Origin of the sequence: Shewanella sp. NIFS-20-20 (genome assembly GCF_019209865.1) — a bacterium.
Lineage (GTDB): Bacteria > Pseudomonadota > Gammaproteobacteria > Enterobacterales > Shewanellaceae > Shewanella.
The window spans coordinates 1-47436 of sequence record NZ_JAHUTT010000029.1 but is presented as its reverse complement, the minus strand read 5'-3'; the positions used below and the strand labels follow the sequence as shown (position 1 = coordinate 47436).

The 47436-nt window shown below is 46.8% G+C and carries 36 protein-coding genes and 2 pseudogenes; 23 read left to right on the top strand and 15 right to left on the bottom strand.

Annotated features, from left to right (window positions below; genetic code table 11):
* Positions 1-161: 161 nt before the first annotated feature.
* A complete protein-coding gene (locus KU855_RS10750; protein WP_218530287.1) occupies positions 162-1613 on the bottom strand; it encodes a capsule assembly Wzi family protein in 1452 nt (483 codons plus the stop codon).
* 37 nt (positions 1614-1650) lie between these two features.
* Positions 1651-2130 (bottom strand): pantetheine-phosphate adenylyltransferase, encoded by a 480-nt coding sequence (gene coaD, locus KU855_RS10745; protein ID WP_218530283.1) that lies wholly within the window; start codon positions 2128-2130, stop codon positions 1651-1653.
* Between the two features lie 253 nt (positions 2131-2383).
* Between coaD and KU855_RS19080 the strand changes: the two genes are divergently transcribed.
* The 7 genes and pseudogenes from KU855_RS19080 to KU855_RS10710 all read left to right on the top strand — a co-directional run bounded on the left by KU855_RS19080 (position 2384) and on the right by KU855_RS10710 (position 7701).
* Positions 2384-2593, top strand: a complete 210-nt coding sequence (locus tag KU855_RS19080; protein ID WP_371316352.1) for a hypothetical protein — start codon at positions 2384-2386, stop codon at positions 2591-2593.
* A 32-nt stretch (positions 2594-2625) separates the two neighbouring features.
* Positions 2626-2916 (top strand): hypothetical protein, encoded by a 291-nt coding sequence (locus KU855_RS19075; RefSeq protein WP_371316351.1) that lies wholly within the window; start codon positions 2626-2628, stop codon positions 2914-2916.
* Between the two features lie 36 nt (positions 2917-2952).
* Positions 2953-3845: pseudogene (locus KU855_RS19070) on the top strand (WavE lipopolysaccharide synthesis family protein).
* A gap of 216 nt (positions 3846-4061) precedes the next feature.
* On the top strand, positions 4062-5189 hold the full coding sequence (gene wecB, locus KU855_RS10725) for a non-hydrolyzing UDP-N-acetylglucosamine 2-epimerase (protein ID WP_371316350.1): 1128 nt from the start codon (positions 4062-4064) through the stop codon (positions 5187-5189).
* A complete protein-coding gene (locus KU855_RS10720; RefSeq protein ID WP_218530281.1) occupies positions 5186-6298 on the top strand; it encodes a glycosyltransferase family 4 protein in 1113 nt (370 codons plus the stop codon). The genes wecB and KU855_RS10720 overlap by 4 nt, the downstream gene beginning before the upstream one ends.
* A gap of 174 nt (positions 6299-6472) precedes the next feature.
* Entirely contained in the window at positions 6473-7309 is an 837-nt protein-coding gene (locus KU855_RS10715) for a phosphorylcholine transferase LicD (RefSeq protein ID WP_218530280.1), read from the top strand.
* Positions 7306-7701 (top strand): adenylyltransferase/cytidyltransferase family protein, encoded by a 396-nt coding sequence (locus tag KU855_RS10710; protein WP_218530279.1) that lies wholly within the window; start codon positions 7306-7308, stop codon positions 7699-7701. The genes KU855_RS10715 and KU855_RS10710 overlap by 4 nt, the downstream gene beginning before the upstream one ends.
* 50 nt (positions 7702-7751) lie before the next feature.
* Here the strand turns inward: KU855_RS10710 and KU855_RS10705 are convergent, their stop codons facing one another.
* A complete protein-coding gene (locus KU855_RS10705) occupies positions 7752-8819 on the bottom strand; it encodes a hypothetical protein (protein WP_218530278.1) in 1068 nt (355 codons plus the stop codon).
* Between the two features lie 37 nt (positions 8820-8856).
* Positions 8857-9888, bottom strand: coding sequence for a glycosyltransferase family 9 protein (locus KU855_RS10700; protein ID WP_218530277.1), 1032 nt, complete (start codon positions 9886-9888; stop codon positions 8857-8859).
* 80 nt (positions 9889-9968) lie between these two features.
* Between KU855_RS10700 and KU855_RS10695 the strand changes: the two genes are divergently transcribed.
* Positions 9969-10700, top strand: coding sequence for a 3-deoxy-D-manno-octulosonic acid kinase (locus KU855_RS10695; RefSeq protein WP_218530276.1), 732 nt, complete (start codon positions 9969-9971; stop codon positions 10698-10700).
* 13 nt (positions 10701-10713) lie between these two features.
* Here the strand turns inward: KU855_RS10695 and waaA are convergent, their stop codons facing one another.
* A complete protein-coding gene (gene waaA / locus KU855_RS10690; protein ID WP_218530275.1) occupies positions 10714-11997 on the bottom strand; it encodes a lipid IV(A) 3-deoxy-D-manno-octulosonic acid transferase in 1284 nt (427 codons plus the stop codon).
* Positions 11998-12121: 124 nt separating this feature from the next.
* Here waaA and KU855_RS10685 point away from each other — a divergent pair, with 124 nt between their 5' ends.
* The 6 genes from KU855_RS10685 to polA all read left to right on the top strand — a co-directional run bounded on the left by KU855_RS10685 (position 12122) and on the right by polA (position 19619).
* Positions 12122-12769, top strand: a complete 648-nt coding sequence (locus KU855_RS10685) for a TetR/AcrR family transcriptional regulator (RefSeq protein ID WP_218530274.1) — start codon at positions 12122-12124, stop codon at positions 12767-12769.
* 157 nt (positions 12770-12926) lie between these two features.
* The gene (locus KU855_RS10680; protein ID WP_218530273.1) at positions 12927-14120 is read left to right on the top strand and encodes a glycine C-acetyltransferase; all 1194 of its coding nucleotides are present in this window, start codon (positions 12927-12929) and stop codon (positions 14118-14120) included.
* 8 nt (positions 14121-14128) lie between these two features.
* Positions 14129-15154 (top strand): L-threonine 3-dehydrogenase, encoded by a 1026-nt coding sequence (tdh, locus tag KU855_RS10675; RefSeq protein WP_218530272.1) that lies wholly within the window; start codon positions 14129-14131, stop codon positions 15152-15154.
* 41 nt (positions 15155-15195) lie between these two features.
* Positions 15196-15501 carry a thiosulfate sulfurtransferase GlpE gene (gene glpE, locus KU855_RS10670; protein WP_218530271.1) on the top strand — a complete coding sequence of 102 codons (306 nt, stop codon included), beginning with the start codon at positions 15196-15198 and terminating at the stop codon, positions 15499-15501.
* Complete coding sequence (gene glpG, locus KU855_RS10665) at positions 15498-16346, top strand: rhomboid family intramembrane serine protease GlpG (RefSeq protein WP_218530284.1); 849 nt, start codon at positions 15498-15500, stop codon at positions 16344-16346. The genes glpE and glpG overlap by 4 nt, the downstream gene beginning before the upstream one ends.
* A 510-nt stretch (positions 16347-16856) precedes the next feature.
* On the top strand, positions 16857-19619 hold the full coding sequence (polA, locus tag KU855_RS10660; protein ID WP_218530270.1) for a DNA polymerase I: 2763 nt from the start codon (positions 16857-16859) through the stop codon (positions 19617-19619).
* A 584-nt stretch (positions 19620-20203) separates the two neighbouring features.
* Here polA and yihA read toward each other — a convergent pair.
* Positions 20204-20857 (bottom strand): ribosome biogenesis GTP-binding protein YihA/YsxC, encoded by a 654-nt coding sequence (gene yihA / locus KU855_RS10655; protein WP_218530269.1) that lies wholly within the window; start codon positions 20855-20857, stop codon positions 20204-20206.
* A gap of 159 nt (positions 20858-21016) precedes the next feature.
* On the opposite strand from yihA, the gene KU855_RS10650 reads away from it, so the two are divergent.
* The 5 genes from KU855_RS10650 to hemN all read left to right on the top strand — a co-directional run bounded on the left by KU855_RS10650 (position 21017) and on the right by hemN (position 25918).
* On the top strand, positions 21017-21637 hold the full coding sequence (locus tag KU855_RS10650; RefSeq protein WP_218530268.1) for a cytochrome c: 621 nt from the start codon (positions 21017-21019) through the stop codon (positions 21635-21637).
* An 800-nt stretch (positions 21638-22437) separates the two neighbouring features.
* Positions 22438-23100: a methyltransferase domain-containing protein gene (locus KU855_RS10645; RefSeq protein WP_218530267.1), complete on the top strand. Its 663-nt coding sequence runs from the start codon at positions 22438-22440 to the stop codon at positions 23098-23100.
* 52 nt (positions 23101-23152) lie between these two features.
* A complete protein-coding gene (gene yihI / locus KU855_RS10640) occupies positions 23153-23701 on the top strand; it encodes a Der GTPase-activating protein YihI (RefSeq protein ID WP_218530266.1) in 549 nt (182 codons plus the stop codon).
* A 30-nt stretch (positions 23702-23731) separates the two neighbouring features.
* Positions 23732-24199, top strand: a complete 468-nt coding sequence (locus tag KU855_RS10635) for a DUF2489 domain-containing protein (RefSeq protein ID WP_218530265.1) — start codon at positions 23732-23734, stop codon at positions 24197-24199.
* Positions 24200-24541: 342 nt separating this feature from the next.
* Complete coding sequence (hemN, locus tag KU855_RS10630) at positions 24542-25918, top strand: oxygen-independent coproporphyrinogen III oxidase (protein ID WP_256260978.1); 1377 nt, start codon at positions 24542-24544, stop codon at positions 25916-25918.
* 60 nt (positions 25919-25978) lie between these two features.
* Here hemN and add read toward each other — a convergent pair whose 3' ends face one another.
* On the bottom strand, positions 25979-26986 hold the full coding sequence (add, locus tag KU855_RS10625) for an adenosine deaminase (protein WP_218530263.1): 1008 nt from the start codon (positions 26984-26986) through the stop codon (positions 25979-25981).
* A 194-nt stretch (positions 26987-27180) separates the two neighbouring features.
* On the opposite strand from add, the gene KU855_RS10620 reads away from it, so the two are divergent.
* Positions 27181-28974 (top strand): DUF885 family protein, encoded by a 1794-nt coding sequence (locus KU855_RS10620; RefSeq protein ID WP_218530262.1) that lies wholly within the window; start codon positions 27181-27183, stop codon positions 28972-28974.
* Positions 28975-29057: 83 nt separating this feature from the next.
* Positions 29058-30035, top strand: a complete 978-nt coding sequence (locus KU855_RS10615; protein ID WP_218530261.1) for an alpha/beta fold hydrolase — start codon at positions 29058-29060, stop codon at positions 30033-30035.
* Positions 30036-30118: 83 nt separating this feature from the next.
* On the opposite strand, the gene KU855_RS10610 is transcribed toward KU855_RS10615, so the two are convergent.
* Positions 30119-32608: a GGDEF and EAL domain-containing protein gene (locus KU855_RS10610; RefSeq protein ID WP_218530260.1), complete on the bottom strand. Its 2490-nt coding sequence runs from the start codon at positions 32606-32608 to the stop codon at positions 30119-30121.
* A gap of 257 nt (positions 32609-32865) precedes the next feature.
* Between KU855_RS10610 and KU855_RS10605 the strand changes: the two genes are divergently transcribed.
* Positions 32866-34140, top strand: a complete 1275-nt coding sequence (locus KU855_RS10605) for a mechanosensitive ion channel family protein (protein WP_218530259.1) — start codon at positions 32866-32868, stop codon at positions 34138-34140.
* A 120-nt stretch (positions 34141-34260) separates the two neighbouring features.
* Here the strand turns inward: KU855_RS10605 and hutH are convergent, their stop codons facing one another.
* From hutH to hutC, 3 genes are read right to left on the bottom strand one after another with little or no spacing between them, the layout of a single operon-like run.
* Positions 34261-35793: a histidine ammonia-lyase gene (gene hutH, locus KU855_RS10600; protein ID WP_218530258.1), complete on the bottom strand. Its 1533-nt coding sequence runs from the start codon at positions 35791-35793 to the stop codon at positions 34261-34263.
* Complete coding sequence (gene hutU, locus KU855_RS10595) at positions 35790-37466, bottom strand: urocanate hydratase (RefSeq protein WP_218530257.1); 1677 nt, start codon at positions 37464-37466, stop codon at positions 35790-35792. The genes hutH and hutU overlap by 4 nt, the downstream gene beginning before the upstream one ends.
* A gap of 42 nt (positions 37467-37508) precedes the next feature.
* Entirely contained in the window at positions 37509-38213 is a 705-nt protein-coding gene (hutC, locus tag KU855_RS10590) for a histidine utilization repressor (protein WP_218530256.1), read from the bottom strand.
* A 183-nt stretch (positions 38214-38396) separates the two neighbouring features.
* Between hutC and hutI the strand changes: the two genes are divergently transcribed.
* The gene (gene hutI, locus KU855_RS10585) at positions 38397-39623 is read left to right on the top strand and encodes an imidazolonepropionase (protein ID WP_218530255.1); all 1227 of its coding nucleotides are present in this window, start codon (positions 38397-38399) and stop codon (positions 39621-39623) included.
* Positions 39624-39783: 160 nt separating this feature from the next.
* Here hutI and KU855_RS10580 read toward each other — a convergent pair whose 3' ends face one another.
* From KU855_RS10580 to KU855_RS10565, 4 genes and pseudogenes are all read right to left on the bottom strand, one after another.
* On the bottom strand, positions 39784-41685 hold the full coding sequence (locus tag KU855_RS10580) for a methyl-accepting chemotaxis protein (protein WP_218530254.1): 1902 nt from the start codon (positions 41683-41685) through the stop codon (positions 39784-39786).
* A 734-nt stretch (positions 41686-42419) separates the two neighbouring features.
* Positions 42420-45764, bottom strand: coding sequence for an Ig-like domain-containing protein (locus KU855_RS10575; protein ID WP_218530253.1), 3345 nt, complete (start codon positions 45762-45764; stop codon positions 42420-42422).
* Positions 45765-46351: 587 nt separating this feature from the next.
* Complete coding sequence (locus tag KU855_RS10570; RefSeq protein WP_218530252.1) at positions 46352-46702, bottom strand: hypothetical protein; 351 nt, start codon at positions 46700-46702, stop codon at positions 46352-46354.
* A gap of 324 nt (positions 46703-47026) precedes the next feature.
* Positions 47027-47436: pseudogene (locus KU855_RS10565) on the bottom strand (transposase); the annotation flags it as partial.

The following is a 47436-nucleotide window of genomic DNA, read 5'->3' as shown; positions in this document are numbered from 1 at the left end:
TGCGAGACAGTTCAAGCTTGATGGGAAACGGGATAGGGCCTATCCACGTGCGTTAAAAATGAGTAAAAACAAGTATCCCATTAAGTCTAAGAAAAATGCCGTTCACACTAAGTGAACGGCATTACCCGATGGGCGCCTTTATTGTGCTCAGTATTTACGCCTTAGAACTTATATTCATACGAACTAAACACTGTGCCATTGGTGTCTGAGCTATCAGTCTGCTCAAACTCTGAATTAGACACTGTACCGCCAAAGGTTAGCATGCCCTGCCAGATAGGCATGCGATAACTCATCTCCAGCATCAGTAAATCTTCTTTTGGCGTCACCGGCGCCCAACCGTTAGATGGACTCAAGCCGTCTTTATTCAGCTGAGCATAACGCAGGAAGGCATGAAGCCCTTGGCTATTAGCAAATTGCACCACCATCCCTAACACATACACTTGAGCATCGCTGTCATAGGTTGAGCCTAGAGCTCGGTCATAGTAACGTGACCCGCTGAGATAGGTGCTATGCTCGTAGAAACAATTAAACGCACTTTCGTCTTCGCCGCAAGCACGCAAGGTATCTGTGTATTCAACAAATAGTTTATATTGTTGTTCACCATCACCAAAGCGCGAATCCATGCCCCATAAGTAGCCGCAATCGGCTAAATCTAATGGGCTCGGACCACTTGAGTCTTCGCAAGTTTTTTCAAGATACAAGCCCAAGGGAATATCCCAAAAGGTATCGCTATAACGAATATCAAAGCCCGCCATTTGGTTACCGAAATTGGTACAGCCAAAGCCAACATCATTGCGACAATCCTTCTGACCAGTTAACGCTTTGAAGAAAGTGCTGGCATCACACTCTTGGCCTTCTCCGCAAAACTGCATGGTCCAAGAAAAACCAATTTCTAATTGTTGCAGCGGTCGTAAAGTACCTCTGGCATTCCATAGCAAAGTATTGGGCGCGTAGCGCTCTTGCTCAAACAAACTCAAGCCCGTGGTTAACGTCCAAGGACCAATCCACGATAACCACGGCGTTTCAAAACCGTGAGCATTATTGCGGCTCAGCATTATCGATGGCATCGGACGCGCATTGGTCGATTTCATTAAACCAGTATCAAACCCAGGTCCCCACCATTGATCTAAGGTGCCAGCGGTAAAGACCCAATTACCCAGCACCATGGCCAAATACGAGTCATCGAGGCGGTACTCTTTTTCATCGATAGGATCATAATTGGCCGAGGCCGAAAGCTTGTATGCGAAACGCGAGCCGGTATATTCGTGAGAAACAGTTAACTGTCCTTGCTCGCGATAATCGCTACCAAAATGCTGAAAACGCGCAGGATCTGAGGCGGCAACCAATTTGAGTCGGCTATTGCCCCGATTTTGAATGGCATTACGATAGTAAAAATTGACCCGAGCAAACGCCGTAGCCAATGCCGGTGTCAACAATGAAGGTTCTGCTTTGGCTAAATCGACGCCAATGCCTGCCCACATCAACGGATAGGTATTCACTGGCACCGTGATCACCCCGGCATCGGCCAAGGCCTGAATGTCTGCGCGTAAATACACATCCGAGGTATCGACCCAAGGCGCTGCCGTTAACGTGCCGCTCCACGCCAATACCATAAAAAATAGGACACGAAAGTAGGCGGTTATTGATGGTTTATTTAAGTTTTGCATGCAGAGCGGTGTCGACCTCAGGATGAACAAACTGACTAACATCACCGCCATGTAAGGCGACTTCTTTAACCAAGGTGGATGAAATAAAAGAATTTTTCTCAGCAGGCGTTAAAAAAACACTTTCAAGCCCAGGACTTAAACGTCGATTCATATTGGCTAACTGAAATTCGTATTCGAAATCTGAAACAGCGCGCAGTCCACGCACTAACACGCCGGCTTGTTGCGTCTTGGCAAAATCCACCAATAAACCTGAAAAGCCCACTACTTCGACATTAGATAAATGAGCCGTGACATTTTCAACCAAAGCGACGCGCTCAGCCAAAGTGAATAAGGGTTGTTTACTCGGACTGGCCGCAATGGCAATCACCACAGTATTAAACAAACGCGAGGCTCGCTCGATTAAGTCTGTATGCCCGTTAGTAATAGGATCAAAAGTCCCAGGATAAATAGCGCGAGTGTGCATGAGAACGTCCATAAGCCTTGACGATATACCGAACTAAGATCCTACCTTGGACGCCATCATTTGTGAATGTTTTATCGCATTAAAGTGAATCAAATGCCCCCCCGCTCTGACATCGGCGATTAATCGGTCATCTAAGCCGAACGGCGCTATAATCTGACGTCAGATTAACCAAGTTTAGCCCGTATGTGGCTTGGTTCACCCTTGCTTACGACTTACACTATTTTCTTTTTCAGTAGGTAACGAATCAAGAAGCTTGATCATCGATCTCGATGGGACCTTAACTCAAGCGAATAGCACCGATTACGCCAATGTATTGCCGCGCCTTGATGTCATTGCCAAGCTGCAACAATACCATGCTGAGGGCTTTACCATCGTGATTGCTACCGCGGGCAACATGCGCCGCTGTGATGGGAACGTTCGCAAAATCAACATTATGCTTTACCGACCATTGTCGCTTGGCTAACAAAATATCAGGTGCCTTATGATGAGATCATCGTGGGCAAACCTTGGTGTGGTCATCAGGGGTTTTATATTGATGACCGAGTCATCGCGACCGTCGAAAAACATCCGGTCTCAAATCTAAGTAGCACCGGCCTATATCATTTTAGTCATGCAAAAGATTTCACATTGACCTTTGAATGCGAAGTCAAAAGACCGGCCACAGCCTGGCAACAAGCCGAGCTTTATATTGCGCCACTTTACAATCACCTGATTAAAGCAGGGAAAGATATTCGCTATCACCGAATAGGAGCGAAAAGAGGTCATCTTTTGCGGTGTACCCAGTGAATATGAAGCCTACCTCACACTCTGGCAGCCATCCGCATGATTCGCTTTAACGATATCAGCGTGGTTCTTCAAGGCCCCGTACAAGCAAGCGCAGAACGCCTTCAAGTGCCAGGCATTACCCATCATTGCATTGCCAGTATTCGTGAGTTTTTACCGGGTGCCACAGTGATTCTGTCGACCTGGGAAGGACAGGGCTACAGCGGCCTTATACCCGATATATTACTACTCAATCAGGATCCTAGACCCAACGTCATTGCTAAAAATGTCCATGGTAATGTGCTATATCAAAACTTTAATCGTCAGATTGTGTCGACACAACAAGGATTAAGCAGTGTCACCACAAAATACGCAGTGAAACTAAGGGCGGATAATTATCTGCTCGGCAACCAATTTGTATTCTATCAACAAGATTTCCCAAAAAGAGCGGTCGCCGATCGTAGGTTTCAGCAAAGAGTGGTATTCAGCAGTTGTTATTTTCGCAAATTTTCCGAGGGTTTTGAGGTGATCATGCACCCAAGTGATTATTTCAATACGGCCTAACACAAGACCTCCTCAGTATCTGGTCAATACTTCTAGCAACAGATATTGATGATTCAGTATGCGAATCGACGACCAAATACTCACCGTTACATGCCGAACAATCATTGTGTCAGCTTTGGCTCAACCAGCTAGATAATCATTCATCAACGCTTATGCATCGGCACGCAGGGACGAAAGAACACAAACAATACTGGCAAAAATTTGTTGCATCGAATTTGGTTGTACTAGAACAACTCGGGTTAGGCTTGATTGGCAAATATTGTACAAGACATACTGGGAACCAAGCTTACAAGTTACAAAATTTTAGTTATTTCGTCATATCGGTTGGAAGCGCGCAATCAATAATCCGTTATCAAGGCTTAAATATTGGACTTTTACCGCTAACCTAAAGTAATTAATCATGTTTTAATAATAATCGCAGCATACTTTAAATTGTCACTATCATGTAAAACATACTAATTGCATAGAAAGCAGTCCCCAAGTTCAGTAGAATATTCGCCATAACGTCAATCAAGTCGCCTTAAGATATGATGCTAATCGCCCCAAACTGGCTTCAATCATAAGGTGTTATAAACAAACAAATAAGCATATTAAGTTGGACTATTGTGAAAATTCTTCTAGTGTTTGGCACTCGGCCCGAAGCAATTAAAATGTGTCCATTAGCGAAAGTATTAGCTGATGATCCCCTCTTAGACGTCAAGATTTGCGTTACTGCCCAGCACCGGCAGATGCTTGACCAAGTGCTAGATATCTTCGAGCTCACCCCAGATTTTGATTTGGATTTAATGAAGCCTAATCAGACTCTTGAATGGTTAACCGGCGCAATCGTAGAAGGCGTTGGTCAAGTAATTCAACAATTTCAACCTCAACTCGTGCTAGTTCATGGGGATACGACCACCTCATTTGCAGCCGCATTGGCCGCATTTTACCAAAAGGTTGATGTTGGTCATGTGGAGGCGGGATTACGAACTGGGGATATCCATTCGCCCTGGCCAGAAGAGGCAAATCGAAAGTTAACGGCGGTGTTAACAAAACTGCATTTTGCACCGACAAAATCAGCTGCTGATAATTTAACACGAGAAGGGATTCGCACTCAGGATATTTACGTTACTGGGAATACAGTAATTGATGCTTTGCTAGAAACAAGGAAGCATATCCAGCGACAAGGCATTCAAGCATTACCTGAAATTACATCCATATTACCTAAAATACAGAATAAACTGGTCATCCTTATCACCGGCCATAGACGAGAGAATTTTGGCGTTGGATTTGAAAATATCTGTGCCGCATTAAAGATGATTGCGCTTGCCCATCCTGAGGTACAGCTTGTATATCCTGTTCATCTAAACCCACAAGTTCAAAAGCCTGTACATGATTTTTTAGGTAATTTACCTAACTTCCACTTAATCTCCCCCTTAGACTATCAATCGTTTGTCGCGTTGATGGATATGGCCAACATTATTTTAACAGATTCAGGTGGCATTCAAGAAGAAGCACCTTCACTAAAAAAACCAGTGCTAGTTCTACGTGATAAAACTGAACGTCCTGAAGCTGTAGAAGCCGGTACGGTTAAATTGGTAGGCACTGACATTGAGAAGATTGTAAAAGAAGTCAATCAGCTAATAAATGATCCCCATGCATTTGGCCATACCGAAAACCCATATGGAGATGGTAATGCATGTGTCAAAATTGCTGATATTATAAAGTCCCGTTATCAGGTATATACACAATGAACATTTACATTATTTATCGAGCCATGTTCAATGATGACGGAACAATGAACACCATCGGTGGCATTGAAAATTATATATTGAATTTGATTGACTTATTCAAACGGCAAGGGTGGTCATGCCATATAGTGCAACCTGCAAGTTCTGAATTTACTCATAAAGAAAAAGATCTGACTATTCATGGAGTAAATACAGGTATTTTAAGAGGGAATTTAAAAAAATTCGCCCTTACTAAATGGGTGAAAAATAACGCAGACAGACGCAATGACATTGTTATTTTTGCCACTGACACTTACTCAGTTAACATGAGGGGCTTTAAAACAATTGCAATTCAACATGGTATTTCTTGGGATAAACCTAAAAAGAACAAGAATAAATTCCTGCAATTTCCCGGCTCATTAGTCAATCAGATTAAGTATTTGTCATATATCAATAGCAATACAACATTAGTTTGTGTTGACCATAACTTTGTGAACTGGTACCGCACTTGGTTTAATACCGACAACAACAAAGTGAAAGTCATTTATAATTTTTATCAAGAAAAAATAACCGAAATAGATTTTGAAAAAAAATGGAGTGAATTGAATGATATAAAAATAATTATTGCTAGAAGATTTGTAGATTATCGTGGAATAGGTTTTATTGCACCTATTATAAAAAAACTAATAGAAAGCCATAATGTCAGCATTACTTTTGCTGGAAGTGGTCCATTAGAAAGTTATCTTCATAAATTATTTAATGACAACCCAAAGGTTTCAATAATTAAATATGGCCCAAATGAAAGCTACTCAATCCATAAAGACCATCATATCGCCATCATTCCTACTCTCGGTTCAGAAGGCACGTCGCTCTCTATGATTGAAGCGATGGCTGCAGGTTGTCTCGTGATTAGTTCAAATGTAGGCGGGCTATCCAACTTATTGATTAACAAATATAATGGTTGGTTAATTATGCCAAGCGAAAAACAATTTGAATATGCATTAATGCAGTCAGTAACACACTTAGCAGCGTCAAAGTCACTGGCCCAAAATGGATTACAGACCATTTCTACTGCAAGCTCACAGGAAGCTTGGGGCGAGGCATGGTTAAGTACCATTAAAGAGTTAATATAATTCAGCGTGTGGCAGTACACCATGACGAAGCCAGCTATTAGCTAAAAAATTGCAACGATACAAAAACACCCAAAAAACAAACAAACCCAAGAAGCCAACCACAAACAACAATCGCGCAACAACTAGCAATTAAATTTGAAATCATCGAATATTTACATTGCAGCAATCTTAATCTTGAATAGAATTGCCTCTGCATTTGAAAATGGGGCAATTGCTTTGAGTTTAACAAGAAAAGTTCAACTACATCAAATCAACATGATGAAACAATTAATTGACGTTTTCAACAGAAATGAAATTAATTATTTTGCTATTGGTGGAACTGCCCTTGGTGCTGTCAGACATCAAGGATTTATTCCTTGGGATGATGATATTGATATTGCAATGTCAAGAGCTGACTACAACAAGTTTTTAACGCTTCAAAGCGAGTTGCCAGAAAACTTATTTATTCAGCATTTTTATACAGATAAAGAATATCCACTCTATTTTACAAAAGTACGTGATTCCAACACATTATTTTTAGAACGCAATCGAAAAAACTATGACATTAATCATGGGATTTTCATTGACATTTTCCCATGGGATAACGTCAAAGAGTTATCAAAAGAAAAATCTGAAATTAAATCTTGCATTGATAGGTTTCGTAGAACGCTGTGGACATCTTATAAACGTAAAAATTTATTTGCTTGTCTTAAAACACACTACTATCGATCTGTTTATAAGATAAATTGTTCAAAAGAAGCATTTAAAATTATCGATGACCTTCATCAAAAAAATAACAACCACGAAGTCGATGCAATTGGCAATGTCATGTTCAACGACTTGATTAAACATGAAGACCTCTATCCATTGATAACAATGAAGTTTGAAGATATAGAAATTAATGTACCTAAAAACGTTAATAAATATCTTCAAGAAAAATATGGTGATTATATGAAGATTCCGGATGAGTCTCAACAAATCACCCATAGCCCGATTGAGATCAAGTTTAGTCTCAAGGAGTCCCTCAGTTGAGTAAGCGAATCATCACTTTTGGCACATTTGATGTTTTTCATATTGGCCACATCAATATTTTAGAACGTTGTGCAACGCTTGGAAATGAATTGATTGTCGGTGTTTCCAGCGACCAATTAAATTTCAATAAAAAAGGTAGAATGCCAATTTATGATGAAGCCAGTCGCATAAAAATTATAAAATCTCTTAAGTTTGTGTCTGACGTGTTTGTAGAACATTCATTGGAACTTAAGCGTAAATATATTCAACATTATAATGCTGACATTTTGGCCATGGGAGATGATTGGTTTGGAAAATTCGATCATTTAAACGATTTGTGTGACGTGATTTATTTCCCAAGAACCCCATCGATTTCAACTACGGAAATCATTGAAATAACTAAGAAATTGTAAGTTATATTCGGTATAACCAAGATAAATTGACTTGGTTATACCTTTTTTTACTAATGATCTCTTAGCAACCGCTCTATTTCACAGAGGCCCAAAGCTAAACCATCCATTGTCGGGTTACGTAACATCGCAGACACTAATTTGTCGCGGGTTACTTGGGATAACAAGCTCTGATATTGCTCAATCATGGCCTCTTTTTCAGTCGCACAACTCAGAATCAATCCTTGGTCAAAACACACCTTAATTCTTGCGGGTTGGTCTTTAGATACCGGCACTGCTAATGTCGCCACATGTAAAGCAATTGATTGAAGTAAGGTGTCACCACCGCTAATAACCGCCCCTTGAGCCAGTGTTAATAAATTAATGAAATCAGCATTAGAAATTGAAGAAATGCAAATGACACCCTCTAGTTGCGGTAAAGGCTTGGGGTAATTTGGGCCAAACACCATGACACTCATGACACCCGAGTTTGCCGCCCCCTCAGTAGCCACAGATGCGAAAATATCTGCCGCCAATTGTTGACCTATTTTATGCCCCCCCGATCCCGCATTAAATAGGACAAACTTATCTTGTTGTAACTGGTACTTTTTCAGTAATTTATTTTGCTCAACCCTATCAGGCGCAGTAAATACAGGGCCAATATTTAGAGGTAGTGGTTTTTTGAGCAACTTCAGTTTGCAGCAATCCAAACTGGAAACTGGCCCGATTACAAACTCAGGTTGAACAACCCAATGACTGTCAGTGACCCGAGCCCGGCCAATTTTCATACCTCGACTACGTTTACGTTTATGCTGACTGATAAAGACAACTTTAGCACCGAGTGAGTGAGCTTTTTGCAATTGCGACTGACGACCGGATGCATCAAAGATGACTAAATCAGGCATAAATTGTTCCATGAAATGATTCACGGCCTTCACTTCTTTTGTCGGGCTTTGATTTAATAGAGTGCAAGGAAATGGACACTGACTTGCATAAGGGGCTTGGTTGCTGAGCATAAAATGTATTTCTGCATCAGGCCATCGAGCTTTAATCGCCTCGGCAAAAATTATGGAACGCATATATTCGCCAATCCCCTCGGCTGACGAAACGGGCACAAACAACACTTTAGGACTGGTTAACATACTGACTCTCTTTGTATTGACTAATAGCCAATCATCTTTAACGACAGACAAATTCAGCCAATTGATCGACCACTTGCTCAACGCTGATCTTTGCCATTAACTCGTGACCTTTAGCGCGAGTTCCCCAAGCCATCGTTTGGTTTGGATACTGTTCGGTCATCACTTGCTCATAAACACTGACCACCCGCTCTTGTGACAGGTAAGGGCCTGTCCGACCAGGATTGGAATGCGCATATAAGCCGATCACGGCTGTGCCTTGAGTCACCGCCATGTGCGCCGGTCCAGTATCAGGAGCAATGACCACGGTCGCGCGCTTTAATAGTGCGAGCAATTGACACAAAGTGGTTTTTCCAACCAAATTAGTTAGCTCTGCACGACAATGAGCTTGAATTTGCGTGGCCAATTGCTGCTCACTGTCACTTGGGCCACCACAAAGCAATACCCGCAAACCTCGTTCGTTGGCATAGTCCGCAATCGCGCCATAACGCTCAGGCAACCAATTACGTTCAGCCTTACTGGCTGACGGGCAGATAATTAATACCTTAGCCCCGGTCGCAATGTGCGCTTTGGCAAACTCGGTATCTGCCTCGGGTACTGGAATATTCCAGCGAGGCGTTAAATCCGTCACGCCTATTTTTTTGGCAAACCCCATAAAACCATCCAATACATGAGGTTGCCTCTGAGCTGCAATCGCCTGATTGGTCACTAACCACTGGCCTTCTTTAGCGCGCGCTTTATCAAAACCAATACGGGTGGTCGCCTTAATAAATAATGAGGCAATGCTGGCCCGTAAGGCGACTTGCATATGCAGGAGCACATCAAATTTACGCCCCTTAAGTGCTTGTGCCAATTGCTGGTAGCTGCGCCATCCCTGTGATTTGTCAAAAATGACAAATTCCACACCGGGGAGATGCTTTAATAACTGGTATTCAACCTTGCCTATCACCCAAGTTATAGCAACTGTGGGATAGTGACGCTGAATCGCCTGCACCATGGCCACTGCGTGGCAAACATCACCTATGGCAGAAAGGCGTAAAATACAAATAGATTGATGTGGTTCCAGTTCCATAGCGATAGCCAGTTAGTAGGTGCAAGGCGTGGATCTTAATGTAGAATAGCCTCGTGTTCCATGTTTTGGCCCAACTAAATATGTCATTTACGCTCAAGATCCAAAAGCTTGATCAAACAAGCTTACTTTCAACCCAATTTGCACCGCAACAATTAAGTCCAGATTGGTTTGAGCCTGATTATTGGCAGAGCCGTGATGCGGTGATTGGGTCTTCATGTGGCCGCTATACGACGTGGTTTGTCGAGCAGGACCGCCAACAGTGGGTGTTGCGTCATTATTGGCGTGGCGGCGCTATCGCCCGCCTCTCTAAAGACAAATATTGCTATTTAGGCTTGCAACGCACCCGCGCAGCCGCCGAACTGACCTTATTAAATACCCTGTGGATTGAAGGGTATCCAGTGCCTAAGCCCATTGCGGCGCGAGTCATTCGGCACGGATTATTTTACCAAGCGGATATTTTAATCGAAAAAATTGCGGGTGCACGGGATCTGGTCGATATCCTCAGCGAGCAAAGTTTCGATATGGAGCAATGGCAAGCCTTAGGTGGTTGCATTGCTAAGTTTCATCAGCGCGGCGTTTATCACGCAGATTTAAATGCCAAAAATATCATGCTTAATGAAGATGGCTTTCATTTAATCGATTTTGATCGGGGGGCCATCAAGCCGGCATCTCATCAATGGCAACAGGCTAATCTGGCGCGATTACTGCGCTCATTCACCAAAGAAAAATCCAAGCAGCCTCACTTGGCCTTCAGCGATGATTGCTGGATGAGCTTACTTAAGGGTTATAACCTCACCCGTGCATTGGGTTAATTCGCGCCAACAATCATGAGTTGCGCAGTTGTTGCTCTATCACAGTTAATTGTTTGGTTAGCGCGCCACGATTATTGGCCAATACCCGTTGGCCAGCCTTTGCTGCAGCGTGTAACTCCCGCGGATGTTGAGCCCTGAACAGTAATAATTGCCCCAAGGCATGACCATCAGTGACCAAGGTTAAGTTGCCTTCACCACGTAATAACTCGGTGATTTCTAAAAAATCTCGAAAATTTGGCCCCATATACACCGCAAGGCCCAGTGCGGCGGGCTCTAAAGGATTGTGGCCCCCATGCACGATTAAGCTACCGCCGACAAAGGCTTGATCAGCGCAAGCATAAAGATCCAGTAACTCCCCCATGGTATCGCCCAATATCACTTGGGTCTCTGCTTCTGGCGCTTGTTGCTCGCTGCGGCGGACAAAGGACAAGCCGGCCGCCGCTAAGGTTTGAGCTGCGAGGTCAAACTGCTCTGGGTGCCTCGGCACCATGATCATTAGGGCGTTAGGCTGCTGGGCCAACACCTGCTGATGCGCCGCGATGATCTCGGTAAATTCCCCAGGATGAACGCTTCCCGCCACCCATACCGGCGCATCTTGCCGCTGCCATTGTTGGCGCCAGTGTTGAGCTTGTTGAACTCGGCTCTTATCGACAGTTAAGTCAAACTTTAAGCTGCCGCACACTGTCACCACATCAGGATCAACGCCTAGGGCAATAAAACGTGCCGCCTCGGCATCGGTTTGCACGGCTATTGCGGCCAATTGCTGCAGCATAGGCCGGATCAGCCTGAGTCTTTGTTGGTATTGATTGGCCGATTTAGCCGACAAACGGGCATTAGCAAGCACCACTTTAGCGCCAGCCCGATTGCAATAATGCACCAAATTTGGCCACAGTTCCGTTTCCATAATGACCACGAGTTGCGGCGCCACTTGCCGAACAAAGCGCGCCACCGCCCATGGAATATCAAACGGTAAATACACGTGTTGCACTCGTCCAAGCGCGATTTCGGCAGCGAAAGCTTTAACGATCTCGGCCGATCCGGTCGGGCTCGTGCTGGTTAACGTCAAGCGATATTGAGGATGATCTCGCAGCAATTGCCTAATTAACGGCAAGGCCGCCAAGGTTTCGCCCATGGAAACCGCATGGATAAGCACCTCGGTCGAGGCTAACCGTTTGATGCCAAAGCGCTCTCGCCATCTCAATCGATACGCCGGATCTTTTCGGGATCGCAGCATGAGGTATATCACCAGAACGGGGGTCAGCAAGGTGACCAAAATAGAGTAAAGCAGTCGGTTCATATTAATTTATGCTTAAAATCGATTTTGCTTGGGGCTTGATGCCAATGTTAACATAAAGCCGCAGCACACAGCTCAAGACTGCAAAAAGGTAATTCAATTAAGCACTTTATCCTTAGGGAATCCCATGAAAACGCGTGATAAAATTATTTTAGCTAGCCTTGAGTTATTCAATGAACATGGTGAGCGAGCCACCACCACCAATCACATTGCGGCGCACCTCGGCATCAGTCCGGGCAATCTTTATTACCACTTCAGAAACAAAGAAGACATCATTCGCTGTATTTTCACTCGCTATGAAGAGCACCTGCAACAGGGGTTTCAACCCTATGTTGAACAACAAATCGATGTCGAACTCTTGCTCAGTTATTTTGACGCCATGTTTTACACCATGTGGCAGTTTCGATTTATGTACGCCAATCTCGCCGATATCCTGAGTCGAGATGACACCCTAAAGCAACGATACTTAACCGCTCAGCAATCAGTATTGCAGCGTTCAAGTCAGGTCTTATCTCAATTATGTCAAGACGGCTTTCTCAATATTGAACATGGGAAAGTGGTTGAACTGGCCGACACGATTAAAATGATCGTTAGCTCGTGGATTGGGTATCAACTCACGCAATCAAGCACCCATCAAATCAGTAAAGCCACTCTGTACGAAGGCTTACTGCGGGTCTTGATGATCTTCAAAAGCTATGCCATGCCAACCTCGCTCGAGACCTTTGAGCGCATGGAACAACATTATCGCCAGTTATCACGGCCAGAGGTCGCTTAAGCTTTTAAGAATATTTGCCGAGCTAAATCACATTTCGGCCAGCCCCACCTGTGCGCTGGCGCGCTCACTTATATCAAAAATGACTGTAGAGCCGCTGAATTTAAGGTTAAAATGCCAACAACTCCAACAATCACAATAACTACCCTAGGAGACATCCGTGGCCTCGTCATCTTTTTACCAGCAAATTAAACAACAAATCCAAGATGTAAAGGCTGAAGGCCTCTACAAGAGTGAACGTGTCATTGCTTCAGCTCAGCAAACGGCTATCGAAGTAAATCAAAAGCAAGTCATTAATTTCTGTGCCAATAACTACCTCGGCCTCGCCAACCACCCTGACCTCATCACCGCCGCCAAACAAGGCTTAGATCACCATGGTTTTGGCATGGCATCGGTACGTTTTATCTGTGGCACCCAAGATATTCATAAGCAACTAGAAGCCTCATTAAGTGACTTTTTGGGCATGGAAGATACCATTCTTTATTCTTCATGTTTCGATGCCAACGCAGGTCTTTTTGAAACCTTATTAGGCCCAGAAGACGCCATTGTTTCAGATGCATTAAATCATGCCTCGATCATCGACGGTGTGCGTTTATGTAAAGCCAAGCGCTTCCGTTATGCCAATAATGATATGGCCGATTTAGAACAACAATTGCAAGCCGCTCAGGCTGCGGGGGCGCGCCACATCTTAATTGCCACCGATGGCGTGTTCTCCATGGATGGTGTGATAGCGAACCTGCAAGGGGTGTGTGATCTGGCCGATAAGTATGACGCCTTAGTCATGGTTGATGATTCTCATGCGGTCGGTTTTATTGGCGCCAATGGTCGTGGTACTCATGAACACTGCCAAGTGATGGATCGCGTCGACATTATTACCGGGACTTTGGGTAAGGCTTTGGGCGGCGCCTCTGGAGGCTTTACCTCGGGCAAAAAAGAAGTCATTGATTGGCTGCGTCAGCGTTCACGTCCGTATTTATTTTCTAACTCATTAGCGCCAGCGATTGTGCAAGCCTCGATTCAGGTATTGGCATTGTTAAAATCTGGTCATGCCTTGCGTCAAGCCGTTTGGGATAATAGCCAGTATTTCCGGGCGCAAATGTCAGCGGCAGGTTTTACCTTAGGTGGCGCCGACCATGCCATCATTCCCGTGATGATTGGTGATGCTAAATTAGCTTCAGAATTTGCTAATCGACTTCTGCAAGAACATATTTATGTGGTCGGTTTTTCGTACCCGGTAGTGCCTAAAGGCCAGGCGAGAATTCGTACTCAAATGTCGGCGGCCCATACTCAAGCCCAGTTAGATCAAGCCATTGAAGCCTTTACTCGTATTGGCAAAGAATTAGGCATTATTTAAGGATCATCATGAAAGCGCTCAGTAAATTGCACCCTAAAGAAGGTATCTGGCAAGTGGAAGCTCCCATGCCAGAGGTTGGCCACAATGACCTGCTGATCAAGATCCGTAAGACGGCAATTTGTGGTACCGATGTCCATATTTATAAGTGGGATGAATGGTCACAAAAAACCATTCCGGTACCCATGATTGTTGGTCACGAATACGTCGGCGAAGTCGTGGGTATGGGCCAAGAAGTCCGCGGCTTTACTATTGGCGATAGGGTCTCGGGTGAAGGCCATATCACCTGTGGTTATTGCCGAAATTGTCGCGCCGGTCGTACTCATTTATGCCGCAATACCACAGGTGTAGGGGTCAACCGCCAAGGCTCATTTGCCGAATACTTGGTGATCCCTGCATTTAACGCCTTTAAAATCCCTGATGATATTAGCGATGATATGGCCGCCATTTTCGATCCCTTCGGCAATGCGGTCCATACCGCGCTATCTTTTGATTTAGTGGGTGAAGACGTATTAATTACCGGTGCCGGCCCCATAGGTATTATGGCGGCGGCTGTGTGTCGTCACGTAGGGGCTCGCCATGTAGTGATCACCGACGTCAACGAATACCGCCTCGAATTAGCCCGGAAAATGGGGGCGACCCGAGCCGTTAATGTCGCTAGCGAAGACTTAACAGCGGTGATGAGTGAACTCGGTATGACCGAAGGTTTCGATGTTGGCTTAGAAATGTCTGGAGTGCCCTCGGCGTTTCACTCCATGCTCGATACCATGAATCATGGCGGTAAAATTGCCATGCTCGGTATTCCAAGTGGCGACATGGCGATTGATTGGAGCAAGGTGATCTTCAAGGGGCTGGTGCTAAAAGGCATTTATGGCCGCGAGATGTTCGAAACTTGGTACAAGATGGCCAGCCTTATCCAATCCGGTCTCGATATTAGCCCGATCATTACTCACCATTTTGCCATCGATGATTTCCAACAAGGCTTTGATGCCATGTGCTCCGGCCAATCTGGTAAAGTCATCCTCGACTGGTCTTAAATACCACGGCGGGCTTGCCCGCCATTTTTATTGGAGTTTTTATGCCATTTGCCCATTTAGATCTTGCGCAACTAAGCAAGCTGCAGCAACAAGATCCGCAACTGCAAATTGTCGACATCCGAGATGCTGCCAGTTTCGAGCAAGGGCACATCCCGAGCTCATTCAATCTCAGCAACGACAATCTCGTTGACTATATTCAACAAGCCGATCTCGATGCCCCTTTGGTCGTAGTGTGCTATCACGGTATTAGCAGCCAGAATGCCGCCAACTACTTAAGCGAGCAAGGGTTTGATCACGTCTACAGCCTCGATGGCGGCTTTACTTCATGGCAGGTCGTAAATCTATGATGATATTCGGCCAGTTACCCAATGCTCGAGCAGCCCAAGCCTTGATTGATTACCTCAAAAGCCAAGATGTGATGTGCGAAATGCGCGTCCATGACATGCAAGTGCAGTTACTGGTGCAAGCGGCCGATTATGTGAAAGCTGAGGCTGAATATCAGTATTTTCTGCAACATCCTCACGATGACAAGTATCTCCAAGCTTCATGGGAATATGGCGATACCCAAAGCGGCTTAAATTACGGTAAGCCCATAAAGCAGCTAATCGCTGAGGTGATCCACTCCAGCGGCCCGGTCACCCTCACTATTTTAGTGCTGTGCATTGGCATCTTTACGGCTTGGAATATTGGGTTTGCCGATACCCTATTTAGCTATCTCGGCTTCTTCCATGTCATTCCCAGTGCCAGTATCGAGGAGTTTTGGCGAGTTTTTACCCCAAGCCTTATCCATTTCTCAGCCATGCATATTATCTTTAATTTACTCTGGTGGTGGTATTTAGGTGGCAAGATAGAGCAGCGACTTGGCAGCGCTAAACTTATGGTGATCCTCGTCGTGGCAGGTACCTTGCCTAATGTGGTGCAATACCTGTTACAAGGTCCTAATTTCGGCGGACTTTCTGGGGTAGTTTATGCCTTAGCTGGCTACAGCTATGTAATGGGACTGCGTAAACCAGAGGCTGGCATCGCGCTACAAAACTCCTTTATGGGTTTTATGATGCTTTGGCTTCTACTCGGTTTCACTGATGCCTTTGGACTCTCCATCGCCAACGGCGCCCATGTGGGTGGTTTACTGGTGGGCATTGCTCAAGGTCTGTTCGACAGTCGCCAGCGCAATCAATCAACACATTCTTAAGCGAGTAGATTAATCATCCAAACCGACCTTAGCTGCAATTGGTATAAGGTCGGTGACATTATAACCAAGCATTTTAACAGAATGGTTACAAAAGCATTGATCTGCTCAAAAAACATGCTAAGTTATAAATCCGGTTTATTATTTGGCAAAATTGATGACTTTTTAACTCACTTATTTTTTCTGTTAAACAAAAAAATCCACAATTCAAGATGTTTTGTATAAATTTGATCTGATCTCACGGATTTTTATTTAATTACTACAAATCAACCACTTACAAAAAGCCGGCTTTTCGATCTGATCGGTTACTCCCATATTGATCATTTTGATTCACAGAGTTATCCACAGACAATCACCTTTTAAACCCTCGCATATATTTCGTTCACATCCGCTCAAATATTCAGCCCATTGATCACATCTTGATCCCCGATGACTGTTCCGCCATCTGCCAACTCGCCTAATGCTTGCCGATGTGGCATGCTTACTTCATTTGCAATGACTCACGATATCAACATGGCTACAATCAGCGAAAATCCCCTGATCTTAATCGATGGTTCTTCTTACCTGTACCGCGCCTATTATGCGCCGCCACATCTCACCAATTCGAAAGGTGAAGCCACCGGAGCCGTCTATGGTGTAGTCAATATGCTAAGAAGCTTATTGCGTCAATATTCGCCATCTCATGTGGCCGTGGTATTCGATGCTAAAGGCAAAACCTTCCGTAACGATATGTACAGCGAGTACAAGGCTCAGCGCCCGCCGATGCCAGATGATTTACGCACTCAAATTGAACCCTTACATAACATCATTAAAGCCATGGGGTTACCGTTAATTTCAATCTCAGGCGTTGAAGCGGATGATGTGATTGGAACGCTCGCGACCCAAGCATGTGCCCAAGGGCGAGCCACTTTAATCAGTACCGGTGATAAAGACATGGCGCAATTAGTCAGCGACAATGTCACCCTGATTAATACCATGACAGACACAGTGATGGGGCCGGCAGAAGTCACCGAAAAATTTGGGGTAGGCCCAGACCGCATTATCGATCTATTAGCCCTGATGGGTGACAAGGCCGATAACATTCCGGGCTTACCTGGTGTCGGAGAGAAAACAGCCGTGGCCTTAATTTCGGGGGCCGGCAGCGTGGATAATCTATTAAGCGATCCCGATGCAGTGGCGACACTAGGTTTTAGAGGTGCTAAAACCATGCCGGCTAAAATTAAAGATAATGCCGAAATGCTGCGACTCTCTTACGATCTGGCCACCATTAAAACCGATGTCGAACTGGATCAAACTTGGCAACAACTCGAGCGCCAACAAGAAGACAAACAAGCCTTGGCGCAATATTTTACTGAGATGGAATTCAAACGTTGGCTGGCTGAAGTGCTCGATACACGTGCAGCGACAGCTGTGGCGGCAACGGATCAAGCTGAAGCGCCTGTGGCTGCTAACACCACAATCCTAGCCACAGATTATCAGACCATCCTGACTCAGGAGCAGCTCGATACTTGGTTGCTTAAAATCAAACAGGCTAGCTTAGTTGCCGTGGATACCGAGACCACCAGTCTCGATTATATGCAGGCGCAATTGGTCGGTTTATCGTTTGCCATTAACGCCGGCGAAGCCGCTTATTTACCCTTGGCGCATGATTATCAAGATGCGCCGGCTCAACTTGATAAACAACACGTGTTAGCGCAACTCAAACCTTTGCTCGAAGATGCTAGCATTCACAAGGTTGGCCAAAATCTCAAGTATGATATGAGCGTATTGGCCAATGCCGGTATCCAGCTTAACGGGTGTCGTTTTGACACTATGCTGGAATCCTATGTCTTTAACTCCGTGGCCAGTCGCCACGACATGGACAGCTTAGCACTCAAATATTTAGGCCATCACAATATCAGTTTTGAAGAGATTGCGGGTAAAGGTGCTAAACAACTCACCTTTAATCAAATTCCATTAGAGCAAGCCGCACCTTATGCTGCTGAAGATGCCGATATCACCCTAAGACTGCATCAACATCTATGGCCGAGTGTGGAAAAAGAATCAGGTTTAAGTCAGGTGTTGCTCACGCTTGAAATGCCGTTAGTTCCAGTGCTATCAGCTATGGAACGCCGCGGTGTTTTGATCGATAGCTTATTATTATCACAACAAAGTGAAGAACTAAGCCGCAAAATCGATCAATTAGAAAAGCAAGCTCATGAGATTGCAGGTGAGGAGTTCAACTTAAGTTCCACCAAACAATTACAAGCGATATTCTTTGAAAAGCTCGGGTATCCCGTACTCAAGAAGACCCCCAAAGGCGCACCATCAACCGCCGAAGAAGTCTTAGTTGAACTGGCGTTAGATTTCCCTCTACCCAAAATCTTGTTAGAGCACCGCAGCCTTTCTAAGCTAAAGAGTACTTATACCGATAAATTACCGCTGATGGTAAATGCGACTACCGGGCGCGTACACACCAGTTATCATCAAGCTAATGCGGCCACCGGGCGCTTATCGTCTAGCGAGCCTAATTTACAGAATATTCCCATCCGCACCGCCGAGGGTCGCCGTATCCGCCAAGCGTTTATCGCCCCGGAGGGTAAAAAGATTTTAGCGGCCGATTATTCACAAATTGAATTGCGCATTATGGCGCACTTGTCTCAAGATCCTGGATTACTGCAGGCGTTTTCCGAAGGCAAAGACATTCACCGCGCGACGGCGGCCGAGGTGTTTGATGTTGCCTTTGAAACAGTCACCACCGAACAACGTCGCCGGGCCAAAGCCGTGAACTTCGGCTTAATTTACGGTATGTCAGCCTTTGGTTTGGCCAAGCAATTAGACATACCCAGAGCCGAAGCTCAAACCTATATTGATACGTATTTTGCCCGTTATCCTGGGGTCCTGCGTTATATGGAAGACACTCGGGCGCTGGCAGCAGAACAAGGCTATGTAGCCACCTTAGCTGGACGACGTTTATACCTGCCAGAAATTAAGGCCCGCAACGCCATGCGCCGTCAAGCGGCTGAACGTGCCGCCATTAACGCGCCCATGCAAGGCACGGCGGCCGACATCATTAAACGCGCGATGATCACGGTTGATGAATGGATCGGTCAGCACACCCAAGGTGAGATCAGCATGATAATGCAAGTACACGATGAACTGGTGTTCGAAGTCGATGCCGACAAAGCTGAGTCACTGATGCACACAGTATGTGAGCTGATGGCGACGGCTGCAGATTTAGATGTTCCCCTACTGGCCGAGGCAGGGATTGGTGATAACTGGGATCAAGCCCACTAGAACACCTAAGAATTATCAGCGGCAGATCAAAGAACGACCGCGTTTGCCTGCGCTATTATGTTACTTTTTTATCAGAAGATGTCATTTAAGCGTGACATCTTCTTTTTTTATGTAATTTTTAGATCAGATTTTGCAGCAAAAAGCAGCGGCGAGCACGATCAAGCTCACATTATTGGGAGCTCATGCGAAAAACAGTTTTTCATAAAATGATAAATCACTTATTATTCTCGGCGTAGGGTACAGAGGTTAAGATGTTCTATCTTTCAAACCTTTATTTCACTTTTAGTGAACAGCCAAATTCTGGCGCCTCAGCAATCTTAATATTGCTGAGGCTTTTTTTTGTCCGGAAAAAATTAGAGTAAATACTTTAATTGTGATGAATTTCGAGCTATGCTGTCTTCATTGAGCGCTGTTACTAACAAATATTGCATTTGTGAAACAACAGAACTTGAGTCTTGTTGAATTTTAGCTTCTCCCCAAAAGAGCTAACTTTAAGCCGCTGATAATATTTGTCATCGGCTTTTTTTTTGCAAAAAAAAAAGCCTGCCGCAGCAGACTTTTTATGATCACCAACGCGGCTTGAATCACTCAGCAGCGTCTTGCTCTAGCGCTTGCCAGCCGTCGGGATAACACCAGCCATTTAATACCGCCAACACCTTTTGCTTACCCGTGCCTTTTAATGACGAAAACGGCTCTACGTGAACCCAATCACCAAAGTCAGCTAAGGCAGCACGGACTTCATTGACGGTTTTCATGCGTGCACTTTGTGCCAATTTATCCGACTTAGTCAGCAAGGTCAGTACGGGGATCTCACTTTCAACCGCCCACTCAATCATCTGAATATCTAAATCTTTCAGCGGATGGCGGATATCCATCAGCACCACCACACCACTGAGGCATTCGCGCTTTTGCAAATATTCACCCAGCGCATGTTGCCACTTTTTCTTGAGCGCTAACGGTACTTGCGCAAAACCGTAGCCGGGCAGATCCACCAAACGGCGAACACCATCAAGCTCAAACACGTTAATTAACTGAGTACGGCCGGGCGTCTTACTGGTACGCGCCAAGTTTTTTTGCTCAGTCAGTGCATTTAATGCGCTGGATTTGCCAGCATTAGAGCGACCGGCAAAAGCGATTTCGATACCGGTATCACCCGGCAAATGTTTATCTAAGTGAGCAATATCAGGCGCACTGATAAGAAACTTAGCTTTGCGAAAATCAATTTGATTATCTGTCACGTATTACTCCAGTATGAAGCATCACTTTTGTCATAAAAGTTGAAGAATTGCTTACTTTTCCACAATTTCGTGTAAAATATAGCCTCGATCACAGTTAAGTTATTTTAACACGACTGTCGTTTGAACCAGGACATTAAACTAACAAGAAGTTGGAACGCCATGAAAAAGTTAGCTCTAGCGCTGTCTGTAGTCGCCACCATATCTTCCTCTGCGATTGCTGAAGGTAATGTTGAGGCGGGTAAAGCCAAATCTATTACCTGTGCTGCCTGCCATGGTGTTGACGGCAACAGCATGATCAACATGTATCCTAAAATTGCCCAGCAACATGCCACTTACTTGCAAAAGCAATTGCAAGAGTTTCGCACTGCCGCACAAACCGGTGGCAGTAACGGCCGAATGGATCCTATCATGAGTAGTATGGCCGCGGCCTTGTCTGATGAAGATATTATGGATTTATCTGCCTATTACTCAAGCCAAGCGATCACCCCCAATGACGTTGCAGACATTCCATCATTGGGTGAAACCCTTTACAACGGTGGCGACATGTCGCGCGGCATTACCGCTTGTATTGCTTGTCATGGCCCAGAAGGTCAAGGCATGGCACTCGCGGGTTTCCCATCATTAGCAGGTCAGCATGCTAATTATATCAAAATTCAGCTCGATAAGTTCCATGATGGCAGCCGAAATAATGATATGAATGGCATGATGCGCGATGTCGCTAAAAAATTATCTCCGCAAGATATTGATGCCTTATCTGTGTACATTTCAAACTTCAAGTGAATAAAGCTTAATGATTGAAAACCAGTAAAAAAGGGGAGCACTCGCTCCCTTTTTTGTCACATAAAGCTTACGTAAACGTAAAGCAAAAGCCGCCAATGCTTGACACTGGTCACATATTTAGGTTTAATGAAGCCCGTACCGACACAAACCCAACAGTACAACTGCTAATATTGATAACTATGTACTGATGTCGACTACTTACATTTAAGATATAAGAATAAATTTAGTTAATAATAAAAATAACTTAACGACCGCTCGCTAAAAATAAAAATGAGAAATGATTATCTTTTATAATCTTGGTCGAATACTTCAAGGGAATGCAGTTTTACTGCGTGCATAGTCACTTTCCCATTTAGGGCTAGTGAGGTCCCATACAGGAGAATAAATTCAAGGGATTTGGATTTAGCAGGAAGCAAGTGCTTTAGGATCCTGGCGGGAAGCTAGTTGTCACTGGAAGTGAATAACAAGGATGGTTGACTGTTGTCATTGATGACACCTCCGATATAGGTAGCAAAGACTATCTACGGGAATCCTTAATTGGAAGATTGAGGATGTACAAGATAAAGTGTCTGGATGACCAAAAACTATAAAAAATTGCACGGAAAGCAAATAATAATAGATGGATTTTGACTGGGATAGTCGCATAGCTAGTATGGATACTAGGTAATCAGATTGACGTGTCTTTGACATATCTTGTATGGCGGCAGTTTACTGCCGCCATTTTTATTTAAATCGATTAAATACCCCACGCTCCTTTACTGGTATAATCTCGCCATAGCGCCATAACTTACTGATAGTAAATGCTAAGCTGCCCACTCTGCCAATATTTACCTTGCTCATTGTTTTATCAAGACAAAAAGCGCAGCTACTTTCGCTGTGCGCGATGCGCGTTGATATTCGCCGATTCACGTAGCCAGTTGCCGCCGCAAGCACTAAAACAACGTTTCAGTCAGCCAACGCCATCCGAAAAGCAGCGCCAGTTAGCTAATTTCGTGTTGCCCTTACTCGACCAATTGCATCAATTAACCGCCAGCCAGTTACATGGACTGAATTATGGCCGGATTTTAGATGAGGCCAGTCAGCAACAAATCATTGCTCAAGGCCATAGCCTACAGCAATACGATCCTTTTCTGGCCCCCAATCATCAAGCCTTACGCCAAAGTTATGACTTTATTTGCTGTTACCGAGTGCTTGAACATTTTAGAAACCCGCAACGCGAGTGGGCCTTGCTATGTCGTCTTTTAAAAACAGGCGGTTGGCTAGCTATCAGCACTCGCATGCTCAGTGATGATGCCGATTTCGGCAAGTGGCATTACAAGAACAACCTCGCCCATGTGGCCTTTTTCCATGCCCAGACCTTTAGTTATTTAGCCGAACATAGTGGATTTACGTTATTATTTGCAGCAGATGATTTCATTCTGATGCAAAAAACATCAGAATCTGGTATAAATCCCGCCCTTTGATCTCGGCCTGGCATTTGAAACAGGCTGGGCAAAACCAGTAGTCGAGAAAAGTATGAGTCGTTCCAAGAAAACTCGCAGTGGTCTAGGCTGTAGCCCGACCAAGGCGCCAAGACAGAAAAAAACTGAGCGCGAGCTTGCTAAAAAGAAGCGCAGCACCGGCAATAAGACCGGTAGCCGTCATAATGAAGGTTTACTGCAAACCGCCACCACAGGCAACGCGGCCAAAAAAGATCCGCGCCATGGCAGCAAAAAACCTATCGCCTTGACACTGCCAAACGCTGCAGTGGCTACAGCACCCGTTGCCGTTAAAACTGTGCATAAGCCAAAACTGACTGATGAACAAAAACTGTTGAAGTTAGAAGAAGATCCGCGTCTTAATCAGCTGCTTGATGCCCTAGAAGAAGGCCGTGATCTCAACAATGCTGACCAAGAATGGTTGGATAAGCAGTTGAATAAGATTGAAGCCTTAATGGCAAAATTAGGCATCACCGATGTTGAAGATGAAACACCAGCACCGAAAAAGGCCCGTAGCGATGATGAGTTGCTAGCCCAATTTGAATCCGGTGAGTCACTTCTGGATCAATATCGTCAAAAAGACTAAGCCGAATCAACACCGAGCAAGGAGGCTAAGTTGGATAGCATCTGGATCATTGCCGCAGTCGTCATTATCATTCCACTCGCCGGCTATGCCGCGACCCTGTTATGGCGTTTGCGTCAACAACAACGACAAGCCCTGCGACACGCGGCTGAAGCGGCTGCAAGAGCTAACGCCAAGCGCGAGCAAGTCTTAGGGGATATCAGCTACATCGCCCAAGCGATGATTGAAGATAGATGTGAGCTATCAGAAGGGGTGTTGCGCATCGGCAAGTTGTTCGACATCTTATCCATGACCGAGCAAGTGATGCCGCAATATCCTCATGTTTTTCGGCATTATCAACGCATTGAGTCCCATCCGATCATGGCGGCCAGAAAGGCCTTAGACAAACAGCAACGAATGCAGTTAGATTTGCAACGCATGAAAAGTGAAGCCGAATTGGCTGATGGCATCATGAGTGAAATCCAGCAAATCGCGCAGTTGCAGTTACCTAAAACCCATTAATGCCAGTCTCCCGACTAATGCCGCAATCTTGCGGCTTTTTTGTGGATCAAATATGACGGCGACGATAGCAACTTTTGCGGCCCGATATGGTCTACCCTCTGCAATGCACTCGCCTGAGCAAGGTTCGAACAACCGCTTAGCTTGCGAGTAAATTTCAACAAAAGTGACAATATCCAGTGAGTCGGAGCACAAAACCTTTATAAAACCAAAGACAAGTGCACAAAATTGTTGGATAGTCGCTAATTCTGAAACCTTTACGTTAAATTTTTCAACCTAGATCAAGGTAATGACGACGAAAAGGTTGCATACTTCGCCTATTGCTAATTTACTGGAGGACACGCCTTGAAGCAGCCCACACAGATCAGCTGGGATCAGTCTATGATTGAGAAATACAATTACAGCGGTCCTCGTTATACCTCTTATCCTACTGCATTAGAGTTTAACGATGCCTTCACCGAGCAAGACTTACTGCAGGCGATCCACACCAGCAAAAGTGATAAGCTGTCTCTTTATATTCACATCCCCTTCTGTGCCAAGCTTTGCTATTACTGTGGTTGTAATAAAATCATCACCCGCCACCAGCATAAAGCGGATCAATATATTGAATTTTTAGCCCAAGAAATCATTAAGCGGGCGCCACTGTTCCAAAATTACACTGTCACCCAAATGCATTGGGGTGGCGGTACACCAACCTTCTTAAACCCAGAGCAAATATTACGCTTAAGCGAATTGCTAAAGCAGCATTTCAATTTTGCCGCTGAAGGTGAATATTCTATCGAAGTGGATCCGCGCGAGATTGAGCTCACCATGCTCGATACTCTTCAACAAGCTGGATTCAACCGTATTTCGATTGGGGTTCAAGATTTCAATAAAGCGGTGCAAGTGGCGGTTAACCGCGAGCAAGATGAAGCCTTTATTTTTGACTTAATGGCTAAAGCCAAAGCCATGGGCTTTGTATCGACCAATGTCGATTTAATTTATGGTTTGCCACATCAAACGCCCGCCACCTTTGCCGACACGATTGCGCGCATTATCGAATTGTCGCCAGATAGATTATCGGTGTTTAACTATGCTCATTTACCGGCGCGTTTTGCCGCCCAGCGTAAAATTAAAGAAGAGCATATGCCAAGCCCGCAGCAAAAACTCGATATGCTGCACCAGACCATCGCCACGCTGACTGAAGCCGGTTACCAGTATATTGGTATGGATCATTTTGCTAAGCCTGATGATGAGCTGTCTAAATTACAAAATGAAGGCCGTTTACACCGCAACTTCCAAGGCTATACCACGCAGGAAGAGTGTGATCTGCTCGGTCTTGGGGTGTCATCCATCAGTATGATTGGCGACTGTTACGCCCAAAACCAAAAAGATATTCGCCCGTACTACGAAGCCATTGAGGCATCGGGTCATGCATTATGGAAAGGCTGCAGCCTCAACCGTGATGATGAGGTTCGTCGCGCAGTGATCAAGCAATTGATTTGTCACTTCGAGCTCGATATGGCAGACATGGAGCAGAAGCTCGGCATTCAATTCGAAGACTATTTCAGCGAAGACCTTAAACTATTACAGACCTTTATCGATGATAAGTTAGTGGACATCACCGACCGTAAGATCACTATCAGTTCTACTGGGCGTCTCCTTATTCGTAACATCTGTATTTGTTTCGATGTTTATTACCGTGATAAGGCTCGTCAGCAGCAGTTCTCTCGAGTAATCTAATCTCGAAGAATAATAAAAAAGCCACTGAATTAAGTGGCTTTTTTGTTTTTTGCACGCTGACTAAGGCAAGTTGGCTTCTTTGGCAAAATACATGGCACGACGCTCACTGTTGGAGAGGAAGGCCATCTCGACCCCATTACGCTGAATTTGCGCTAACACCTCCGCCGATAATCCCATCTCTTGATGTGCCACACGGTACTCATGGGCAATATCAATATTACTGACGCCAGGATCATCGGTATTGATACTGACTAATACACCCGCATCATAAAAAGCCTTTAATGGCTGCGCTTGATAATTCGCCACCGTCGACGTATGTAAATTACTGGTCGGGCACGATTCAATCCCTATCTTATGGCTAATCATATACTCGATTAACTGCGGATCGTGAATGGCGTTAACACCATGACCAATGCGGCTTGCCCCTAGCTCGCGAATGGCTTGCCACACGCTACTGGCTCCATCAGCTTCGCCAGCATGGACTGTCACTGCTAAACCGGCGTCGCGTGCCTGGCGAAAATGGTCGATAAATAAATCTCCAGGATAAGACTGCTCATCCCCAGCCAAATCGATAGCGACGATCTTGGCGCGCTGGCTTAAAATCGCATTGAGTTCTGCCCGGCAGGCTTCAACCCCAAATGAACGCGACATAATACCAATCAAATTAACTTTCACTTCGGTATCACGCATACCGTGAGCCACCCCATCAATCACCGCCTCGACAACCCCTTCCAGCGGCAGGTGATGATTCATGGCCATGTAATACGGACTAAATCTAAGTTCGGCATAATCCAGCCCAGACATTGACGCATCGAGTACGTTTTCATAGGCAACACGTTTGACCGCATCTAAGTCGGCTAATACCGCCACCATCCAATCTAACTTAGACAAAAAGGCCACTAGGCTAGATTCTTTGCCTTGGACTTGCACATGGGGCGCGAGGGTTTCAATCGATGATGCAGGCAAGGCAATTCCGTGTTGATGCGCTAGCGACCAAATGGTGCCGACGCGCACATTGCCATCCAAGTGGCGGTGTAAATCAACTAATGGAATGTTGGTATTTATCATTATTTACTCCAAAAAAGCCAAGCAAGTTACACACTTTAATTGTTCTAATTATAACACGGCCGTTTCAAAAATTGGTACACTATCATATTTATTAACAGCCTATTTTCGCATTAAAAACCTTTTTGTTGGTTGGGCTTAGCAACTGCTTAAGGCATAATCACCGATAACATAACGATAATGAATAGGGATCAAACATGTCCAAGTTAGCGGTCATCCTGTTAACATTGCTCGGCATTGGCGGTTGCCAACATCAAGCCTCATTGACTCACATCGCGCCGGCCGAAACCAGTGTGTCTCAACCAAGCCCCGCATCAATGCAATTGCAGCAATTGATCGATCAAGACTGGCAGCTAAAATTGGCTCGTTACCCTTATTTAGCCGAACGCCAAGGCGTGGCTAACGCCGCCGCTCGCTTAGTCGATATGTCATCGACAGCCTTAGCCGATTACCAAGCGCAGCAACTGGCCATGTTAAATGCTCTCAACAACCTAGATAGTGCGAGCCTCAGTCATCAAGACAAGATTAATGCGCAAATATTAACCTACCAATTGCAAGATAGCACTGATATGTACCGCTTCGGCGATCACTATATGCCCATCACAGCCGAAGGTGGGTTTCATACGAGCATCAGTCAGATCAGCGATATCACTATCAGCAATGAGGCCGATGCCCAAGCGTATTTTGCTAGGTTGAATGCCCTACCGACCTATTTCAAGCAACAAACCTTGTGGCTACAACAAGGGCTAGCACTCGGCATAACCCCACCGAGAGTGACTCTCAAGGGCATTGAAGACACCGTCAGTGCTTATCAAGTCGACGTCAATGAATCAACTTATTATCAACCCTTTACTCAGCTTCCTGCCAGCATGCCCGCTGAACAACAAGCCCAATTACAGCAGCAAGCTCAGCAACTGATCCAAGACAAGGTATTACCTTTGTATGATGACTTTTATTGGTTTTTAACTGAGCAATATTTGCCGCAAACCCGCACCTCAATAGCCGCCTCCGATATGCCAGACGGTGTTGAGTTTTACGAGAACCGTATAAAGCACTACACCACCCTCAATATGACCAGCGAGCAAGTGCATCAGTTGGGACTGCTGGAAGTGGCGCGCATTCGCGCCGAAATGCAGGCGGTCATTGAAGAGTTGGCATTCCAAGGAAGCTTCGATGACTTCCTGCATTTTTTGCGCACCGATCCGCAGTTTTACGCCAAAACCCCGCAAGAACTGCTCAAACATGCTGCGTATATTGCTAAACAAGCAGATGCGGTGTTACCCAAGTATTTTGCCACCTTGCCGCGCACCCCTTATGGCATCAAAGAGGTCCCCGCACAAATAGCCCCTAAATACACTACCGGTCGCTATTCCGGCGCCAGCAACGATACCGAGGCGGGTTATTATTGGGTCAACACCTACGCCCTCGACAAGCGCCCTCTTTACGAAATGGAAGCCCTGACACTGCATGAGGCAGTCCCTGGTCATCACTTACAAATTGCTCTCAACCAAGAGCAGGCTGATCTGCCCAATTTTCGCCGTTATAGTTACATTTCAGCCTTTGGCGAGGGCTGGGGCTTATATGCTGAATATCTCGGCATTGAAGCGGGTTTTTATCAAGATCCCTACTCCAACTTTGGCCGTTTGACCTATGAAATGTGGCGAGCGGTACGCTTAGTGGTGGATACCGGTCTGCATATGCAGGGCTGGAGTCGTCAACAAGCCATCGACTATATGGCCAGCAATACCGCGTTATCACTACATAATGTCACCACCGAAATCGACCGCTATATTTCTTGGCCTGGCCAAGCGGTGTCTTATAAAATCGGTGAACTCACTATTAAACGCTTACGCCAACAAGCCCAATATGCACTGGGCGATAAGTTTGATATTCGCCAGTTCCATGATGCCGTGCTGATTAATGGCTCAGTGCCCCTCAGCATCTTAGAGCAACAAGTTAAGGCCTATATCGAGCGGGTAAATCAAGCTTAACTTAACGGGTGAGTATGTACCTGCCATACTCACCCGTTTTTGATACACTGCCCCAGCACATCACCGCAAGACTAGGATCTACTATGTTCACCCCGAGTTCGTTCACCACCGAAGCCCAATTGGCTGATCCTGATTATTTGCTGCAACTCGCAGCCTTTTGGCAGCGAGTCGAACAAGGCGCCATCACCAGTCATGATGGCCTTCGACTCAACTACTGCGCCGTCCGACAGCCTCACCGCGCTCCTGCCATTGTATTTTGCAGCGGTCGCGTCGAAAGCTATTTAAAATATCAAGAGCTTATCCATGACTGTTACCAACAAGGTTTCAGCATTTATGCGATGGATCACCGTGGCCAAGGCTTATCAGAGCGACTCGGCCCCGATCACCATCTCGGCCATGTCGACCAATTTGATGACTATATCCAAGACTTATATCAATTTGTGCAAACCGTTGTCATGGCCGATCGTCATAGTCAACTGGTGATGCTCGGGCACTCCATGGGCGGTGCCATTGGCACGTTATATTTGCAACAATATGGTCATGCCTTTGCCGCGGCGGCCTTTAGCGCCCCAATGTATGGCATCCAACTCCCCGCCCCCGCGTTTATCATTAAGCCGTTGGCGGGCTGGTTGAATCAAGTGCCTAAAGGTGGCCAACCGAACTATGTGCTCACAGGTAAAGGCTATCAAGATGTGCCGTTTGCCGACAACGAACTGAGTCACAGCACCTTGCGTTATCACAGGTATCGCGAGTTATATCAGCAACGTCCAGAATTGCAGTTAGGATCGCCCAGTAACCAGTGGCTACTGCAAGCGCTCCAAGGGGCAACGGCGGCACAACTGGCGGCGCGTAATAGCACCATCCCTTTACTCGTACTGCAAGCCAGTGATGACACGATTGTTGATATTGCCGCCCAGACCCGGGCTCAAGGCGGCTTGTGCCAATTATTGGTTATCGGCGGAGCCCGTCATGAAATATTTATTGAAACCGATGAGCGGCGACAGCAAGGGCTCGCAGCGGTATTTGAATTTTTCGCCAATCACTTACACGATGACGCCTAAAATTGCCAAGGCGCTAGCCAAAGTCAGTCATCAGCGATGTCAGGCTGGGCGCCGCATTGCGCCCATGTAAGGTCTCAGTAAGCTTAACTTGCTTGGCGCTGATGTTGCTGCAAAAAATCAATATAGGTTTTTTCTATCAGTGGCTTACTGAATAAATACCCTTGAAAACTATCGCAACCAAGCGCGTCTAGATGCTCGAATTGCGCTTGCGTCTCAACGCATTCACCGACCACTTCCAAATCTAAGCTATGTGCCATCTCGATGATGGCTTTGACGATGGCGCTCGACGCCTCAGTTTCGCCAAGCTTGCTAACAAAGCTGCCATCGATCTTAAGTCGCGACAAAGGCAATGCCTGTAAATAACTTAATGAGGAATAGCCGGTACCAAAATCATCGATGGCAATCGAGACACCTTTGGCTCGTAACTGTTCCATCCTCAAACTCACCGCACTTAAATCATTCAACAAGGCGTGCTCGGTCAATTCCAACTCTAGCCCGTTGACATCTAAGGAGTGCAAATTGATCAGCTGCTCTAGGTTAGTGACAAATTCACTGTGGTTAAAGTGGCGCGCACTGACATTCACGGCCATCAACGGCAAGCGTATGCCCAACTGTTTCGCCCGCGCCATCAGCTCACCCAGTTGCAGTAATACCCAGTGACCGATATCAATAATTAAACCGCTTTGCTCGGCTACCTTGATAAAATCAACCGGTGCCACCAGCCCCATTTGTGGGTGCAACCAACGTAATAACACTTCGCTACTGACCACATCACCATGGCCATTAACGATCGGCTGAAACACCAAAAATAACTGTTTGCGCTCAATGGCATAGGCCAGCTCATTGTGAATGGTCAATTCTTGATTGAAATTTCTATTCATTTCATGATGATAGAGTTCGCTGGCATTACGTCCATTTTCTTTCGCGTGGTACATTGCCATATCGGCACGTTTAAACACTTCGCTCGGTTCGATGGTCGCGCTCGGCGTTAAGATGCAAGATCCAATACTGACAGACACCACCAGAGGTTGTTGATTGATGGTATAAGGACGCCCAAGTAACTGGCGTATTTCAGCGCCATTAAACCGCACTTTATTGCGAGCACTGCTTTCATCCAAACTCAAATTCTCTAATAAAATCGCAAATTCATCGCCACCAAGGCGAGCCAATAGCGCCGATCCCGAGAAAAATGCCGACAGCCGTGCAGCCACCTTCACCAATAATTGATCGCCACTGGCGTGCCCTAAGGCATCATTAATGGTTTTAAAATTATCCAAATCGATAATAAACAGCACCCCATAATGTGACTGGGTTTCGGCCTGAGACAAGCGTTCAAGCGCCGACATTATCACTTGACGGTTACCGAGTCCCGTTAAGGGATCTTGCTGTTTTTGTAATGAAAATTCAGTTTCGGTTTGTACCTGCTCTGTCACATCAGTATGGGTGCCGATAATGCGCTCAGGTCGCCCCTCGCAGTCCCATTCCACCAACATGCCGCGATCCATAACCCACACGTAGTGACCGCGCTTATGCTTGAGGCGATGCAAACTCTCAAACTCGGGTTGTTGCCCAGAAATATAAGCCTTGAGTTCAGCCAGCACTTGCGCCTTATCATCTGGGTGAATTCGGCTCTCCCACGCCTGATAATTATGTTCAATTTCATGGCTATCAAAGCCGACGATTTCTTTCCAGCGATCCGATAAATACACATCACCAGTGATAATATTCCAGTCCCAAATACCATTGCGCGACCCTTCAACGGCAAAAAACCAACGATGTTCGCTGTCTTTGAGTTTTTGCTGCAATTTTTGCTTCTGCTCAAGATGCTCTAGCATGGCAAACTGTAAGCGCGCCACCTCAGCGCAACTCCAAGGAATGGGGCGCATAGATATCGGCTGCGTTTGGCTTGATGCTCCCACCGCGATATAAGAACGCAATTGCTTAGATAAGCCATTGAGTGGACGGATCACCCATAAATACAACAAGCCCATAAAGCCAAGCCCCAAGAACGCAGCTAAGCCCCAAAACCAGAGGTACCTTAGTCTCAGTTCCGCGTCTGCTTCACGTAAGCCGGGCGTCAAATCGAACTCGAGATAAATCACATCGATGGCATGATGCGGGCTTGAGTTGAAGACGGGATAGTAAGCTTGAATGGTTTGTCGCAGGGGATTAACTTGCAAATAAGGCTGTTGCTGTTGAGTGACGTGATGGTGTAATTCGGCTGAATAACCATCAATAAAATCAGAGGCTTGACTGCCTCGCCACACCAGATAGTTGGCTTGATGGATTTTTTCGGCGCGATCTAATAATAACAACACCAACACTTGGTTATCGGTGGAGGCCAACGACACTTCAGTGCTCAGCCGCTTAACATCACCGTGGCGTTCTGATTCGACCACAATATGTTGCAGCCGAGATAAAGACATATCCAAGCGTTGACTATACTTTTGGGTCAGCTGTTGGTGCATCCGATCGCGCTCATGCACATAGGCACTCACGACCAAAATAAGAAAAAAACTGACAATGGTCAGTAACACCATTACCGCCAAAGGCGGTCGATAAAAGGAACGCACCCGTTAATCCTTGAGTCATTATTATTCGATTATAGGTCAATCGCACTCGCCACCTTGCCTTCGGGTCAGCGACTAGCACACCTGCGTAATCACTATGCTAACCAGTTAATGGCTGTCACGCAAAAGGTCTTTAATGTTATGGGGGGATTTTTGCAAAAATGCTTAATTAACAATTAAGTTATCAGTATAGATGACTGACATACACTTTAATAAAACATGATAAAGTAAGCCCAATTAATTGCGCTGGAGAGTCTGTTTTGAATAACGAGTTACGCCAAGAAATTGCCCACTGGCTAAGCCAAGCTGGCATCAATAGCCAACCCACAGATAGCATGCCAACCTTCGTGTTACTGGTCGCCTGCGCCTTTTTAGCTACCCTTGCCTATCTCATTGTGCGTCGTGGTGTCATTCGCGCCCTGAACATCATCATCAAACACTCTAAAGCCTCATGGGATGACAGTTTTTTACGCTTTCGGGTACTGGAGAAACTGGCGCTGCTGGTGCCAGCCCTCGTCATGAACTTACTCGTACCCATTGTGCTAACCGCTCATTCCTTATTGTCGGTATTGATCGATCGCACCTTAAGCGTATTGATAGTGATCTTGTTTATTCGAGCCGCCTTTGCCGCCCTCGATGCCGCCAATGAGATTGCCGATGTCAGATTAATCAGTCGACGCTTACCTATCAAAAGCTTTGTGCAACTGATTAAGCTCTTCATGTTTTTTGTGGGCGTCATCATCGCCATTTCTATTTTTGCCAATCAATCACCTGTGTATTTTTTAAGTGGCTTAGGGGTCGCAACCGGTCTGGTGATGTTGGTCTTTCGCGATACCATTTTGGGGTTTGTGGCGGGGATCCAGTTAGCAGCCAACCGCATGGTCAGCCGCGGTGACTGGATCCAAATGGATAAATATGGCGCCAGTGGCACCATCGAGGAAATTTCACTGACGACAGTTAAGGTGAGAAACTTCGATAACACCTTAACCATGATCCCTGCGTACGCCTTGGTACAGGATGCCTTTAAAAACTGGCGCGGTATGTCAGAATCTGGCGGTCGTCGTATCTGTCGCTTCGTCAATATCGATGTCAGCTCAATCCATTTTTTAAATGAAGAAGAGCTCGCTCGCTTAGAAAAGGTCAATTTACTAAAAGATTACTTAGCTAAGATGCGCACTGAACTAAATGAATACAATACCGGCCTTATTGATAACGATGAGTTAATCAACGGCCGTCATATGACCAATATCGGTACCTTGCGGATTTATTTACTGGAATACCTCAAACATCATGAGCGAATTCACAAAAATATGACCTTATTGGTGCGCCAACTGCAACCGGGCCCCGATGGCTTGCCGTTAGAAATTTACGCCTTCACCAATGATACTCGTTGGGATGTGTATGAAGCGATTCAGGCTGATATCTTCGATCATTGTTACGCAATTTTGCCAGAGTTTGGCTTGCGCGCCTTCCAAGTGCCTAGCGGCGAAGACATGCGCCAAATTCGCTTGGCGCAAGATCTCACTCAACCCTAGCTAGCAGACCAAACAGATTGCCCTCGGTGTCCAGTGCCAGGGCAATCAATCTCACTCAGCAATCAAAGCCCTCGCGTTGACGCCGGCACATGTCAGCGCAGCAATGAGGACGTCACCGCACTAAACGCTTGGCAAAATACCCTTGGGTAAATACTCATTAAAACCGGCCAGGTATAACAGGTCAGTGGCGGCTTCAATATCTGGCGCAAAATACCTATCTTTATCGTAAAAACTCACCTGTTCACGCAGTACCGCCTTGGCCTTAGCAACCGCGATACTGGGCGCCAACGGCCCCCTGAAGTCCAAGCCTTGCGCCGCCGCCAGCCACTCGATGGCCAACACTCCTCGGGTATTTTCGGCCATATCGCGCAAGCGCCGCGCCGCAAAGGTCGCCATAGACACATGATCTTCTTGATTAGCTGAGGTCGGCAAGCTATCGACAGACGCAGGGTGTGCATAAGTCTTGTTTTCAGAGGCCAAGGCCGCGGCGGTCACCTGTGCTATCATAAACCCCGAGTTTACCCCGCCGTTGTTGACCAAAAATGGCGGTAATTTTGACAAACTCGAATCAATCAATAAGGCCATCCGTCGCTCAGCAATCGAGCCCAACTCGGCAATGGCTATCGCTAAGTTATCGGCCGCCATCGCCACAGGTTCGGCGTGAAAATTGCCTCCAGAAATAATATCGCCAGTGTCTTGAAAGACTAACGGATTGTCGGTCACCCCATTGGCCTCGGTGCCTAGCACATCGGCGGCCTGACGAATTTGGGTCAAGCAGGCGCCTAACACTTGTGGCTGACATCGGAGTGAATAGGGATCTTGCACCTTGTCACAATTCACGTGGCTCAGGCTAATCTCAGACTCATCGCCCAGTAAATGGCGAAAAACCAAGGCAGAATCGATTTGTCCTTGCTGGCCTCGCGCCGCATGTATACGCGGATCGAACGGACTGCGACTGCCCATGGCCGCCTCAACACTCATGGCTCCAATTACTGAGCTGGCTGCAAATAAATCTTCAGCATGGAACAAGCCTTCCAAGGCTAAGGCCGTTGATGCTTGGGTACCATTGAGTAAGGCCAAGCCTTCTTTAGCCGCCAACTCCATCGGGGCTAAGCCTGCAATGGCTAAGCCTTCCTTGGCCGAGATTAACTCACCGCGATAACTCATCTCCCCCTCACCTAGCAAGGGCAAGCACATGTGCGCCAATGGGGCTAAATCGCCAGAGGCACCCACCGAGCCCTTCTCGGGGACACAGGGGTAGACTTCGGCATTAACCAATTGAATTAAAAAGTTAATGACTTCAAGTCGGATCCCTGAAAATCCCCGCGCCAACGAGTTTATCTTGAGGACCATCATCAAGCGTACACTGGCGTCTTGCATATACTGCCCCGTACCCGCCGCATGTGATAACACGATAGAACGTTGCAGCAATTGCAGATCATCAGGGGCAATTTTAGTGTTAGCCAACAAACCGAATCCGGTATTAATACCATAGACAGTTCGGCCTTCATCCAAGACTTGCTGCACCAAGCCGGCGCTAGTATTAATGTCACTCACGGCGTTATCGGCCAAAGTTAAGGTGACGTTATGACGGCTAATTTGGCGCAATTGCGCTAAGGTCAAACTGCCGGGAGTTAATACAAAATGACTCATGAGTTTTTCTCCATCATCGGCAGATCTAAGCCCTGTTCACGGGCGCACTGTTTGGCAATTTCATAACCGGCATCGGCATGGCGCATCACCCCGGTAGCGGGATCATTCCATAGCACTCGCCCAAGACGAGCGGCGGCATCCTCACTGCCGTCAGCCACAATCACCACCCCCGAATGCTGACTAAAGCCCATCCCAACACCACCACCATGGTGCAAAGACACCCAAGTCGCACCGCTGGCGGTATTGAGCAGTGCATTCATCAACGGCCAATCAGAGACCGCATCCGAGCCATCCAACATCGACTCCGTTTCGCGGTTCGGGCTCGCCACAGAGCCAGAATCTAAGTGATCTCGGCCAATCACTATCGGCGCCGACAACTCCCCCGAGCTAACCATCTCATTAAATGCCAGCGCTAAGCGGGCACGATCTTTTAAACCGACCCAGCAAATCCGCGCGGGTAACCCTTGAAAAGCAATACGTTCACGCGCCATATCGAGCCACTGATGCAAATGCGGATTATCGGGAATGAGCTCTTTTACCTTAGCGTCGGTTTTATATATATCCTCAGGATCGCCAGACAATGCTACCCAACGAAATGGGCCAATACCTTCGCAAAAGAGTGGCCGCACATAAGCAGGCACAAATCCCGGAAAATCAAACGCATTGTCGACGCCTTCTTCAAAAGCCATTTGGCGAATGTTATTACCGTAATCTGTGGTGGCTGCGCCCGCCGCTTGTAAGGCGAGCATGGCCTTAACCTGAACCGCCATCGACTGCTTAGCCGCCTTAACGACCGCCGCTTCATCATGTTGGCGCATCTGCGCCGCTTGCGCCAAGCTCCAGCCTTGCGGTAAATAGCCATTGAGCGGATCATGCGCCGAAGTTTGATCGGTCACCACATCAGGGGTCACGCCCTGCGCCACTAGCTCGGCAAACACATCGGCAGCATTGGCCAATAAGCCCACAGAAACTGGCTTGCCAGAGGCGTTAGCTTCATTGATTAAGGCCAACGCCTCATCAAGACTGGTGGCCTTTTTGTCGACATAACGAATACGCAGCCTAAAGTCGATACGAGTTTCATCCACCTCACAGGCCAGCACAGAGTAACCTGCCATAGTGCCCGCTAGCGTTTGCGCGCCTCCCATGCCACCTAAGCCACCCGTTAATATCCACTTACCACGACTATTGCCATCAAAATGCTGCTTAGCCATAGCGACAAAGGTTTCATAGGTACCTTGGACTATGCCTTGAGAGCCAATATATATCCACGAGCCTGCCGTCATCTGGCCATACATGGCCAAACCTTGCTTATCGAGCTCATTAAAATGCTCCCAGTTAGCCCAGTGAGGCACCAAGTTGGAGTTGGCAATAATGACTCGGGGCGCATTGCTGTGAGTTTGAAACACCCCCACAGGCTTACCCGATTGCACTAACAAGGTTTGATCGTCTTCCAGCCGTTGCAACACGTCAATGATCTTGTCAAAGCAAGGCCAATCGCGCGCGGCGCGACCAATACCGCCATAGACCACTAAATCCTCGGGGCGCTCGGCCACATCGGGGTGCAGGTTATTCATTAACATCCGCATTGGCGCTTCGGTGAGCCAACTTTTACAACTCAGCTGACTGCCATGTGGCGCAATGATACGGCGGGTAGGGTCGTGACGCTTATCCATGGAGGTCTCCAAACTTGCGATGATTTGTTATAGGTTATTGTGTTACCGAAATGTCAGGTGGCCGCCTAATCGGAAGCGACTACCGGGATGCACTAAACGTGCGAAACTAACCACACCTTGCTGACACCAAGTGCGGCGAATAATTTGCAGACACGCTTCGTTGTCTTTAAGGGTTAAATGCTGACGCAAAGCCGACGTTGCCGAGATGGCTTCGATGGTGTGGCGCGCCTCGGTCAATGGCGCCACTTTGCACAAATATTCATGAGGCGTTTGCTCGCTAAAATCTTGTTGCAAATACTCCGGAGCCATCACAGGATTAACAAAGCGTTCCTCGAGTTGCAACGGCTGCCCTTGCTCACAATGCAGCAATAAAGAGTGATAAATTAACTCGCCGGGCTCCAGTCCTAAAGCGATGGCGATGGGCGCAATCGCGGCCATCGACTCCAAGACCAAGACTTGCACGCTATAACCATGGCCGCGCTCTTTGATTTCATCGGCAATATTGCGGATAGACAACAAGGAAGATTGAGATTTCAACGACGCGACAAAAGTCCCCGCCCCCTGACTGCGCTCTAAAACGCCCGCCTCGACTAGTTCAGTTAATGCCCGCCTAGCGGTCATGCGGCTACACTGAAAACGATGAGCCAATTGATTTTCTGAAGGAACCTTAGTGTGCTCTTGCCACTCACCAGAATGAATATGCTCGAGGATCATCTGTTTGATTTTGGCAAAAATAGGCACAGTCATTGGCAGTTCCTTAGCGTATTATCAGTCCAGGGTCGGAAATATATCAGCGTCATCTGACTCGGCTGCGGCGACATTTAGAGGCCACCCCCTGTTCGATGACCGCAGCAGATGTTACCTTGTATATACAAGATAAGCTCAACTCACAATAAATAGCAACAAGCATTTAACCTAGTAGGGGCACTTATGGAGTGGGACCAAGTTTGGATCGATATCAATATCGCCAGTATGAACCCTGATTTGGCAGCAGATTATGGCGCTATCACTGATGCCGCCATGGCTATAGTTGCCGACAAAATCGTGTGGATGGGCCCGCGAGATCAACTCCCTGCTTTTGATGTTTTATCGACCCCCATCTATCGCGGTGGCAGTGGCTGGATCACCCCAGGGCTTATCGACGCCCACACTCACCTTATTTTCGCCGGCAATCGTGCCAATGAATTTGAAATGCGCCTCAATGGCGCCAGTTATCAAGACATTGCCCAGGCTGGCGGTGGCATATTGTCGACCGTAAAAGCCACCCGCGCTGCCACCGAGGCCGAGTTGTTTGAATTAGGGCGTAAGCGCTTAAATGCCCTAGCCAAAGAAGGGGTCACCACGGTAGAAATTAAATCCGGCTACGGCCTGGATAAAGACACAGAACTCAAGATGCTGCGGGTTGCCCGTGAACTAGGCAAACACCACCATGTGGATGTCAAAACCACTTTTCTGGGTGCCCACGCCGTGCCGCCTGAGTACAAAGACAGAGCCAATGATTACGTGGACTTTGTGGTCAAAGAGATGATCCCTGCGATTCTGGAAGAGAACCTGGCTGACGCTGTGGATGTATTCTGCGAAAACATTGCCTTCGACCTGCCACAAACCCAACGGGTACTGACAACCGCCAAAGCCCGCGGTCTGGATATCAAGCTGCACGCCGAACAACTGTCCAATATGGGCGGATCGACACTGGCTGCCACTCTGGGCGCCCAGTCAGTGGATCATATCGAGTATCTGGATGAAGAAGGGGTTAAAGCCATTGCCGCCAGCGGCACCTGCGCCACTCTGCTGCCCGGCGCTTTTTATTTCCTGCGGGAAACCCAGTTGCCCCCCATCGACCTGCTGCGCCAGTACCAAGTGCCCATGGTGATCGCCAGCGATTACAACCCCGGCTCATCACCTATTTGCTCGACCCTCTTGATGCTCAATATGAGTTGCACCCTGTTTCGTCTAACGCCCGAAGAGGCGTTGGCCGGGGTCACTCGTAACGCTGCCAAGGCATTGGGCATTGCGGCCAACGTCGGAGTATTGGCTGTCGGCATGCAGGCTGATTTCTGCCTGTGGGATATCCAGAGCCCAGCAGAGCTGGCGTATTCCTATGGACGCAATCCACTTGTGAATGTAGTGAAGGCGGGCAAATTGGTTCACCAATAATATAGCTAAGGCGGGCCACATTGCTTTTGGCTTGAGAATGGCAGCTCAGGAGAACGTTGAGCTGCCAATGACTTGATAGCTGTTAGTCGGTTTGGCTCACACTCTCCTGAGTCATCGCAACTCTTCTAGCTCCCCCATTGCTTGTATTAGTCAGGGAGTATTAAGACGCACCTTGCTGGCCAGTAAACTTACCCACCAGGCGGTTGAGCTGACTGGCCAAGTGTTCAATCGAGTTGGTCGACTCGCTGGATTGCTGGGCAGCAACAGCCGTGTTTTCAGCCAATTCTGAAATCACTAGAATATTGCTTTGGACACTATCCGTCATAGCGGTCTGCTCCTTCGACGCGGTGGCTATGGCCATATTTTGCTGCGCAATATTCTCAATTTGAGCCAAGATAGCGGCCATTGACTCTGCCCCATCATGGGCTTTCGCTACACAGGATTTCGCCAACGCACTGGAGTCTGTGATCAAAGAAACACTCAGGCCGACATCCGTTCGCAGTTGACCGATAATCTGAGTGATCTCATCCGTAGACTCATGGGTTTTCAATGCCAATTCCCGCACCTGATCCGCCACAACGGCAAAGCCACGCCCCTGCTCACCGGCTCTGGCCGCCTCAATAGCAGCATTCAGTGCCAGTAGGTTAGTTTGCTCTGTAATATTGCGGATCACATCAATCACAGAACCGATACGGGTACTTTCGGCATTGAGCTTGTCAATATTGACACTGGCCACCCGCATGCTGTCATCCAGATTGGCGATCTGCCGGGAAGATTCACTGTTGACCTCCTGCCCGCCTCGGGCAGATGCCTGCAGCTCCTGAGCAATCTTAGCCGCAGTGACAACACTTTGTGCGATCTCACGACCGGTTGCTGTCATCTCATTTATGGCGGCCGAAACTGACTCAGACTCTAACCGCTGTTTTTCCGCATTACTGGATGTATCTTTTGCCATGGTCAGGCTTTGCTCGGCATTATTGGATAACTCAGTGGAGATGCCGACTATCTTTTCCATGGTGGCTTGCAGGTTGGCAATAAAGCGGTTGAAGTGACCAGCCAACTCTGACAGCTCATCATTGCCCTTCAGCTCCATACGCACCTTTAACGAGCTGTCGCCTTCGGCAATTTTCTTCATCAGATTATTGGCAACCTCGACTTTATTGGTTATCGCACGACTGATAAGCCAGAGTATTGAGCACAAGAGCAGCGCCAACACGCTCCCAACTAAAGACAGGCGCAACGTCAGCGCCGCCTCACGAGCATCAATGCCACTCAGCAGCTCAGAGCTCAACGTCTCCATCTGCTTTTCAGCCTCGCGCACCGAAGCTCGCAAACTCCCGTGTAATCCGGAAGATTGCGTCAGACCATACTCCTTCAGATTGCCGGCAAGGGCGTTAAACTTATACTGATAATCTTCAAGGTCAGCATTCATGCCCAACTGCTTTTCCAAGGGCACACCACTGCCATCAATCACGGTTTGAATGGCTTTAATCTGCTCATTAAACCTATCGATATACTTGGACTCAGACCGTAACAGAAAGTCCTTTTCGTGACGACGCAACAACAATAGATTGCTGTAAATATCGTTATTAAATATCTCCTTAACATCTGTCTCAATGCGATGAGAGGCCGCTCTGACATCCTCCAACAACCCATTGTCTTTATCGGTGCCAATCACCATGCGCTTCTCAACCAAGGCGTTGAAGTCCTGCTGGTACTTTCTCAAGCTTGACAGCGTCGCTGCCACGACAGTCTCACCATTCATATCAACGACCACCAGCTTATCTCGGGCGTCGTTAAGTTGCCGCGTCAATTGAGAGTAATCCTGAATGAATTTATCCAGATATTTGGCATCATGCCGGGCCATAAAGTCTTTTTCATGGCGTCTAAGCATCAGTATGGAGGTCTGGCTTTGCAGAATATCCAGTGATGCGCTGTCTAGGGTGGCCAGCTCGGCAAACGAGCGCTGAAAAATAATGGCAAAGCCGATCACTGAAATAAGAATGGCAACGACCACACTGGTCAATTTGCCTTTAATAGTTTGAGGCATAGCAAATTGCATAGATACTCCCTTATTCCTTGTATGGGAATGCAAATCCATTCGCAGCAACCATCTAGGCAGCCATGAGTAAAACATAAGCATAGCCACGATATTTTAGAATTCAATCAAGTAACTTGCTATCCCAGAGATATCACACTCTGAAATGTCAGCCTGACGACATAATAAAGCCATAGACTCATCTATGGCTTTATAGATTATCTGCATTGGCGGTAGCCCTACAGAACAAACCTCCTCGCCCCCAACAATCAAAAGGTCTACCTGAGACCCATTACCGCATCAGTGAACTTGGCCACGCTGTAGGCCCGTCCTGCTCGGCGATGACAAACTGGGACTGATTAAGGGCAGACCCCTAGACAAGAGTTATCGGCTGCGGTCAGCGGGATTGATTTTTCAACCGACCTATGACGCATTGGCGACACCCTGGCACAAAGTGCTAAGGGATACCCGCCACCGATGTCGGCGGATAGATGTGAATCCACATGACGTGAGCGGAGAAACAATTTATCGGCTGATCAATTGGGTGTCTGAGGCACTCGAGATATGCGCGGCTCGGCGCGCACTGACCACACTAAGATAATAACCAACGACTGTCGCCCCCAAACGCAGCATGGCCAGCCTGTATGCCAAGCCACTGGCCGCGACTCCTCCAATAAAAAAACCCTGTTAATTTAACAGGGGTTTTCTTGGCGATTTCTGAACTATCGCTGCCGATAGACGCTTAAGGCAACTCGGGATTACTGCGGAGTCAAACCAAACTGCTCAAGCACTAATATAAAGTTAGCTCGACGCTCTTTGACGTTGTGAACATCGCCAGTGGCACAGGTCAAATCTGGACAACCACGGTTTACAATGCCTGAAACGTCGTCAATAAACTGCGAACCTTTCATGCCGCCATCAACGTACTTTTTAAGTTCATTGTAATAGTTCCAGTCGCCATATTGCCCCCCGTGATCGGCATAGGCTTGAACTGAGGTCACCCAGTAGAACAACCCGGCAATCCATTTGATTTCTTTGTTTTCTTCCGAGCTACAAATCAGCCCTGGGTTTGAACAAAAATCAAGTTCAGCATACAAGGGATTGGCCGGCGGCGCTTCAACTGTAACGCCATCAATGGTTTGCCCTATGGTGTCCGGATCAACGTGTGAACGACCAAGATAGTGATTCAAGGTACCGAAATTTTGGCGACCCGTGGTTTGAATAACCCCTCGGCCCCACCAACCACAACCTTCGACACTTTCTTCACTGCTGCCATCCCAAATGAAATCGCCCGCCTTTTGGCCAACATAGGTCTTACACTGATCGCGTTCCCAGACCTGCTTAGAGGTATCGACTGACTCTGGCGAATCGTTACAGTGACCAGTGTTGCTCCAGCGACCCACGTGACCATTGACCAGCAAACCGCGTTCTTCCAGCACGGCATTAGGTGCCGCAAACACAGGTGCTGGCGCGCCGTACCATTTCGCATGAGTGAGGGCGCTGACCTCCATTTTATTGTCACGAGGGCAAGAGTAGGCGTGATCTAAACCGGAGTCTGGATTCACGCCGTAATCGGCATATTTCTGCCCCAATTGACCGCAACTGGCTGACATTGGATAGTCGGTAGGTGCACCATATTTCATTTCAGACCAGTTGTTTTCGTCACATGCATTGTAACGAATGGTCTCTTGCATACTTTGGGCCAGGAAGGCCGCAATGGCAACTTTGGCATACTTGATGTTAGTGGCATCATCGATGCCGTCATCCATTAACCAGAACTTGTTACCGGCCACGCCAATATTATGCATCGCGTTAAGGCCATCTAAGAAGTCAGCCCACTTGTAAACCGTAGACGGTACCCACTGCGATTGCGGTGTTTCGTACAAGAAGGCTTCATTATCCATCGCGTGTTCTGCATTCGCCAATTCTTGGTTTAATGCTTCAATGCGGGTTAATGAACCTATCTCTAACGCTTCACCTACGTAATATAGCGGCACTTTAGCGTCTTGGTAGCGTTCAATCTTACTGGTTAGCTCCGCAGTATCTTGATCAAACAAGATGGCAAATACGTTGCTGTAAGCCGCTTTGCGCAGTTGTGATGGCGCCGCCGCATGTCCCATAAAATAGTCAGCGGTTTGCGCTGTGGACAGATTAGCCAACATCACAGGGGCCTTGATGTAGTCACTCACCTGCTTGATGTACTCGAGCGCATGATGCCACTGCTCACGATTAAGCGCTGTGGTCGCACTTGATTTGGTGAAAACCACAAAATCGGCTTTGACAGCATCGGCTTGATATAGGCCAAAGCTGTCGAGCAGATCGGCGCTAAATACCGACGCTTCATCCCAGACCGACTGCCGACCTGAATGGGGGACGTAGGCAAAATCCCCAAGCGCCAGCGACCAACCGAAACTGGCTTGCGGTGCCAAAGTTGAGACGATCAAATTATGCGCTTGCGCCCAACCTTTGACATCATCGCTCAATGCGTTAATCGCCTCAATATCGATGCGACTTCCGCTAATATCAATGGCGTTAATCAGCGCTTGCTTCACCGCCACAGTGCCGATGGCACTGCCTTTATCTTGGCTAACGCTCGCCAGCACATCACTGCTTAAGATTAGCGATGACGCACTCGCCTGCTCTGTTTGCTCAATAACGGCAACAAACGCTTGAGTCAATTGACTCACATCGAGTAAGGCTTCCATGTTTGCCAACTCGATGGTTTGGGTTGACGGCGCGCTAGTAGCAGGGCTTGCCACCACTAAGGTGTTGGGCCAATCCGCAACTTCCAAACGAATGGGATCCATAGGATTTGGCAAGGATAATAACGGCGCTGTCCCAGGTTCACTGCCATCACAATTTAAGTGCAGTGCCCAAGAGCTGTCGCTACCCGGAACAGATTGGGTCCAGTAAATCGCGCTATAAGCGATATTACTATGCACCATGATATCGCCGCCGGTGGCATGATCGCCACGGGTCCAGTCAGGATACACATTAAAGTCGGCACACAATTCACCGGGTGGCGTGACGGGCGGCTCAACCACATCTTCAGCAATGCTAATGGTCACACTCGCACGAGATGACAACTGCTCGGCATCGGTAGCGATAGCCTGCAATGTGACATTACCGGCCACAGGCGCTTGCCATTGGCAGCTAAATACTTGGGTCGTGGTGGCATCGAAGCTACAGATTTGCTGGTTATTCGCCTGGATCACTAACTGGGTGAGATCATCATCGACATCGGTCGCGCTGACCTTAATGGCCACAGTGTCGTCCACACTATAGCTCGCACCATTGGCTGGTGACACAAATCTTACTACCGGCGCGGTAACATCAATCTCTTCTGTCACGGTAACCGCCACAGACTGTTGTTTGATTGTTTGGTTATTGCTATCGAGCACAATCAGTTCAATGGTGGCATTGCCAACCGCTGTCGGTGTCCATTGATGGGAGTACTGGGTCTGACTCTGATCGATGGCTTTTACTGCCAGTTTTTGGTTGTTAACCCAAAACTCAACCTTGGCGGCCAACTCACCATCAATGCGCGCGTTAATGACCACGGCTTCATTGGCTTTCAGCAATTGCCCAGCGGTCGGTGATAAAATCGATAACTCGGTCGCTTCCGGCTCGCCAGGCTCTCCGCCACAGTCGGTAATATCCCAAAACCATGAGTTAGCCGCTGGAGATTCCCACACACCGGGGTTGTTTTTAGCAATAAAGCACTGCCCAGCAAATGACACCATGTCGCCATTGCTCACCTGAGTCTTCCCTGGGATAAATGGAATAATATCGCCAATACCAGGCCCAGGCCCAGGACCGGGCTCAGGCTCAGGTTCTGGTTCTGGCTCTGGTTCTGGCTCGCCAGAACAAACAGCCACATCCCAAAACCATGACTCTCCATTTGGCGTTTCCCATACTCCGGGATTATTTTTAGCCACAAAACATTGGCCATTATATATAACCATATCGCCATTACTGACGGCGGTTTGCCCCGGGACAAAGGTAATAAGGCCTGAACTGGCATGAGCATCAGCAGCATATAAATAGCCACTAAACATCGCCGTAGATAATATAGCGATTGTTTTTTTATTTAAATTTTTCAAATGTTATTTCTTCTTCTACTATTGAACAATATTAAAATTTTGCAGCTATCGATATATTCCATTATGAGAGTGCATTGTTTAGAAGTACCTGTCCTATTTTTACATGGACGCATCAAGTCTTATCGTGAACATCACTTATTTTTAAGCATGAACAATACCAGCCATTAGCGGCCAATCGCTAAGCGTACCCCGCTAGTGATTGAAAAACATGTTCTTCTATAATCGCCCACAGAGCCTAGTAACAGCATGGTTGTCATCAGGGTATCTGATGCAACATTTATTTCTGCCTCACCATCGCTGCATAGATTAGATACCTCTACAATTTAAATTGTATTCATAAAACCGGATTTTCAGCCACTCTTTTTTTATTATTGGGATATTTACTCACAGCCTTGAGAACAAATTTCAATCAAGCAAAAATCTTATTAAAGTTAATTGCCAACATTTTGCTAATATTTGACTAAACCAGCACACAATAATTGTCATTCGCCATTTTATTGGCGCCAAAACCTATCGATATTTATATTTTGTAATACATGATATAAATATATATTCCAGTTGAACAGTGGCGAATATTGAGGCTAACTTTATTCTAATGCCGTTGCGTCTTGGATGGCGCTTAGAGTCTCGCTCAACTCCGACAATGATACCGATAACTGATTAAGACTCACTCGGTAGATATTGCCGCCCTCATCGAGCTCGAACATCAGGTGATATTGGCGATGACCGTCAGGGAAGCAGGTAAGTTGACAGTGGAAAGCTTGAGCCGTTTCACTCGCGGCGACTAAATGCCAACGACTCTGAGTAAGATCGAGCAGGAAAATATCTTGATGGGTATCGAAAATTCGTGGCGCATAGGCCCATTGCGACATCCGCATTTCAATCGGATGAATATCGATTCGATACCGACCTCGGTGAAAAATCTGCTCAACTTGCATCACGTCCCCTAGCTAATAAGTGAACTTTGGTAGGATACCAAACCATTACCTCGGGCGTTTCAGCTACATAAAGCCATTGAGCAAGGTTAATCATAGAATTGATAAGCCACCCATACTAAAACAATAACCTAACCATCAACATACTTCATCTATACGACCACATAGTAATGAAGTACCAATTGCCGCCGATGAACAGTGACAATTGGACAGTATCTCGCTGCATTTTTATTTATCACAGGTTATGAAAGCAACTTGGTAAGATTTTAGCCGCAAGGGTCTCTCCCGCAACTTGTTGGGATAATACTTAAGAATGGTTGTATAGATTTATTGAAAGATGTCAGCAGTCAAATACTGACAACTCTTGACAAAGTGCCGTCGTCGTTTTTGTAAATGCTCACAAAATTTATCCAGCTCTTGCGTATTTCCTGCTGGCCCATGGAATAACTGGCCAAATTCAGTGGCAAGTTTAAGCCAATTCTCTGGCGATATATTCAAGCGCTCAAGCACCCGGCTGCTGCCGTTATTTATGCTGCCTCGCTTGTCATTGCGGACTATCCGGCCGGTGTCTTCTATCAATTCGAGGTAATCTTTAACGTCAAAGTGAAGGCCATTAGGCTGGTTGTCACACTCATTGCCAGTAAACTGCATGAGCGATGCCGGTTGTTGGCCGCTTAGTGCTGCTTGGAGGCGTAATTGAATACTGGTGTAATGTGATTGCTCAAGGGTTGGCGCTT

Excerpts from the sequence above, each read along its gene's own strand:
- KU855_RS10750 (WP_218530287.1), bottom strand. The coding sequence starts at position 1,613 with ATGGTATTGGCGTGGAGCGGCACGTTAACGGCAGCGCCTTGGGTCGAT.
- coaD (WP_218530283.1), bottom strand. The coding sequence starts at position 2,130 with ATGCACACTCGCGCTATTTATCCTGGGACTTTTGATCCTATTACTAAC.
- KU855_RS10720 (WP_218530281.1), top strand. The coding sequence starts at position 5,186 with ATGAACATTTACATTATTTATCGAGCCATGTTCAATGATGACGGAACA.
- KU855_RS10705 (WP_218530278.1), bottom strand. The coding sequence starts at position 8,819 with ATGTTAACCAGTCCTAAAGTGTTGTTTGTGCCCGTTTCGTCAGCCGAG.
- KU855_RS10700 (WP_218530277.1), bottom strand. The coding sequence starts at position 9,888 with ATGGAACTGGAACCACATCAATCTATTTGTATTTTACGCCTTTCTGCC.
- KU855_RS10695 (WP_218530276.1), top strand. The coding sequence starts at position 9,969 with ATGTCATTTACGCTCAAGATCCAAAAGCTTGATCAAACAAGCTTACTT.
- waaA (WP_218530275.1), bottom strand. The coding sequence starts at position 11,997 with ATGAACCGACTGCTTTACTCTATTTTGGTCACCTTGCTGACCCCCGTT.
- KU855_RS10685 (WP_218530274.1), top strand. The coding sequence starts at position 12,122 with ATGAAAACGCGTGATAAAATTATTTTAGCTAGCCTTGAGTTATTCAAT.
- tdh (WP_218530272.1), top strand. The coding sequence starts at position 14,129 with ATGAAAGCGCTCAGTAAATTGCACCCTAAAGAAGGTATCTGGCAAGTG.
- glpE (WP_218530271.1), top strand. The coding sequence starts at position 15,196 with ATGCCATTTGCCCATTTAGATCTTGCGCAACTAAGCAAGCTGCAGCAA.
- glpG (WP_218530284.1), top strand. The coding sequence starts at position 15,498 with ATGATGATATTCGGCCAGTTACCCAATGCTCGAGCAGCCCAAGCCTTG.
- polA (WP_218530270.1), top strand. The coding sequence starts at position 16,857 with ATGGCTACAATCAGCGAAAATCCCCTGATCTTAATCGATGGTTCTTCT.
- KU855_RS10650 (WP_218530268.1), top strand. The coding sequence starts at position 21,017 with ATGAAAAAGTTAGCTCTAGCGCTGTCTGTAGTCGCCACCATATCTTCC.
- KU855_RS10645 (WP_218530267.1), top strand. The coding sequence starts at position 22,438 with ATGCTAAGCTGCCCACTCTGCCAATATTTACCTTGCTCATTGTTTTAT.
- yihI (WP_218530266.1), top strand. The coding sequence starts at position 23,153 with ATGAGTCGTTCCAAGAAAACTCGCAGTGGTCTAGGCTGTAGCCCGACC.
- add (WP_218530263.1), bottom strand. The coding sequence starts at position 26,986 with ATGATAAATACCAACATTCCATTAGTTGATTTACACCGCCACTTGGAT.
- KU855_RS10620 (WP_218530262.1), top strand. The coding sequence starts at position 27,181 with ATGTCCAAGTTAGCGGTCATCCTGTTAACATTGCTCGGCATTGGCGGT.
- KU855_RS10615 (WP_218530261.1), top strand. The coding sequence starts at position 29,058 with ATGTTCACCCCGAGTTCGTTCACCACCGAAGCCCAATTGGCTGATCCT.
- hutH (WP_218530258.1), bottom strand. The coding sequence starts at position 35,793 with ATGAGTCATTTTGTATTAACTCCCGGCAGTTTGACCTTAGCGCAATTG.
- hutU (WP_218530257.1), bottom strand. The coding sequence starts at position 37,466 with ATGGATAAGCGTCACGACCCTACCCGCCGTATCATTGCGCCACATGGC.
- hutC (WP_218530256.1), bottom strand. The coding sequence starts at position 38,213 with ATGACTGTGCCTATTTTTGCCAAAATCAAACAGATGATCCTCGAGCAT.
- hutI (WP_218530255.1), top strand. The coding sequence starts at position 38,397 with ATGGAGTGGGACCAAGTTTGGATCGATATCAATATCGCCAGTATGAAC.
- KU855_RS10580 (WP_218530254.1), bottom strand. The coding sequence starts at position 41,685 with ATGCAATTTGCTATGCCTCAAACTATTAAAGGCAAATTGACCAGTGTG.
- KU855_RS10570 (WP_218530252.1), bottom strand. The coding sequence starts at position 46,702 with ATGCAAGTTGAGCAGATTTTTCACCGAGGTCGGTATCGAATCGATATT.